This is a genomic window from Photorhabdus sp. S10-54, from assembly GCF_963878145.1.
Classification (GTDB): Bacteria; Pseudomonadota; Gammaproteobacteria; order Enterobacterales; family Enterobacteriaceae; genus Photorhabdus; species Photorhabdus kayaii.
On the sequence record NZ_CAWNXG010000039.1, the window covers coordinates 1 to 47,925 of the forward strand.

General features: G+C 42.7%; 55 protein-coding genes and 1 riboswitch. Of the genes, 29 read left to right on the top strand and 26 right to left on the bottom strand.

The genetic code is table 11. From position 1 onward, the window contains the following. The coding region (locus AACQ83_RS18115; RefSeq protein ID WP_370446037.1) for a transposase at positions 1-184 on the top strand (184 nt) is incomplete at its 5' end. Positions 185-1,797: 1,613 nt separating this feature from the next. Beyond that, the gene (gene cspE, locus AACQ83_RS18120; protein ID WP_112879015.1) at positions 1,798-2,013 is read left to right on the top strand and encodes a transcription antiterminator/RNA stability regulator CspE; all 216 of its coding nucleotides are present in this window, start codon (positions 1,798-1,800) and stop codon (positions 2,011-2,013) included. A 221-nt stretch (positions 2,014-2,234) separates the two neighbouring features. Here cspE and AACQ83_RS18125 read toward each other — a convergent pair whose 3' ends face one another. The 23 genes from AACQ83_RS18125 to sctN all read right to left on the bottom strand — a co-directional run bounded on the left by AACQ83_RS18125 (position 2,235) and on the right by sctN (position 20,443). Continuing rightward, a complete protein-coding gene (locus AACQ83_RS18125; RefSeq protein WP_112879016.1) occupies positions 2,235-2,627 on the bottom strand; it encodes a CesT family type III secretion system chaperone in 393 nt (130 codons plus the stop codon). After that, positions 2,624-3,559 (bottom strand): YopT-type cysteine protease domain-containing protein, encoded by a 936-nt coding sequence (locus AACQ83_RS18130; RefSeq protein WP_112879017.1) that lies wholly within the window; start codon positions 3,557-3,559, stop codon positions 2,624-2,626. Before AACQ83_RS18130 ends, AACQ83_RS18125 begins: the two co-directional genes overlap by 4 nt. A 155-nt stretch (positions 3,560-3,714) precedes the next feature. Next, entirely contained in the window at positions 3,715-4,332 is a 618-nt protein-coding gene (locus AACQ83_RS18135; RefSeq protein WP_112879018.1) for an HrpE/YscL family type III secretion apparatus protein, read from the bottom strand. Continuing rightward, entirely contained in the window at positions 4,311-4,937 is a 627-nt protein-coding gene (locus AACQ83_RS18140; protein ID WP_112879019.1) for a Yop proteins translocation protein K, read from the bottom strand. The genes AACQ83_RS18135 and AACQ83_RS18140 overlap by 22 nt, the downstream gene beginning before the upstream one ends. Next, entirely contained in the window at positions 4,938-5,675 is a 738-nt protein-coding gene (gene sctJ / locus AACQ83_RS18145) for a type III secretion system inner membrane ring lipoprotein SctJ (RefSeq protein WP_275658147.1), read from the bottom strand. It abuts the gene before it with no gap. A 6-nt stretch (positions 5,676-5,681) separates the two neighbouring features. Then, positions 5,682-6,020 carry a type III secretion system inner rod subunit SctI gene (sctI, locus tag AACQ83_RS18150; RefSeq protein ID WP_112879021.1) on the bottom strand — a complete coding sequence of 113 codons (339 nt, stop codon included), beginning with the start codon at positions 6,018-6,020 and terminating at the stop codon, positions 5,682-5,684. 75 nt (positions 6,021-6,095) lie between these two features. Further along, on the bottom strand, positions 6,096-6,662 hold the full coding sequence (locus tag AACQ83_RS18155; protein WP_112879022.1) for a YopR family T3SS polymerization control protein: 567 nt from the start codon (positions 6,660-6,662) through the stop codon (positions 6,096-6,098). Further along, positions 6,655-7,008, bottom strand: a complete 354-nt coding sequence (locus AACQ83_RS18160) for a YscG family type III secretion system chaperone (protein ID WP_112879023.1) — start codon at positions 7,006-7,008, stop codon at positions 6,655-6,657. Before AACQ83_RS18160 ends, AACQ83_RS18155 begins: the two co-directional genes overlap by 8 nt. Positions 7,009-7,010: 2 nt before the next feature. Then, the gene (sctF, locus tag AACQ83_RS18165; RefSeq protein WP_112879024.1) at positions 7,011-7,265 is read right to left on the bottom strand and encodes a type III secretion system needle filament subunit SctF; all 255 of its coding nucleotides are present in this window, start codon (positions 7,263-7,265) and stop codon (positions 7,011-7,013) included. Next, complete coding sequence (locus AACQ83_RS18170; RefSeq protein WP_049582494.1) at positions 7,258-7,470, bottom strand: EscE/YscE/SsaE family type III secretion system needle protein co-chaperone; 213 nt, start codon at positions 7,468-7,470, stop codon at positions 7,258-7,260. Before AACQ83_RS18170 ends, sctF begins: the two co-directional genes overlap by 8 nt. Beyond that, positions 7,467-8,738: a type III secretion system inner membrane ring subunit SctD gene (gene sctD, locus AACQ83_RS18175; protein ID WP_112879025.1), complete on the bottom strand. Its 1,272-nt coding sequence runs from the start codon at positions 8,736-8,738 to the stop codon at positions 7,467-7,469. The genes AACQ83_RS18170 and sctD overlap by 4 nt, the downstream gene beginning before the upstream one ends. Beyond that, on the bottom strand, positions 8,735-10,585 hold the full coding sequence (sctC, locus tag AACQ83_RS18180; RefSeq protein ID WP_275658148.1) for a type III secretion system outer membrane ring subunit SctC: 1,851 nt from the start codon (positions 10,583-10,585) through the stop codon (positions 8,735-8,737). The genes sctD and sctC overlap by 4 nt, the downstream gene beginning before the upstream one ends. After that, a complete protein-coding gene (locus AACQ83_RS18185) occupies positions 10,573-10,995 on the bottom strand; it encodes a YscB family type III secretion system chaperone (protein ID WP_112879026.1) in 423 nt (140 codons plus the stop codon). Before AACQ83_RS18185 ends, sctC begins: the two co-directional genes overlap by 13 nt. Before the next feature lie 14 nt (positions 10,996-11,009). Next, on the bottom strand, positions 11,010-11,843 hold the full coding sequence (locus AACQ83_RS18190; RefSeq protein WP_112879027.1) for a T3SS regulon anti-activator ExsD domain-containing protein: 834 nt from the start codon (positions 11,841-11,843) through the stop codon (positions 11,010-11,012). A 114-nt stretch (positions 11,844-11,957) separates the two neighbouring features. Further along, positions 11,958-12,776 (bottom strand): helix-turn-helix transcriptional regulator, encoded by an 819-nt coding sequence (locus tag AACQ83_RS18195; RefSeq protein WP_112879028.1) that lies wholly within the window; start codon positions 12,774-12,776, stop codon positions 11,958-11,960. Between the two features lie 1,026 nt (positions 12,777-13,802). After that, a complete protein-coding gene (gene sctU / locus AACQ83_RS18200) occupies positions 13,803-14,858 on the bottom strand; it encodes a type III secretion system export apparatus subunit SctU (RefSeq protein WP_112879029.1) in 1,056 nt (351 codons plus the stop codon). Next, positions 14,855-15,643: a type III secretion system export apparatus subunit SctT gene (gene sctT, locus AACQ83_RS18205; protein WP_112879030.1), complete on the bottom strand. Its 789-nt coding sequence runs from the start codon at positions 15,641-15,643 to the stop codon at positions 14,855-14,857. Before sctT ends, sctU begins: the two co-directional genes overlap by 4 nt. After that, positions 15,640-15,906 (bottom strand): type III secretion system export apparatus subunit SctS, encoded by a 267-nt coding sequence (sctS, locus tag AACQ83_RS18210; RefSeq protein ID WP_112879031.1) that lies wholly within the window; start codon positions 15,904-15,906, stop codon positions 15,640-15,642. Before sctS ends, sctT begins: the two co-directional genes overlap by 4 nt. 2 nt (positions 15,907-15,908) lie before the next feature. Further along, positions 15,909-16,562, bottom strand: a complete 654-nt coding sequence (gene sctR / locus AACQ83_RS18215) for a type III secretion system export apparatus subunit SctR (protein WP_112879032.1) — start codon at positions 16,560-16,562, stop codon at positions 15,909-15,911. After that, on the bottom strand, positions 16,559-17,488 hold the full coding sequence (gene sctQ / locus AACQ83_RS18220; RefSeq protein ID WP_112879033.1) for a type III secretion system cytoplasmic ring protein SctQ: 930 nt from the start codon (positions 17,486-17,488) through the stop codon (positions 16,559-16,561). The genes sctR and sctQ overlap by 4 nt, the downstream gene beginning before the upstream one ends. Then, positions 17,485-18,648, bottom strand: coding sequence for a type III secretion system needle length determinant (locus AACQ83_RS18225; RefSeq protein ID WP_112879034.1), 1,164 nt, complete (start codon positions 18,646-18,648; stop codon positions 17,485-17,487). Before AACQ83_RS18225 ends, sctQ begins: the two co-directional genes overlap by 4 nt. Positions 18,649-18,659: 11 nt before the next feature. Continuing rightward, positions 18,660-19,121 (bottom strand): type III secretion protein, encoded by a 462-nt coding sequence (locus tag AACQ83_RS18230; protein WP_112879035.1) that lies wholly within the window; start codon positions 19,119-19,121, stop codon positions 18,660-18,662. Then, positions 19,121-20,443, bottom strand: coding sequence for a type III secretion system ATPase SctN (gene sctN / locus AACQ83_RS18235; protein WP_112879036.1), 1,323 nt, complete (start codon positions 20,441-20,443; stop codon positions 19,121-19,123). Before sctN ends, AACQ83_RS18230 begins: the two co-directional genes overlap by 1 nt. 305 nt (positions 20,444-20,748) lie before the next feature. On the opposite strand from sctN, the gene sctW reads away from it, so the two are divergent. The 20 genes from sctW to AACQ83_RS18335 all read left to right on the top strand — a co-directional run bounded on the left by sctW (position 20,749) and on the right by AACQ83_RS18335 (position 34,043). After that, entirely contained in the window at positions 20,749-21,621 is an 873-nt protein-coding gene (gene sctW / locus AACQ83_RS18240; RefSeq protein ID WP_112879037.1) for a type III secretion system gatekeeper subunit SctW, read from the top strand. Next, on the top strand, positions 21,602-21,889 hold the full coding sequence (locus AACQ83_RS18245; RefSeq protein ID WP_112879038.1) for a TyeA family type III secretion system gatekeeper subunit: 288 nt from the start codon (positions 21,602-21,604) through the stop codon (positions 21,887-21,889). The genes sctW and AACQ83_RS18245 overlap by 20 nt, the downstream gene beginning before the upstream one ends. Then, a complete protein-coding gene (gene sycN / locus AACQ83_RS18250; RefSeq protein WP_112879039.1) occupies positions 21,886-22,257 on the top strand; it encodes a type III secretion chaperone SycN in 372 nt (123 codons plus the stop codon). Before AACQ83_RS18245 ends, sycN begins: the two co-directional genes overlap by 4 nt. After that, on the top strand, positions 22,254-22,619 hold the full coding sequence (gene sctX, locus AACQ83_RS18255) for a YscX family type III secretion system protein SctX (protein ID WP_112879040.1): 366 nt from the start codon (positions 22,254-22,256) through the stop codon (positions 22,617-22,619). Before sycN ends, sctX begins: the two co-directional genes overlap by 4 nt. 2 nt (positions 22,620-22,621) lie before the next feature. Continuing rightward, positions 22,622-22,951, top strand: coding sequence for a type III secretion system chaperone SctY (sctY, locus tag AACQ83_RS18260; RefSeq protein ID WP_112879041.1), 330 nt, complete (start codon positions 22,622-22,624; stop codon positions 22,949-22,951). 47 nt (positions 22,952-22,998) lie between these two features. Continuing rightward, positions 22,999-25,065: a type III secretion system export apparatus subunit SctV gene (gene sctV, locus AACQ83_RS18265; RefSeq protein WP_112879066.1), complete on the top strand. Its 2,067-nt coding sequence runs from the start codon at positions 22,999-23,001 to the stop codon at positions 25,063-25,065. Beyond that, the gene (locus AACQ83_RS18270; protein ID WP_112879042.1) at positions 25,062-25,496 is read left to right on the top strand and encodes an LcrR family type III secretion system chaperone; all 435 of its coding nucleotides are present in this window, start codon (positions 25,062-25,064) and stop codon (positions 25,494-25,496) included. The genes sctV and AACQ83_RS18270 overlap by 4 nt, the downstream gene beginning before the upstream one ends. Positions 25,497-25,536: 40 nt before the next feature. Then, a complete protein-coding gene (locus AACQ83_RS18275; protein ID WP_112879043.1) occupies positions 25,537-25,815 on the top strand; it encodes an LcrG family type III secretion system chaperone in 279 nt (92 codons plus the stop codon). Positions 25,816-25,826: 11 nt separating this feature from the next. Next, a complete protein-coding gene (locus tag AACQ83_RS18280) occupies positions 25,827-26,753 on the top strand; it encodes a virulence-associated V antigen (protein ID WP_112879044.1) in 927 nt (308 codons plus the stop codon). A gap of 9 nt (positions 26,754-26,762) precedes the next feature. Further along, complete coding sequence (locus AACQ83_RS18285) at positions 26,763-27,272, top strand: SycD/LcrH family type III secretion system chaperone (protein WP_112879045.1); 510 nt, start codon at positions 26,763-26,765, stop codon at positions 27,270-27,272. Then, the gene (gene sctE / locus AACQ83_RS18290) at positions 27,253-28,443 is read left to right on the top strand and encodes a type III secretion system translocon subunit SctE (RefSeq protein ID WP_112879046.1); all 1,191 of its coding nucleotides are present in this window, start codon (positions 27,253-27,255) and stop codon (positions 28,441-28,443) included. The genes AACQ83_RS18285 and sctE overlap by 20 nt, the downstream gene beginning before the upstream one ends. A gap of 11 nt (positions 28,444-28,454) precedes the next feature. Beyond that, positions 28,455-29,342: a YopD family type III secretion system translocon subunit gene (locus AACQ83_RS18295; RefSeq protein WP_112879047.1), complete on the top strand. Its 888-nt coding sequence runs from the start codon at positions 28,455-28,457 to the stop codon at positions 29,340-29,342. A 19-nt stretch (positions 29,343-29,361) separates the two neighbouring features. Next, positions 29,362-29,730, top strand: coding sequence for a hypothetical protein (locus tag AACQ83_RS18300; protein ID WP_146747918.1), 369 nt, complete (start codon positions 29,362-29,364; stop codon positions 29,728-29,730). Next, entirely contained in the window at positions 29,721-30,164 is a 444-nt protein-coding gene (locus tag AACQ83_RS18305; RefSeq protein ID WP_112879049.1) for a type III secretion system chaperone, read from the top strand. Before AACQ83_RS18300 ends, AACQ83_RS18305 begins: the two co-directional genes overlap by 10 nt. After that, the gene (locus tag AACQ83_RS18310; protein WP_112879050.1) at positions 30,161-30,394 is read left to right on the top strand and encodes a T3SS regulon translocated regulator ExsE family protein; all 234 of its coding nucleotides are present in this window, start codon (positions 30,161-30,163) and stop codon (positions 30,392-30,394) included. The genes AACQ83_RS18305 and AACQ83_RS18310 overlap by 4 nt, the downstream gene beginning before the upstream one ends. Then, positions 30,391-30,780 (top strand): YscW family type III secretion system pilotin, encoded by a 390-nt coding sequence (locus tag AACQ83_RS18315; protein ID WP_112879051.1) that lies wholly within the window; start codon positions 30,391-30,393, stop codon positions 30,778-30,780. Before AACQ83_RS18310 ends, AACQ83_RS18315 begins: the two co-directional genes overlap by 4 nt. 624 nt (positions 30,781-31,404) lie before the next feature. Next, a complete protein-coding gene (locus AACQ83_RS18320; RefSeq protein WP_112879052.1) occupies positions 31,405-32,394 on the top strand; it encodes a glycosyltransferase in 990 nt (329 codons plus the stop codon). Positions 32,395-32,846: 452 nt separating this feature from the next. Then, on the top strand, positions 32,847-33,170 hold the full coding sequence (locus AACQ83_RS18325) for a phage holin, lambda family (protein WP_112879053.1): 324 nt from the start codon (positions 32,847-32,849) through the stop codon (positions 33,168-33,170). A gap of 12 nt (positions 33,171-33,182) precedes the next feature. Next, positions 33,183-33,584: a structural protein gene (locus AACQ83_RS18330; protein ID WP_112879054.1), complete on the top strand. Its 402-nt coding sequence runs from the start codon at positions 33,183-33,185 to the stop codon at positions 33,582-33,584. A 9-nt stretch (positions 33,585-33,593) separates the two neighbouring features. Further along, a complete protein-coding gene (locus AACQ83_RS18335; RefSeq protein ID WP_112879055.1) occupies positions 33,594-34,043 on the top strand; it encodes a lysis protein in 450 nt (149 codons plus the stop codon). 88 nt (positions 34,044-34,131) lie between these two features. Here AACQ83_RS18335 and AACQ83_RS18340 read toward each other — a convergent pair whose 3' ends face one another. Continuing rightward, positions 34,132-34,527 (bottom strand): VOC family protein, encoded by a 396-nt coding sequence (locus AACQ83_RS18340; protein WP_112879056.1) that lies wholly within the window; start codon positions 34,525-34,527, stop codon positions 34,132-34,134. 676 nt (positions 34,528-35,203) lie between these two features. Between AACQ83_RS18340 and AACQ83_RS18345 the strand changes: the two genes are divergently transcribed. The 3 genes from AACQ83_RS18345 to AACQ83_RS18355 all read left to right on the top strand — a co-directional run bounded on the left by AACQ83_RS18345 (position 35,204) and on the right by AACQ83_RS18355 (position 38,996). After that, the gene (locus tag AACQ83_RS18345; protein WP_112879057.1) at positions 35,204-36,349 is read left to right on the top strand and encodes a polysaccharide export protein; all 1,146 of its coding nucleotides are present in this window, start codon (positions 35,204-35,206) and stop codon (positions 36,347-36,349) included. Next, positions 36,349-36,777 carry an arsenate reductase/protein-tyrosine-phosphatase family protein gene (locus AACQ83_RS18350; RefSeq protein ID WP_112879068.1) on the top strand — a complete coding sequence of 143 codons (429 nt, stop codon included), beginning with the start codon at positions 36,349-36,351 and terminating at the stop codon, positions 36,775-36,777. The genes AACQ83_RS18345 and AACQ83_RS18350 overlap by 1 nt, the downstream gene beginning before the upstream one ends. Positions 36,778-36,848: 71 nt before the next feature. Then, positions 36,849-38,996: a polysaccharide biosynthesis tyrosine autokinase gene (locus AACQ83_RS18355; RefSeq protein WP_112879058.1), complete on the top strand. Its 2,148-nt coding sequence runs from the start codon at positions 36,849-36,851 to the stop codon at positions 38,994-38,996. Between the two features lie 328 nt (positions 38,997-39,324). Here the strand turns inward: AACQ83_RS18355 and AACQ83_RS18360 are convergent, their stop codons facing one another. Then, positions 39,325-40,914 (bottom strand): FGGY-family carbohydrate kinase, encoded by a 1,590-nt coding sequence (locus AACQ83_RS18360; RefSeq protein WP_112879059.1) that lies wholly within the window; start codon positions 40,912-40,914, stop codon positions 39,325-39,327. A 617-nt stretch (positions 40,915-41,531) separates the two neighbouring features. Between AACQ83_RS18360 and AACQ83_RS18365 the strand changes: the two genes are divergently transcribed. Further along, on the top strand, positions 41,532-42,899 hold the full coding sequence (locus AACQ83_RS18365) for an alanine/glycine:cation symporter family protein (RefSeq protein WP_112879060.1): 1,368 nt from the start codon (positions 41,532-41,534) through the stop codon (positions 42,897-42,899). Positions 42,900-42,944: 45 nt separating this feature from the next. On the opposite strand, the gene AACQ83_RS18370 is transcribed toward AACQ83_RS18365, so the two are convergent. Continuing rightward, the gene (locus tag AACQ83_RS18370; RefSeq protein ID WP_112879061.1) at positions 42,945-44,429 is read right to left on the bottom strand and encodes an aldehyde dehydrogenase family protein; all 1,485 of its coding nucleotides are present in this window, start codon (positions 44,427-44,429) and stop codon (positions 42,945-42,947) included. A gap of 808 nt (positions 44,430-45,237) precedes the next feature. On the opposite strand from AACQ83_RS18370, the gene AACQ83_RS18375 reads away from it, so the two are divergent. From AACQ83_RS18375 to AACQ83_RS18385, 3 genes are all read left to right on the top strand, one after another. Beyond that, positions 45,238-45,528: a hypothetical protein gene (locus AACQ83_RS18375; RefSeq protein ID WP_158537794.1), complete on the top strand. Its 291-nt coding sequence runs from the start codon at positions 45,238-45,240 to the stop codon at positions 45,526-45,528. 272 nt (positions 45,529-45,800) lie between these two features. Further along, positions 45,801-46,133 carry a DUF6694 family lipoprotein gene (locus AACQ83_RS18380; RefSeq protein WP_112879063.1) on the top strand — a complete coding sequence of 111 codons (333 nt, stop codon included), beginning with the start codon at positions 45,801-45,803 and terminating at the stop codon, positions 46,131-46,133. Between the two features lie 164 nt (positions 46,134-46,297). Then, positions 46,298-46,469: riboswitch (M-box (ykoK) riboswitch) on the top strand. A 74-nt stretch (positions 46,470-46,543) separates the two neighbouring features. Next, positions 46,544-47,614 carry a magnesium transporter gene (locus AACQ83_RS18385; protein ID WP_112879064.1) on the top strand — a complete coding sequence of 357 codons (1,071 nt, stop codon included), beginning with the start codon at positions 46,544-46,546 and terminating at the stop codon, positions 47,612-47,614. The last annotated feature ends 311 nt before the right edge of the window (positions 47,615-47,925 follow it).

A 47,925-nucleotide genomic window follows, 5' to 3' on the forward strand; every position in this document is an offset into this window, starting at 1 on the left:
CAATGAGAATATCAATGGGTTAATCAGACAATACTTTCCAAAGGAAACCGATTTTAATGAAATCTCTGATCAGGAAATAAATTTTGTGGTAAACCGATTAAATAATCGCCCCCGAAAAACACGGGGTGGGAAAACACCGAATGAATTATTTAAGGGAATACGAACATGTTTACTTCCAGATTAACGATGTTGCACTTATTATGTGAATCTACCTTGTAATTCAGTTACTGTTTAATGCTGAAATCAATTATTAATATTCTTCCATCTTCTTCTTGGGTAATCTCTTAAATAGTTTCTCTGTCATCGTAATTACTATATTACAAATTAATAACCTGCAATCACTTAATGCTAATATAGAGATATTTATCCATCTTTAAATTAACATTATAGATATAACTTCCAATATGTTGGGATGATATTTATTTTTTTCAATATTACCCTATAGCCATTTTTATCATTTTAAGCATATAAATATTATAGTGAATTGATTTAATTGAGATTTGATTTATGTGCCTTTTGTCCGGTATTTATCCATATTGATCTATCAAATTAATAAATGATAATTTAATGAAACTTCATATTTAGTTATTAGAATCTTGCAAGAAAAATAGTATGATATCTAATGATAATCGTTTGAAATCAATATATGGTTTTTTTCATATTATATTCCAATTGACTTGTAATCATGTGGGGAGTCAGGGCGAGAGCATGAGTGTGCGTTTATCATTCATTTTGGTTAAATTTTGAACATGCAAGGCCCATTAATGACTAACAAAGTTCATTAATCAATCAATTTTAGTGCGTTAATTAATCATTTTGTGGTTAATAAACGTTCGTGATCTTGCCCTGTATGGGGAGTGGACTACTTTTTTAATGTGGATATATGAAATTCTCCCATCCACTGAGAATATTGATCATATGATTTTACTCAGAAATCAAATATTGCTTAAGAAAAACATTAACATATCTAAAATAGCCATGAAAAGCAATTTCAATTAGATAATAATAATGTATGTTGCCAATATCCGTTATATGAGAAATGCATGATTCTCTAAGGATACATAAATATGAGAAGTTTATGTTAGTCGCATTGCTTCTGCAAATGCAAGTAGTGGAGATGACAAGTCTATTGTGCCTACTATTCCAATTACTACTCAGGATTGTATTGCGAAGTGGAATGTATCTAGTGCTGCCCAATCTTGTAATGCATCGGTCTCGAAAGCCGGAGAGCGTTCATGTAATGTTTCAGCAAAATGTCGCGCTCTTAATGGAAAACTTATTAATAACTATAAGATTTTCCCTTATGTTAATATGTCACAGCTCACTAACTGCAATGGTTATTTGAAGATTGCTGCATGTTAATTTTATTTTTATTCATTTCAGGTTACGGATTGTAGCCTGATTAGGTTGTTAGGGATAAATTGTAAATTTAAATCAGTTGCTATAACTTTGAAAAATAGGGGTTTGTAGATAAAAACTTTTTATAATTCAGTTAGTTATGGCCATGGTAAAGCCATGCAATATGGATAAAGTCGAAATTTAGGATAAAGGAGAACACCAATAGAAAAAAATAAATGAAATTAAAATTTGCTAATGACCAATCAATGTGATTTAATAACGTCACTGGTTTGGAAGTACAGACCTATTTATGAAAAGAAAGTTAAAGCAGTTCACCATTTAGCGTTATCCCCGATACCACTTCATTGCGAATTCCTTATAATTAGTATCCATAAGTAAAACTGAAAAACAGACCTCATAACGCCTTATGGCAACTTAATAAAATTAAAGGAAAATTCTATGTCTAATGCAATGACTGGCTCAGTAAAATGGTTTAACAACGATAAAGGTTTTGGCTTTATTTCCCCAAAAGATGGAAGTAAAGATGTTTTTGTCCATTATTCTGCAATTCAGAGTAATAATTTCAAAACACTGGAAGAAGGTCAGGAAGTTTCATTCTCTGTTGAGAGTGGTGCTAAAGGCCCATCCGCAGCAAATGTTATCGTATTATCTTGATTTAATTTGACTGCTTAAATCTATTAGCGACTTTACGATAGCGATGAAGGTAATATCCTGAGTAGTTAAAGTTGTTAATCAGTAAAAAACCGCTTAATTGCGGTTTTTTTGCATGGCGGTAACAGTATTTTTTTTAACTCTTTGTTTGATTATTTCGCCTTGGCAGTTTAAAGGGGAGCAAATATTGAAGCTCCCATTAAACTTATATTCCGGTAGTGGTTTCAAACCCGCATCAAGGAAGGCGGCAGATTTTTAGGCTGTTGGGTTGTGTTAGGTGTCAGGCGTTGCTCAATATCATCAATAAAGCGTTCTAACCAAGCTTGTAGTTCAGTTACGTCTACTTCGACCAAGGGGCGTTGTGACCACAAAATTGCTTGTCCATCCAAATCACCTTGGACATGAGCCGGCCAATGTTGCCCAAAAAGATTGTTGGCATGACTGACTTCGGACCCTAATTCGCAGAACAACTGTAGCCAGTTGTCGTGATAACAGCCAATCAATACCTGAAAACGTCCATCAACTTCTAAAGTGTAGATACCATCGTCGGTAGGGGACGCGGGCACTCCGAGTTTAGAGAACAGCGCTTCTATAAGCTGGTGATAATCGTGTGTCATCGTGTTTTAGGCTCGAAGTTGGAAACGTAGAAATTTTGTCCCAGTCCGATTTCCTTGTTGTACATGGATTTGGACCAGAAATCTTGAGAGAACCAGTTGGAGAATGAGGTTTTATCCGGGAAGTTGAACTCGCCGAAGTTAGGATCGAAGAAGGTAACACCTTTCTGGTCATCGACATAGGCGGCTACAGTGTGTCCAGCCATCTGCCCTTCAAAGCTGATCTTCTTGTAGCCTGATCCCTTATTACCTGTATCCAGGATAGCGTTTAATAGATCTTTTGTGCCTTTGCTGCCAGTTTCGCCGTTTGTATCAAGCTGGCTTCGTGGTTGGACGCCGTTCTCACTAAGCCAGGATTCCGTTATTTGACTTTGTTCGGCATAGGGGTCCATGCCATCCATCTGTAACTGTTTGATGGAAACCAGAGAGTCGATATGGAATTGACCTTTCTGGCCGCCTACGTAGAGCTGATCGAAGACACTTTCTCCTTTGGCATGAGCGCTTATCCAATGAGCTGATATGGATTCACAAACCCCGCCGGAGGTGTCACTATGTTTCATGATTTGGTCCAGAAAGGTACCTTTGGTCTGGGCGAACTTGAAAGTCACTTCTCCACCGTGTTTATTTGCAGAATCTCTAACACTCCCTAATGTGGTGCTCACCGCAAAGTGAACAATTCTGTCCTTGATCATGCTGAACGAGAAGCGGCTTTCTTGATTCTTCTTGCCATCGGTGGTTAGTTGACGATCGAGCATAGAATGGCCCGGTAGATTGCGTTGAATCGCCGCTGAGAGGCGCTCTAATAACCCTGGTCTGGGTGAAGAGACTTTCAGGGATTTACCCGACAGTTCACCCTGTGGTTGATTAACGGCTGTGGTATCGAGCTGTTGGGTAGGAAATATTCTTTGGTGATTAATACCTGAAATGGGAGACAATGGTCACTCCTTAAGTGGTTTTTTTGAGATATACGCTTGGATATTAGGTAGAGTGAATCATAATGTTTTGTCGAAATAGAGAATATTAATAACGGCAGAAGAAATTTTCACTTTCCGTCGAAAACCGGTTATCTCTTTGAAGTGTGATGGTGTCGTCAACTTTGCCATTGGTTATTGATGGCTGACATCAGTGCTTCTAATTGGCTATCCAAACTGGCATCAATGATCCCGACTTCTGTTTCTAAAATACAGCCCCCTTGATCGAGGCGCTCATCAGCAGTGATCTCTAAGTAGCCGATTTCAGGGAAATCTTTGTGTACCCGTGATATTTGTTCGCGAACTGTTGCGGCCTGTTCAGGATTAACGCGCAGGATAACCTGTTTTTGGTTACTGACTAATGACAGGGCCTCATGAACTACCTGTAAGGTGAGGGAAACTTGGTCATAATTCTTTAGGATTTTACGTACAGCCTGCAATACTACATTGCTCATCTGTTGCTCCACCTGTCGGTAATATTGTTGGCATTGCAACTGGGTTTGATGAATCAGGTTAGCTTGTTCTGCGCGGGCAGCATCAATGCCTGCTTGCCAACCTAACTCTTTTTGTTGCTCATACACCGCCTGCGCGTCATGTTCAATTTCTTGTGCCTGAAGCCGGGCAGCCTCAAGCAGAGATTTGGCACTGAGGCAGGTTTGATAGTCCGCTTTACGCAGTATCTGGAGTTCAGGAGACAGTTGGAGATGCTCTGTTGTTATTTTAATAAATGGTAACATTCTGTGTTCACTTGCTTAGCCAATTTGAGACACAATGCTTGTGCCAACGGTCGTTCTGCCTGGCTGACAGGCCAGGCCGCGAGGTTTTCATGGGAGGGAAGCCGCAGACTCAGGCGCTTAGCGAAATCGATAGGAGGAGACTCCATTGCCGTTAGCCAGAACTGTAAAGCACTGGTACGAAAATAGTTTGCATTGATTTCTGGTGGTAATGAGCGCTGCCAGCCAGTTGGCCAGTTGCCGATAATGATGTCGAGATAATTTAAGCAGAAGCGATGTCCCTCTTTTCCTAGTGAGTCATGTAAGTGGCGAAGTTCTGTCGCCATCAGACAATGGCGGATAGCTTGCCCATGAAGTAAAGCTCCTAGCCAGGTAAGAAGTTGTTCTAAGCACGATTGCTCTAACAAGGCAATATTTCCCAATCCAGTTGGTAATTCATAATCCACATGTAGATCAAATTGGGTCAGCAGTAGCCCATTTAGCCTGGGAGAGTTTCGCCACTCAGGTAGGGAAGATAAGACTGCAAGCCATTCCGATAATAGATGGTCAGAATGAATATAGCTGGCAGGGCAAAACCGAAATTGATAAGGCGTTAATGCGGTTACCATTTATTGCATCCTGCTTCGGTGCCACAGGAATTGCGCCAGATTACTGACAAATAATAAGGCTAACAATAGTACCAACACTCCAAGCAGACGTCCCTGTGACTCTTCAGTCACTTGGATAGAGAACAGCGTGGAGTAGCGTGGTGCCAGCGGTACTTGACGTACGCCTGCTGCGGGTACTAATACGACACTGATCCGATCATAACTCAACCCTTCAATGCTGTTATTAACCAGTTGCTTGATCTGAGGAATGTAAGTGTCGAGTTGCACATCCGCTGCGTGCTTGATAAACACCGAGGAAGAGGCTGGCGATAGTTTTTTACCTAGTCTGTCTTGCTCCTCGGGTAAAACAACATGTACCCGTGCTACCAGCACACCATCTATCTCAGAAAGTGTTCGAGCAATCTCCTGTGCTTTGGCGAAATTAAGCCGTGCTCGCTCCTCTATTGGTGAAGAGATAAGGCCGTCTTTAGGGAAGACATCTTGTAACGAGGAAAAGCTCTCCCGTGGATATCCTTTACGCTTGAGCACCTCAACAGCTTGGGCGATATCAGACTCTTCGACTAACAGCTTGATATTGCCATCTTTGTCTGGCTGCTTATCAGAGGAAATGCCCGCTTCCCTGAGCAAGGCTAACATTTCGTTGCCTTCTTTTTGGCTAACTCCGGTGTAGAGTTCGATTTTACAGCCAGTTAGCATCAGGACAGCGAGCATGACGCAGATTATATAGTGTTTCTTCACAGCTCCTCACTGGGCTTTCATTAGGGTTTCAATGTTTTGATTGAGTCGTCCTACCGTTTTGGCAATCAGCTCTTCTTGCAGGGTGATCCGCATTAGAGACCACTGCATTTGCATCAGGCTGTTAGGATCACTGCTAGGGACCGCTAGCTGTGTTTCCAGATCTTGTTTCGCCTGAGTAAGTTGTTGCCTGATCTGACCTAATTCATTGATCAGATTGTTTTCAATCCCCTGATCTTGATTGGACATAGCAAGTTCAAAACTCGCAATATTTTCGGCACTGGCCTGAGATGTGTTGAGTTCATCCAGGCTGGTGATCAGTGTCTCGCTTATCTGTGGTAGATCCATTGTTCCTCCAAATTTGAGGTGTGTTGAGTTTATCTAGGTTGTCTATCCTTGTTTTACTGAGTTGCGGTAGATCCATTATTCTTCCAAATCAGGTTTGTGTGAGTTTCGCATCAGGTTATCCACCATACCGTTACGGGGGATCAATGTTTTCAACTCCTGCCGGATAAGGTCATTCAGGTACTCATTGCCAGGAATAGGTTCAATCTTGCCGAGTATCTTGAGGAGCACTGTCTCCTGTTGTCGACCTGTGGGGGCGAATTCACGAACAATCTTTCTAAGTTCTGGCATATCCAGTGATGGCTTGATATTGCCTGTCAAGCCACCAAACTGCGACCATAGCTGCTCTTGTACCGGAGCGATCAGCTTGTCTTCTAACTGAGCACGTTGGGAGGGCTGTTTGTCAGACGGTAAAGCCTGATACCACTGCCATGTCACTTTGCGCTGTGTCGCTGGCTCGAAGTCGGCTAAAACGTTTTCCAGCGGTTCTCCCTGAAGCCAGCGTTGCTGGCGCTCTTTCAGCATTTGCTGATCAGGCGTGGTTTCCAGTGCTTGCTCAAAGCTGTGCTGGTGCTTGGAACTGACCGAAGGCTGTACCGTTGGTTGCGACACAGTGTTATAGGATGGTCCTTCAATCCTATTCATGAGCCAGTTGTTCCCGCATGCCGTCAACGAAGGAGAGCAATTGTGGATCGTCGCTGCCCGCCATTCGCGTCAGTCTCTGCTCCAGAGCTGATGCCAGACCCAAACGCCACTCACACAACGCTAACCACGGTTCCAGACTGGGACAAGGAAGATCCCGACCAAAATCCAGAGCCTGTTGATATTTGCCTTGGTTCGTTAGAGAAGAGAGCCGAATCAGGTTTGCTGCTTCTTGTCCTTCCTCGCTTGACATCAGCCAGTCGGCAATAATATTGGCTTCGTCATGACAGTGATGGCCGCTTCCAACCAGAGCAATATCTGCCAGTAGCCCTTTGAGTGAACGTGTCATGATTAGATCTTCTGTAATATGCCCTGCATCAGGTCTTTCATGGACCGGGTGACAGTAGAGTTAATGTTGTAGATTACCGACCACTTGTTGATTTTGTGTTGTAAATCAGCTAGCAAAGCAGGGTTATCAGGCCCGCCGCTGAGGGCGGCGATTGCGTCATTAACGTCGGTGTTAGCTGTGTTGGCTTGGGTCTTAAGCTGCTCAGCAACCTTATCGAGAGTATTAACTGTCTTTGCGGAAGTAAAAATTTCAGCCATGATGGTTTCCTTCTGTTGTGTTAAGTATTGTGATTGCAGCTTGGATGGCATCAGCCTCCAGTTGCCATTGTTGGTATTCTTGTACTGAACCGCCCCGTCTCAGGCGTTGTTTGATATCGTTCAGCGCCTGAGCGAGACGGTGTTGCATTTCGTTGACATAAGTGGGATCAGCACCAAACAGTCGTGCTTCCAGGGATGTCATCATGAAGCTGGGCTCCTGTTAAGTTTGACGATAAATTGTTGTCCACCCTTGATAATAACAATCGCATCTTGACGGATGGCTTCGATTCTTAAACCATTTTCTGTGGTTGCTCCAACCGGATAACGCAGGTTGTTTTTGAGTACCACATAGGGTACACGCCCGAAGGAAACGGCCCGGACGTCGAAATTGAGCTCATCATTGCGAGTGAGACGCTTATTATTCAGTAATACCAGTGTTGGCCGGCTGCCGAACTCTTGTTTAAATACCTGCTGTAAGCGGTAGAAGTTATGCGTCTGGTGCTCATCCAATTGACCAGTGAACTCGATACGATCATTTTTATCTTTGTAGATCAGCGAGTCGGGTAAATCATGTTTAGCCAATAACATATCCAGTCGCTTGAGGTGATTACCGGTGAACTTCGTCTGGTTTTCTATACCAAGTAATCCCGGAACATCACGTTTGAGTAGTGACTCGATATCGTTCCATTGCTGGCTGGTATCAGTGACTTCTCCCGTAAGGCGGACCCAACCGGGTTGTTTGCCATTGCGGCTTTGCACCTGGGCATAGCCTAATTTTTGTAAAATGAAATCCACCCCCTGACGTAATTCTTCCATAGTACGCAACTCCAGCCGATAACTGAGAGAGTGAGTATCGAGATACTGTTGCAGCGCCAGCCGTTGTTGATTGAGGTCCACATAACCTTTGAGCAGTAGTGGCCCATGATCGGGCATCATTTGTACACTTATCTGGCGATAGGCTGAATCGCCATTGAGAAAACGGCGTAGTTCTTGCTCGGCGAGGCCATTGGACATGTTGCTCCTTTGCCATCCTTCATGCCCAAGCAGTGCCAGAAGACCGAGTGCCAAGACCAGACAAAGTATCAACATCCCGCCTGCTACCCGGCTACGATTTTGGCGGGCAGGGCGCTGGCGTGGTATGACCGCCAGTTCAGCGAGTTGGTTCGGGAATGCATGTTGTTGGTCACAAAAAGCCCACAATAACGGGCCAGCCTCTTGACGGGCCAGCGCTTGCAATGTCGCACCCGATGATAGCGGTTCGCCATTCTGACTTGGTGCGACTTCACCGGCCCATTCCAACAGGCGAATTGAGTCTGGTTCGACTTCTAAAATCAGGTGCACAGGCGCAACATCTTCATCCACCAGAACGATATCTGCCTGTAGGGGGTCTGAGCCGATGGCTAAACGCCCCTCAGCTAAATTAACCTCAATACTTTTATTCAGTCCGCGGTAAAAGCGAATTTTCCAACTCATCTGTTCGCCTTATTTTGCGCACGAACACACCAGGTTTCCTTCAATGAACATTGTTGTTCAATGACTCGCCATCCGTAAGTTTTACCCATTCGGCATGAGGATAGAAATGAGCTTTTACCTGCTTGCCGTAGGGTTTCTTGTACTTGATGGGCTGAGGATAATGGTTGGCATTGTGCACTTCCCAGAACTTTACTCAGCGATAGGCTCTGGTTAGAGATATCCTGTGTTGCCAGTAATCTAGGGCGTAGATCTTGTCCGTTACCAAGAGCCAGATAATGGGCTATCCCACTATCAATCAGACGTGGCTCAATAATGAATAGCCGTACTGATCGCCGAACTTGCTCACTGGTATTGCGAAACAAGACACCTAGGTAGGGGATATCGCCTAAAAATGGCACCTTGCGTGTTATTTGACTCATTTCGTCGCGGTAGATGCCACCAATCAGCAGACTTTGCCCATGTCCAACTCTGGCAACGGTATCGACAACGGTTCGGCTGATAGTCGGGATGCCATCCTGTCCTGAGCTATTAGGTTTCTGGTTACCATCCTCAATATGCAGGTCTAAACTGATTTCAGGAGAATCTCCTACTTGGATGACTCTAGGGATCATGCGCAGCATAGTGCCATAGGTAAGGCTTTTAAGCTCGGCAACCCGTTCGCCATTAACTTTTACGTAGTAGGTTTCATTGTTGTCAATGACTGCTTGTGTATTCTCCTGCGTTAAAAGCGTTGGGCGGGAAATCACCTGAGCGCTTCCTTTACTCTCTAGTAAGGTTATTTTGGCGAGCAGGTAATCCAGGCCACGGCGATCGACCAGGCTACCTAATGCGGCTGAACCGAGGTTTTCACCTTTTTCTTTGCTCTCTCTTTTTTCCCTGGCAGAAGTTGTGATATCAATGATATGGCGAGGCCCGGTGTTGATTCCGACTTGCCAGTCAACTCCTAGTTCTGAAAGGTTGTTTGCGTCGATGTCAACGATGGAAAGGGCAACTTCAATCCGGGCGGATGGTTTATCCAGTGCGTTGATCAAATGGGCGTACATGGACATCCTTTCCGGGTTATCCCGTACAATGATGGCATTTAGGGAGGGTTCTGCTTGTACGACCGCACGGTTTGAGTAGCTTTCTCCCATAGAAGAAGATGCTTCACCAGTAACAGCGCTCACATTGGTATCACTGAGCAGGCGGGAGAGGATGGTGGCTATGCCCGGCGCCTCAATACTGGTATCACGATACTGGATCTTGCGATCGACCACTGAGGCGTATTTGAGCGGGAAAATTTCCACTGTCAAGGCGCCCGTTTTTTCGCTACGCAGCAATGACTGCTGTTCCAGTGCGGATGTAGTCTGATCAAGCAGTTCAAGATAACGAGGAGGGCCTGATACGTAAACCAGTTGGTTGCCTGGATCAGGACGCCAGCCAAAGCGTGGCTCCCAAATACCGGAACGTTTTAGGGCTTGCTGTAACTCCGTTGCGTTGGTCCGTTCAAGTTTAAGCAAGCGCGATTGTATTTCACTGTTTTTGAATACATAAAGCACACTCCCGTCGTAGTACCAGACCAGATTATAGAGAGAGGATAAATGTTGCAGGAATTCCTGAGGAGTGTCCTGCTCAAAATGGCCGTTAACTTGATCGGTCACCTTGTCGCTGACAACCACTGATGCTTCATAGTTGGCGCCGAAATTAACCAGTACATCCCGCAAGCTTTCTCCTTTTGCCAGATAGTTATAAGGCGCAGGAAACCAATCCAGATCTTGGCTATAAGCAGAAGGGAGCATCACACTGCTGATACTCAACGATAACAGTAGGGAACGGCATAGCCTTTGGAATGGTTTCATGGTTGCCATATTGCCTGTTTCCATTGAGGGGCGGATTGGGTTTCCGACAATAAAGCCATGATTTGTTCCAGTAGATCGATGTGCAGAGTTAGCATCTGTTCCAGTATTTGAATATCCAAACTATCAAGGTCAAGGCGTGCTTCCAGAATAAGATTCTCTGATTCATCTAAGGTCAGTGCATGGGGAGCATGGCGTCCCCAGCGCGTAACTTGTTGCAATAGTGTTTTCAGTAATTCATCGCCTGACGGATCTTTTGGGTTGTGGCGCCAGCTTAGCGGGCTGGATAACACAAGTTCAGTTCCCTGTTGGCGAAAAAACAGGTTGTAGTTATCAATGTGCAAATGGTAATGCCCTTGTCTATCGGAAATAAAAGGCTTCTGGCCTAAGCGACTGGCCAAATGATTGAGTAGAATTTGCATGTTTCCTCTAATAATTAGGTCGTCGATTGCCAGTAAAAATTGTCCTGTGGCAGGCACAGAAAATGGGCACAAAGCCATTTTTTCAAGTGAGTAGCTTCCTCGGTGTCATGCTCTAAAGTAGTCAACCACGCCCAACAGGATGACAGTGCTTCGGGAACCGGCATAAAAGCGGTTAGGTCGCCGCCAGTCTGGAGTGCATCTAGCCCAGTAAACCAGTTGGGCCATGCTTCGCGAGCTTGGGTTTCCGTTGTCAACAGCCGTTTTTCTAATAGTTGCTTGCGTTGATTAAGCGCTGCTTGCAAAGATGTAACCTCTTTATGATATTGTTCCCGGCATTGAGACGAGACGCTTTCGGCTTGCTGCCAAAAATGCGCTTTAGCACGCAGTTGCCGTTCTTGGATCTGTAACTGATCAAATTCAGTGAACCAGAAGTCTATCTCTGGCTCCAACAAACGGAGCCACCAGTCAAATAGCGGCTGTAATACCCAGTGCTGTAAAAGATGTCTGTCAGCTAGGTTTATGCGGTCACCCAGCACCTTATTCCAGTCACATTCCGGTTCTGCCGCCGCTCTAATGAGCTGTTGTAGGTCATCACGCCGCAAAGCTTGCCCGCAATTTAACCGTCTACGAAACCAGACGGACTTGATCAAGCTTTCCAGCAGATGTCTGGGTAGCAAACGTTGTAATAAAATAAACTGTTGGCTATTGATAATGTCTCTATTCTGATACTGAATAGCCGATGATTTTCCGAGTAATTGATCCCGGCGTGGAATTCCCGACTGCGTGACAGAGATCTTGCGGCCGAGAAACATGCTGGTTCGAGTCTGATTATGGTCTTGCTGGCTCATGCTATGCTCATCTTGCTGCTAGTCACTCTTGTCGATTAAATTAGGGATGGCCTTATTTTATCTGTCAGGCCAACGGTTAACTTGTAAAAAACGTCAGATTATTTTAGCCAATCGTTACTCTTTGCCATACCTGGCTCGACTGGGCGTGCAATTAAAGCGTCTCCGATAGCTTTGAGTGAAGTAGGATTGGCTGGAAAATCCTGCTTCCATCGAGATATTAACAATACTCATCTCGCTATTGAGTAGTAGTTGATGTGCATAAAGAATACGGCGTTCACTGATCCAAGCGCGTGGTGATATTCCGTACACCGAACGGAACAGCTCCTTGAAGGTGGTTAATCCCATACCAAATTCTTTAGCGAATTCACTGAGTTTCCACTCCTTAAGGTAGTGATTTTCCATAAAACTCTGTAAACGTTCCACTTGGCGATTGCTCAATTGTCGTAATACTGACATGAGCAAAGTACCTTGTTCTCCAAATGCTAATAACAATAGCAGTTCTTCTGTTCTGAGTTGACCCAGCGCTGTAGGATAATCATGAGCCAATAGATCGACCAGCCCATTTATACTTTGAGATAACAGAGGGGATGAGGTAAATGCAATTAATTCGGGTGTTGACATGTTGTGCCGCTCGACTTCACTGAGCAGAGTACCAAAGCGTTGCAGAAACCCGTGGAGGAAAGTTGTACTCAGAGGCAACCAGAGTAGTTTGCAAGTATCGCTACGCGTTTTTGCTGCATAACTGCCACGACGAACAAAAAGCAACTCGTTGTGGGAGATATCGTAGGTATTGGTACTGTCCTGCCATGTCATTTCACCTTCGAGCAGGATATATATCCCTTCTTGGGGGTGCTCTATAACGTTAAAGGCAGGCATGCTACGCTGGAGTAGTGAGATATCCATTCCCTTCCCTGATGTTGTGATGCCGTTCATTCTATTGTCCTGGATCTGTTGGTGTTATGTCTTAAAAATACAAATTACATTATTATTAGTAGATATTTTCTTTGGTTTCGCTGCCTGGAATAGACAGTGAAAAATAATTTTACGTATTTAACCTGATGGTTAACTATAGCATCTTTTAATTAAAATGATTTTTGCTAGTGGGCCTATAATGTTCTTTGGTCCGAATACTGTATTATTCTCACGTTTTATAAACGTTTTATAAACGAAGAGTGAAAAGGGATCAGTTTTTTGCACGATAACGATTGCCTATAAATTTTGCACCCTTAGTTATAAAGTTATACCCTATGGATTTCAAGATGCATCGCGACGGCAAGGGAGTGAATCCTTGGGAGCATAGATAACTATGTGACCGGGGTGAGCGAGTGCAGCCAACAAAGAGGCAACTTGAAAGATGACGGGTATATAAACCGAGTCTTTTGTCTTGACTGATATTGATAGTTATCTCCTTTTATTCAGGAAATCTATTAGTGATTCATAATACGTTAGTAATTGTAATGAATGATAGCTAGAGTAATATTAACGAATTAGCAGGTGTAGAAATCAGCGCAAAGTGAAATCAAAATAGCTACGTGTAATATAAATCACTTAATAATAAATTCAATCTGATTTCAGCTATTTGATCCATCGATAAAAACAAAAAATCCACCCAACTGAATTGGATTGTTTATTATAATATTGTTTAAGCAATGTTAGGTTATTAGCAGTAATTTTTATTTATATTAAATTTGTTGTTATTATGTGATTAAATCGTAACGCTTAAGAAACAAATATATACCCTATGGATTTCAAGATGCATCGCGACGGCAAGGGAGCGAATCCCCGGGAGCATAGGTAACTAATGTGACCGGAGTGAGTGCAGCCAACAAAGAGGCAACTTGAAAGATAACGGGTATAAATTGTATTTCGTTTGCAATTGAGCATTGGCAAGGTATTTAAATGCCAATGCTCAGTTCATATATGCAGTTTGACTGTCAAAAAACGCTGTTTGAGGACAGGTTACGGCTCCGGCGGGCGATCTTGCCACTGTTCTAGCCAGCGCAAAACTTCTGCGGTAGCTTGGATAAGATCAGCAGGAATATATTGGTCTATCAGGCCATCTTGATAAAGTGATCGGGCCAGCGGAATGCGTTGTAACACCGGAATACCTTCCTCTTCAGCAATACGTCGAACTTGCAGGGCCTGCGCATCGGTGAACTTGAGTGTAATAAGGGGTAACGGTGTCTCTCCTTTCTTATAACGGATACCTACCGCAATGTGGGTTGGGTTGGCGACGATAACTGATGAATTCTTAACGCTAGCGCGCATATTGCTTGATTGTAATTCTTGATGAAATTGACGTCGTTTGCTTTTGATCTCTGGGCTGCCTTCACTCTCTTTATATTCCCGTTTGATCTCGTCTTTGCTCATTCTAAGCTGCTTAATATGTTGGTAGTGTTCGAAGGCATAATCGGCAATAGAAATCACAATAAGCCCCATGCCGCATACGGTCATGAGCTGGGTTAACATTATGCCGAGTACAGGAACAATACATCTTGTTCCACACTCCGGCAGGCGCAGTAGTGCTTGTAGATTGCCTGCCAGAGTAATCCAAACCAAGGTGCAGAGCAGTCCTACTTTAAGTATTGATTTGATGAATTCCACCAGACTCTTGATAGAGAAGATTCTCTTAGCGCCTTCAACAGGGTTGATCTTTTTAATATCAGGTTTGATGGCGTGTCCACTAAGTAGAAAACCGTATTGAGCGAAGTGTGATGCCAGCGATAGCAAAACGGAAACACTTAGAATTGGCAGGCAGAGGTAGACCAGCTCTTGCATCAAGTTTTCAACCACATGGTTGAAGGCTTGGGGAAAGGGTTTCTCCAGTAGATTAGCCGGGATTAGCATCAGTTTACCCAGATGTTCCAAATAGTATTCAGACATGACCATTATCATGCCGATTAGCCCCAATATTAAGGAGGTGGAGACGACTTCGTTACTTTTGGTTACCTGGCCTTTCTTCCGGGCGTCTCTAAGTTTCTTGGGGGTAGGTTTTTCAGTCTTTTCTCCACTCATGGTGCCTCCAGAATAGGGATTAACATGCGCACTGGGGAGAGAATTAACAGCACTTTATCATAGGCATGATGCATCAATAACCGGATATAGATAACTAGTAACAGGCTGGCAATTGCACTTTTGATCGGCATTGCTAACACGAAAACGTTGAGAGAGGGAGCGAAACGGCTAATCAGTGCCAGCCCGAACTCTGCTAAAAACATGGCGATTAGCAAAGGAGCTGCCATTAAAGCGCAGAGCTGTAGTAGATAGCTAAACTGACCATAGAAAAAGTGGATCCACTGATTGGTAATTTGGGGAAAAAACTGCGTTACCGGCCAACTGTTATAGCTTTGAAATAGGGCGCCAAGCAGACCAAGAAAAGCGCCGCCGGAGAAAAAGAGTGTTATCAAAGTTTGAGTCAATAATAGACCTGTGGGTGAGGTTTGACTTCCTAGGGAAGGGTTAAGCACTGAAGCCATTGTTGCTCCCCGTTGGTTATCTATAATAAAACCGGTGGCTTCCATCGCCCAAAATGGGATAGAGGCGATAAAGCCAATGAGCAGACCAAGCAGGACTTCCTTACCGAGCAACAGCGTCAATTCCAGACTACCTAATGTGGGCAACTGACTGCCTGCTACTGTTGGGTAAGCATAAAGGGCCAGTGAGCAGACCACGCTGTTGCGGATTAACCCACCACCTAGCATCTGTTTGCTGAGCACAGGAAATATCACAAAGCAACTCATGATGCGTGGTAACAACAGGGTATAAGCAAGCATTTGTTGCTGGAGCTCTGGTAGGGTCATTTGATTAGCGGCACCTTAAGAAAGGTCATGTTGGCAAAGCTATAGAGTTCGTTGCCAAGCCAGGTAGCTGTAGCGAATAGAGTAATAATGACCGCAATTAATTTGATGACAAAACCAAGCGTTTGTTCTTGTATTTGAGTGAGCGCTTGGATCAATGAAACCAATGTTCCTACTGCCGCAGCCATGAGTACCGGCGGCAGGGAAAGGATTAACACTAACCAGAGAGATTGGCTGGTGAAATGCAAAATATCAGCATTACTCATGTTCAATCTCCATAACTGATAACAAGGCCGTGTGTTAGGCGTGTCCAGCCATCAAGCAGGACAAATAACAGTAATTTGAAAGGAAGTGAGATAGTCATTGGAGAAACCATCATCATTCCCATTGCCAGCAGAATGTTAGAAATAATGAGATCGATTGCAATAAATGGTAGATAAAGAAGAAACCCGATTTCAAAAGCCCGGGTTAATTCACTGACGGTAAAGGCGGGTAGCAGTATCAATAGGCTGTCTGGTTCTAGCCGATCTGCATACTGGCTTGGCCAAATTTGTCGGGTACTATCGATAAAGAAAGTGCGTTCACTGGGTTTAATATGTTGTTTGAGAAAATTCCGGTAAGGTGTCAGGCCCTCTTCCACAAATTTATCTACTGATTGCGCATTGCTGAATGAAACTTCATTTTGACGCAGGTAATCTTGAGTGGCGAAACCCACCGGAGCCATCACATAGATAGTGAGGATAATTGCCAATCCGTACATAGCCATGTTGGGTGGGATCTGTTGTACGCCCAATGCGTTACGCAGTAAGGAAAATACCACAGACAGTTTGAGAAAAGAGGTCGCCATCACGGCAATAAAGGGAAGCAGAGCTAGCAAGGCCAGACCGATGATGAGATCCAATTCGTTCGGTAGCTGGATCATGGTTGTTTCTCCACGGAGAGATGTTCAACTCTTACACCCAGACGTCCTTCAATATCCACCAATCGCCCTGAACCCAGGCATTTCTGATTGACGAGAATACGTACCTCGCCATCTGAAGGAACACCAAGATCGAGTAATGAGCCGGGTTGCAGGCTGGTGAGTGTCTGTAGATCCAGAGTCTGACGGCCCACTTCGAAACTGACATGAACCTCTAGTTCGTTTAAGTCTGTTACTGGCAGAGCGTTGTCAGAACTATCAGGAGAGGGGGTGTGCATAGTGATTAACTCCAATTTATGGTCATGGGATTTAAAGTAGGCCCAAGGGCGTCCTTCCAGATACGCTAATAAAGGGTCATCTGGTTGTTGCTGTGGGGGCAGTAGCAGCACATCCCCTGATTCCAGAGTACGAAACACATCTAAAGTCAGGATTATTGCTCCCCATTGCAGAGAAAGCCGTAATGGAATAGGCAGGCATTCTCTAGGTTGACGTTCTGGCAATATGGCAATTAAGGGGGATGGCTCTGGTAACCAGAGCGGCAATGTGGCCCCTGGCCGTTCAAGGCGTAGTCGTAAGCAAGCTGACAAAGGACGTTCTGACGTGGTACTCAGTGCTGACCATGACAGAGTGGGTAGCACTTTGCTTTGATATTCCAGTAGTGCCAACAGCAGATCTTGAGGGAGTGATGTGAGGTCCGCTTGTTGTAGATCAGGTGCGAGCCACAGCGCTAACTCGGCTGCATGGCAGTACAAGGAGAAGGTTTGTCCCTGCCAATGGGCGATCAGTTTCCTGTCTAACGTCTGAGGAGGAGAAATCACATCCAGCGAGAGATAGTTATTATCCCAATTAAATTGTTGCTGGTGGCGACTCAGGGTCTGGTGCAGCGTTAATTCTTCCAATGAAACTTTGGATAAGGTCAGGCTATTCATGCATCTTTTTTCCATTCTTCATATACGCTGCGACGTTGACGTGATCCATGTTCACTATCCGTTTGAGACGGAAGGGAGAGTTCAACAGTTTGTGTTGGGTAAAGAAGTTGTAGACGTTCAATCAGTTCAAAGCGTGCCTGTTTCAGGAGTTGTTGAGCTGCCGGATTCGCTAAAATCTCTATTTGAAGTTTGCCATGCTCGCTGGTGAGTTGGATCTCAAGTGCTCCCAGGCTAGGAAGTGTCAGATGTAATGTCGCCGGACGTTTCTGTTGGGTTAGTTCGATACTGATCTCTACACTCAGTTTGTCGATTAACGCTTCCAAAAGGGGAGATAGGGTTGAAGCTGCTTGCATCGTGGCGAGGATGCGCTCCCCCGGCAGGAGTTGCGTTTGTGGGAAGAAAGGTGCTTTCCCGTCTGATCCACCAGAGTAAGAGGATTGAGAGTCGGACTCTTTTGGCTTTAATACCAACAAATGGGATGTTTCGATTTCATCCAGTGTTTTTCCTTCCGCAGAGTTGATTTCGTTGGCATGGCGGGCAGGTATAGGTAAAGTTGGGTCTGTTTGTTGGTGAGGAATGGCACCGTGTTGTGTATCTGGCTGAGATGGGGATCGGCTAGGTGTTTGATATGCCCGTTCATCGTTTATGTCTTGCTGAACAGGTATCATTGCTGTGTCAAGATGAGAAGTTACCGTGATATCAACTGGTTTTAGGCCAGAATCAGTCAAGGTGTTCAGGTTGGGCTGACGTGTTGGGACTTCGGGTGCTGACAGAGATTCCCTTATCTCGTTAGCGATCTCATTGAAGCGATGAGCGGGGGACGATACGTTTTTTTTCTGATTTTGAAGTGGCGCAGGCATGCCATGGCCTGTCAATGATAAGGCTTGCTTGCGCGGATCATCAATTGCCAGTTGGGAAGAGTCGAATAGTGGAAGCTCCTCATCTGAGTCATGTGTGGCATGTTGATCCGCTGGTTTATTGTTTGTCGTCGTATTGGTTAACGGTTGTTCCGTCCGCCGTGTGGTTGACTGACGCGTGTTGGCGGCATGAGAGGTGATAGCTTGCTCGAAACGGCGTTGCGAATCTGCGTCTGCTTCTGCGGGAGACGACGTTGGGAGGGAGGAGACATCTTTTTTGCCGATAGCTGTCAGTGGGTTCATACTCTTCTGTTTTACACTCTTTCCTGGCGATGGAACTCTTCTTGTTCCAGCTCTTCCTGGTATTCACCTTGGGCTCGGATCGCTTCTTGTTGCTGACGACCCAATTCATTAAATTTTTCTTGCTGTTGGCGTGCGTGGTGCAGAACACGTTGACACTCTTTTAATTGACGGAGTTCCAGTTCCACTTTTTCGGTCATTTCAGCCACTTGCTTTTCCAGTTGCGCTTCATTTTCGCGTAACAGGGCAATTTGTTGTTGCCAGCGTTCAAGGCCTTTGCGATCAATAGGTTGGCCTTGACACAATTCAAAAAGCCGTTGTTCTTCTTCTATTCGCCATTGACAGTAATCTTGCAAGGTTTGCAAAGCCTGCTGATGGTGTTGACGGGCCGTTTGCAGTTTCATTTGTTGCAAGGAAAAATGTTTTTCAGCGCGTTCGACTCGCAAGGCCTTTATACGTTGTAAACGGCCAATCATTATTTTGTTATCTGCTGTAATTGAGCTAAGGTTTGCGGTAAATCACTTGGCTCATGGGTGCCTTGGCGTAACCAGCTACGTATTGCTTCAATGTGCGCAATGGCATTGTCAGCAACGGGATCTTGCCCTTTTTGGTACTCTCCAATCTGCAACAAAAGCTCAACTTCTTCATATTTAGCTAGCCATTTGCGCAACAGGCCGGCCTGAGCCTGATGTTCAGGAGTGATAATTTGATTCATCACCCTGCTAGCGGAACGTAACACATCGATAGCTGGATAGTGGTTAGCCGCCGCCAGTTTGCGTGACAAAATAATGTGACCATCAAGGATAGAGCGGGTCTCGTCTGCTACAGGCTCTGTCATGTCATCGCCTTCCACCAAAACGGTATAGAGGGCGGTAATCGAACCTTTGTCGGATTGACCAGCACGTTCCATTAGCCGTGGCAAAGCGGCGAACACTGATGGGGGATAACCACGTCGGGTTGGCGGCTCGCCGGCAGCTAAACCTATTTCTCGTTGCGCTCGGGCGAAACGGGTCACGGAATCCATTAGCAGGAGTACACGCTTACCTTGATCACGAAAATATTCAGCGATTGATGTAGCAACAAATCCTGCTTTAGCCCGCTCCATTGCCGGGCGATCTGAGGTCGCTACCACCAGCACTGAGCGTTTTAGGCCCTCTTCACCAAGATCCGATTCGATAAATTCCCGCACTTCACGGCCACGTTCACCGATGAGCGCCAGCACGGTAACATCAACTTCGGCGCTACGAATCAACGTAGATAATAGCGTACTTTTTCCGCCGCCAGCGGCGGCAAAAATCCCCATACGTTGACCTTCGCCGCAAGTGAGTAAGCCATCAATAGCGCGTACGCCGAGAGAGAGCGGGTGCTCAATCCGTTTACGACTCATGGGGGCTGGCGCATCTCGGTAAACCGGATACCAGGCTTGTGGCTCCGGTAATTGACCGCCGGAAAATGGATTACCTAGCCCATCAAGGACTTGCCCTAACAGGTAGTCCCCCACGCCAACTTGATGCATAGCTCCGGTTGGACTCACTTCAGTATTTGAAGAGATACCAAACATCTCGCCGAGAGGTGTTAACAAGGCTTGATGTTGTTGGAATCCAATCACCTCCGCCAAAAGCGACAGTGTGTTGTCAGGATTGCGTAAGTGACAAAGTTCACCTATCCGTACACCAGGAATAACGGCTTTAAGTAGTGTACCCGTGACCTGAGTAACCCTGCCGCGAATCTGAATTAGCCGGCATTCATTAATGGCGTGGCGCATTTTGCCGGGAATATGGTCAAGGGAAAGCTTCATAATCGTTTATATAACCTCTGCTATAAATACTATAGAGAAGGGGAGGAGGAAGGGATTGCAACCTGAGTCGGGAGTTTTTAGAAAATAGTTGGAGTTTACCTGGCTGTTCTCTGCTTTATCGGTAAGATTTCCTATTTTATTCACGGTGTGTTGCCCATGTTTTATGGGTCTTATATCAGAACAATGGGGCTCTTCCTTGAGTTATGGCGGTTTTTGCTAAAAATTCACGACTGATTTTGGCATAGGCCCAGGAGCGGTATCTTTATAATTTGTTCATTATTAACTCTGATATGACAAGGTAGACTATGGATATTATCCAGAATCATCTTCATTCGATAACTTTATCAGAACTGGGTGCTGGGGTTACCGCACAACAGGAACAAGCTAAGGTAGGTCAGTTTCAGGGAGAGAAAGTTGTGCTGGTATCAGCATCCCAGTCTTTTGCTGATGCGGCCGAAGAGATGACTTTTGCATTTTCGGAACGCAAGGATATGCCACTTTCCAAACGTAAAGTTAGCGATGGACATGCCAGGGTGCGAGAAATTGAGGCACTGGTGGGTGAATATTTGCAGAAAGTGCCAGATTTAGAGCGTCAACAAAAAGTCAAGGCATTGATCTCTCACTTAAATAGTGCTCAGTTGACTAATATTGCTCAGTTACAGGCTTATCTGGAAAGTTTCTCTGGAGAGGTGAGTGAGCAATTCTATGCGCTAAGTCAGGCCCGTGAGGCGCTGGCGGGTAGGCCAGAGGCACATGCCATATTGACATTGGTTGAACAGGAATTGTCACGTTTAGCGCAAGAGCAGGGAATGGCTATCGAGTTGGGAGCCCGCATTACGCCTGATGCCACGGCAGCAGCTAGAAACGGGGTTGGTAATTTGCAAGCATTGCGCAACATCTATCGTGATGCAGTTATGGATTACCAAGGGTTGTCGGCTGCCTGGCGGGATATTCAATCCAATTTCAAGAGTAGTTCCCTGATGGAAGTAACAGGATTCATCATGAAAGCGTTGAGTGCTGATTTGGACAGCCAACAGCGGCAACTTGATCCGATTAAGTTGGAACGTGTGATGAGTGACATGCATAAACTCCGTTTGCTTAACAGTTTATCGGTTCAGGTTGAGCAGTTATGGAAAAGCGTGGTAGAGGGGGAAAGTCATGGCATACGGGCCTTCTGACCTTATGGGGGATGTCGTTTCTCTGGTTGAGAAACGTTGGGCCAATGTGCGAGATGTTGAAATACTCGGTCATACTTTGGGATTGCAGGATAGCCAAACTCAAATTCATTTCTACCGGGAGTTAAAGCGAGTGATTCGCTTGATTCCGGTGGAGGTGTTCAGTGATGAAGAACAGCGCCAAAATTTGCTTAATGCTTGTCAACTGGCGCTGGATACAGCAATTGAGAGAGAAGAAGACGAATTGTGGTCGGGAGAGGGAGCATCATGAACTGGATAGAGCCACAGTTGCTCCAGTTTTGTCAGGATTTGGGTATGGAGATGTCTGATGCTTCTAGCCCCTTGATCCAAATCGATTTTGAGTATTCTGGTACGTTGCAAATTGAGCGCTATGGTGGCGCATTAACACTTTGGCTGGCCCGTGAAATTCCCTGGCATCAGGGAAAAGAGGTCATGGTGAAAGCGATGCTACTCACTTTCAGTGGTCAGGGGCCTGAACTGCCCTTGCGTTGTGGTTGGTTGGGGGAAGATCGCCTGTTATTGTTTGTGACACTAGATGAACGACATATAACGTTGCCCTTGCTGCATCAGGCATTTCGCTCTTTGCTAAGAGTACAGCGTGAGGTGCTCGCTTCGTGAGCAAAATCGCTGCCGCCCATATAGGAATTGAGCAACTAACGGCGATCAGTCGGGAAGAGATAGAGGTTAGTTTACCTGATCGCTACGCATTATTGCCCGATGGTCAATCCGTTGAGACTCACGCCGCACGTCTTTATCCAGCCAACAAGGCTGATCAGGCTTTGTTGGCTTTTGCCTGCCCGCAAGATGGGTTTCACTCTCTGTTGCGTCCACATGATTTTCGTCAGGCGGTTAGTGGTCTGCGTACAATTTTGCAACAAGGTAATGACATCAGGGTACAGCATGCTGTCTCCCTGTTGGAAAAAATGAATCAAGATGAACAGTTGTTGCAGATGGCTCTGCACCTGTTGCACAAGGTATGACCATGACTCTCAGTGCTAAACAGCAGAGCGCTCTGTTGCTGCTCGGCTGGCTTCAACTTCAATACGGTCATCCTGACCGAGCTCGTATTTTATTGGATGCATTACTGGCTTTGCATCCTGAACATCAGGAAGGGCGTCGCGCCTTGGTGGTTTCATTACTTAAACTGCAAGAGGGGAGCATGGCAAAAGAACATTGCACTCTCTTACAAGAGCAGGGTGAACAAAGCGCCGCCCTCTGGCTTTGTGTTAGCCGTGCTTGTCAACAGGAAGGGAACCTGGAAGAAGCACGCGGTGCTTATCAGCGTTATCTCGCTCAAGGGGTCCTATTGTGAACCGTGGGTTTGAGTTATTGCGTCTGATTGGCGAGCGTAAAGACATCATGTTGGCAGTATTGTTGCTAGCCGTGGTCTTCATGATGGTTTTGCCACTTCCGCCTGTCCTACTTGACATTTTGATCGCCATTAATATGACCATCTCTGTTGTGCTCATGATGATGGCGGTCTATATCAATTCCCCTTTACAGTTTTCCGCTTTTCCTGCGGTCTTGCTGGTGACCACGCTGTTTCGTTTGGCGCTTTCCGTCAGTACCACCCGGATGATCCTCCTGCAAGCAGATGCCGGTAAAATAGTCTACACCTTTGGTAATTTCGTTGTCGGTGGCAACCTGATAGTCGGGATAGTGATCTTTCTGATCATCACTATTGTACAATTTATCGTCATAACCAAAGGTTCGGAGCGCGTAGCTGAGGTTAGTGCTCGTTTTTCCCTTGATGCCATGCCGGGTAAGCAGATGAGTATCGACGGAGATATGCGTGCTGGTGTTATTGACGTCAATGAAGCCAGGGAGAGGCGTAGCATTATCGAAAAAGAGAGCCAGATGTTTGGTTCGATGGATGGTGCGATGAAATTTGTTAAGGGTGATGCGATTGCGAGTCTCCTCATCATCTTTGTCAACATTTTGGGTGGGATAACTATAGGCGTCACCCAAAAAGGGATGTCAGCGTCCGATGCATTGCAGCTCTACGCCATTTTGACCGTTGGTGATGGTATGGTCTCTCAGGTTCCTGCCCTGTTGATTGCGATTACGGCAGGCATCATTGTTACCCGAGTTTCGTCAGAAGACGCCTCTGATCTAGGTAGTGAGATTGGTGATCAGGTCGTTGCTCAACCAAAGGCACTATTAATTGGCGGTGTTTTATTGGTGGTATTTGGCCTTATTCCTGGATTCCCTACATTAACTTTCTTAATGCTTGCACTGGTGGTGGCGGGTGGCGGTTATTTGCTGTTCCAGCGCCAGCGACAAGCCAACGCCAGCCAACAAGCGGATCTTCCTAGACTGTTAGCCCAAGGGGCAGGCGCACCGGCGGCCAAATCTAAACCCAAGAGCGGCAGTAAGGCCAAAGCTGGAAAACTGAATGAGAAAGAGGAATTTGCTATGACGGTTCCTTTACTTATTGATGTGGATGCGGGATTACAGGCTGAGCTGGAAGCTATTTCACTGAATGATGAATTAATACGGGTACGACGCGCCCTCTATTTGGATTTGGGCGTACCATTTCCGGGTATTCACTTACGTTTTAATGAAGGGATGAAGCAAGGGGAATACCTGATCCAGCTACAAGAGGTGCCCGTTGCCCGTGGTCGGCTGCGTTCAGCGCATTTACTGGTGCAGGAACCGGTCAGTCAGTTGGAATTACTGGCTATCCCTTATGAAGAAGGGGAACCTCTATTACCTAATCAGCCTACCTTGTGGGTAGCCGAAGCACATCAGGAACGTTTGGGGAAATCTGGGCTAGCGGTTTTATCCATGTCTCAGGTGATCACTTGGCATTTGTCACATGTGTTGCGGGAGTATGCCGAAGATTTTATTGGCGTGCAGGAAACCCGTTATCTTCTGGAACAGATGGAAGGCAGTTATGGGGAATTGGTCAAGGAGGCCATGCGCATAATCCCATTGCAACGGATGACTGAGATACTGCAACGGTTGGTAGGCGAGGACATCTCTATTCGTAATACACGTACGATTCTCGAAGCTATGGTGGTGTGGGGGCAGAAGGAGAAAGATGTAGTGCAATTAACGGAATATATTCGCAGTAGTCTCAAGCGTTACATTTGTTACAAGTATGCTAATGGCAACAATATTCTGCCCGCCTATTTGTTGGATCAACAGGTAGAGGAGCAGATCCGGAGTGGTATTCGTCAAACGAGCGCAGGTAGTTATCTGGCGCTAGACCCAGCGGTGACGCAAAGTTTCCTTGAACAGATGAAGAAAACAGTGGGCGATTTAACACAGATGCAGAATAAGCCAGTGTTAATCGTATCAATGGATATTCGTCGCTATGTTCGTAAGTTAATTGAAGGTGATCACCACGGCTTGCCTGTGCTCTCGTATCAAGAGTTGACTCAACAGATCAATATCCAACCTCTTGGCAGGGTGTGTCTATGAACCGTGATCCACTTAAGCCTTGGTTTGAGGAGCAGGGTTATTCGGTTCACCCTCACTATATGGGAAGTAGCGCGATCCCTCTTGGTTGGCGTGTGTGGTATGAAGATTGTGAAATTGCTTGGCGCTATGATGCGCCACGAGTTTGGATCATCATGTTACGTCGCACCCGGCAGCGTCGAGGACTGGCTAATCCATTTGCGCCTCTTTATCTGTTAGCAGCAGCAACGATGGCAATGCTTGGGCCGGGTAGCCGACTTTATGGTCAAGTTAATACTTTGGTTGATTCTCCCCTTAATGATGAGCGTTTGGCCCGCTTTTATCACCGTTGGACAGGCGCAAGTGAGGTCGCGCCTGGCTGGTTCGAGTTAGAAGCCAGTTGCGTTATATCGTTACATCAAATGAGAAAACAACAAAAAAAAGTCCAACTTTGACAGGAAGAATCAATATCTCTCTTTATTATAGGAGTCACTGATGCAAGAGAAACCTAACGCCAAGGTACTGCACGCTGCTGAGGCGGCCATTAAGGACAGTGATCACAGACTGCAACTGTTGCAGGAGATGTGGCAGTCTCTTGGCATCAACCCAAGTGTGGGTACAGAACTGTTTGGTCATACTGACGTTACTTTAGTTCAGAATGCCGAACAAGAGTTGCTGACAGAAGTTAATCGCTTACGAAGCAACCAACCGCCCTCTCTGGAAGAGGGAAAGCGTCTCCGTCGCCCACCTCGTATGCGTGGCATTATTGTATAAGGAGTTTGAAGGTGGAAATTAGGCCATATCAAAATGACCCACAGCTTTTTTTGAAAGATCTGAACGGGGTTTCGCTAGAGCAATTACAAGGTTCTGGATCTTCTGAACTCAATGAATTGGTTGAGCTTATTCTTAATAAGGGGATCAAGATTAAATCTGGTTCTGATGTTATCACTGAAAATAAAAATAAGGATCTCCTGAAAAAACTGATTGCCTATTTTCTGCCAGCGGACGCTATTGTCAAAGATGGTCATTTCGATAGCCAAATAAAGAATGGTATCAAGAATCTTAAATCCTTCTTGAATAGCTCGACATTAAAAACTGATTGGACATTAAGGGATTTTCTGGCTGCGGTTCATTTTAATTTAACGCCGGATCGTCTTGATGATGATGTAATCGATATATTTGTTTCTGTTATGTCAGGTCATGATAAAAAACGACTTGAGTTGCGTGATGACCTGGCAGCATTGACCGCAGAATTAAAGATTTACAGTGTTATTCAGTCGGAGATTAATGCGAAATTAGCAGCTAATGGGACGCTTAATATTACCGATTCCGGTTCCTTCGATTTGCTGGACTATAAGAAGTATGGCTTTAGTGATCAGGCCGCTTTTGAGAAAAGTGCTGAATATAAACTGTTAAAGAAGATATCTTCTGGCTCTGAAATCTCTATTAAGGCATTTTTAGAGAGTCCCAATAAGCAAAGCGGCGCTATGACAGGTCTGGCGGATTCTTACGAATATGACAAAGATAATAATCGCTTAGCCAACTTTTCTACTTCGGTTAATGATCGTGTAAATCCACTGAACAATACTGTCCAGGAAAAAACAACACGCTTAAATGAGGCTAGTTCCCGTTATAACGCGGCTATTGAGGCGTTAAACCGTTTTATTCAAAAGTATGACAGTATTATGCGCAATATTCTCGGCGCAATTTAAGGAATGATTATGGAGTATCAAGAAACATCAACGACTTCTGACCAATATGCACAAGAGCTGGAATCTTTTCTTCATGATGGCGGCACTCTTGCCATGTTGAAGGATATTTCTAGTGATACGTTGGAGCAACTTTACTCGCTAGCGTTCAACCAGTATCAGTCAGGCAAATGGCAGGATGCACATAAGATATTCCAGGCTTTGTGTATGTTAGATCACTATGACTCCCGGTTCTTCCTTGGATTGGGGGCATGCCGTCAGGCTATGGGGCAACTGGAGCAGGCAATTCAAAGCTATAGCTACGGAGCAATGCTTGATATTAATGAGCCCCGTTTTCCATTTCATGCTGCCGAATGTCTCCTGCAATTAGGAGAACTTGATGGGGCTGAGAGTGGTTTCTACTCGGCCCAACAGCTTGCGGCAGCTTCGCCGGAACAGGCCGCTTTGGCTGCCAGTTCTAGTGCAATGTTAGAAGCTATTACAATAAAAAGGACTCAGGAAAATGGATCCGATAGTAAATAAACCTCGAATTCCTCAATTGGGAGATGGTTTTCAAGTTGGTGAGATCCCAGCAACTATACCTCCTAAAGGCGAGGAGCACGTTACGTCTAGCCAGGCGGGTAACTTGCTGCCTTCTGATACTGCTAAGTCACGAGGAGTATCATTGCCAGCGCCATTGGCAGTGATGAATGCTCACCCTAAACCAGAAGACATGGCTATGCTCGAATCAGGTATGCAAGAGGTGATGCAGGCAAAAGAGCTGACAAAGGCGGTGATAATAAAGCTGACAGAAGTTTCGCGATTGTCCTCAAAGGAGATGGTAGAGAATTTTCTCTCATCTGAGGCAATAGAGATTGAACTGGGCAAACTGACCAGCGAGATTGAGCGTGATCAGACGAATCTCAAAATCGAAGATATCCAGCGAGCACGCCAGCAAAGCTTGCAGAAAATGGATGAGAACCAGCAGAAGATTAAAGAGGCTGAAAATTCAGCTAAAGAGGCACAGAAATCTGGATTGTTTTCTAAGATCTTTGGCTGGATCAGTGCGATTGCCTCAATTGTGGTTGGAGCAATTATGGTTGCTACCGGCGTTGGTGCGGTAGCAGGCGCTTTGCTGATTGCCGGAGGGGTAATGGGCGTGGTCTCTCAGGGACTACAACAAGCGGCTCAAGATGGTTTAATCAGCAAGGAAACCATGAAATGGTTAGGGCCGGTCATAACTGCGATTGAGGTTACGATGGCTGTGGCGGCAGCGGCAGTCAGTTTCGGTGGTTCAGCTGCTGGCTTGATAGCAAAAATGGGCGCTAAGATGGGCGTTAAAGTGGCTGAAATGACAGCTAAGATGGCAGTAAAGGCGGCAGAACTTTCTGCAAAAGTCGCTGGTACAGCAGCTAATACTGTGGCCAGAAGTGTGAAAGTGAGTGTGCAGGTGAGCGATATGGTGGTTGATGTTGCTAATGGCGCTGCTCAAACTACCAATGCTGCCTTCCAGAGTAAAGCGGCTAACCGACAAGCTGATGTACAGCTTTCACGTAGCGAATTGACTGCATTTCAGGCTGTTATGGACAAATTGAAAGAGGAGTTGTCCCAACTGGTAGAGTCTTTTCAACATGTGATGGAAATGATTTTTCAGATGCTCAATGCCAGAGGTGACATGATAAATAACCTTGCCAGCCGACCACAGGGAATTTAGGGAGTAAAAAAATGAGAATTGATAATGTTAGTAGTCATCAGGTGAGCAATGTCGATAACGGCGTTGATGCTGTAATTGACAAAAGTTCTGTGCCGACACCGACAGCACATGAAGCTGCTGTTCAACAGCCGGAAAAAATTAGGCTTACGGATACGGTTGAATTGATTGTACCGAAACAGAGCTTCGATCCCAGTCGCTTAGGAAATGTCGGACAAGAATTAAATAATACGCTGGATATGATGTCGCTGTTGTTTGAGATTGCCAAGAGAATGCGTGAACTGGGTATTTTGCAGCGTGACACTGAGAATAAAGCGTCCATTGATGCTCAGAAGTCACAAGTGGATGAGATGCGACATAGCGCCAAGTTGATGATTGCTATGGCAGTGGTTTCAGGCTTAATGACGATTGGTTCGGGGCTGATAGGTGGTTTTTCTTCCGTTAAAAACAGTCAAGCGGTTAAGCAGCAGAAGACGTTGGAAGGTAATATTGCTGGTCGTAACGAATTAATCGATCTTAAGTTGCAACAGTTGGGTAAGGGGAGCGATGCAGATCGGGCAGCAATTGGTAGAGTATGGAATGTAGCACAAGATGCTGACAAGAGTGCTCTGAAATCTATTACCTTGGTTTTTGAAAGTCGTAACAGCAAGCAGCAGTTCTTAAGTTCAGTGATGAAGTCTTTAGAGAGTATGTCCAATAATTCGGTACAGGTAGAACAGGGACTTTCTCAGGCTAAAGCTAAGGAACATGAAGTGGATTCATCTATTGCTCAACATGAAAAACAGAAGAGTGAAGATCAGATCTCATTGGATAACAATTTCATGAGAGAGGTTTTGCAATTGATACAGCAGCTTTATCAGAGCCATGTCCAGGCATGGCGCGCGGCGACTGGTGTGGTGTAATGCTGGCGGAGTAGACCCGTTGAATAATAAGCTTGGGCGCACCGAAAGGTGCGCTCTTATTGATGGATACCGTTATTTTATCTCGTTTTTAAAATCTACTCATACCGTCAAAGGTGCAGAAAAACGAAAATATCAAATTAAGATTTCAGTTCTTAACTGGCAGGATGTGTTAAGGAAAAAAAGCATCTTCCTATGCTCCGGTGTTTGGTTTTCGATAATCACTGGGGTGACCTTTTTATTAAAAGAATTGCCCTTGAGTGACAGAGGTCCAAAAGGCGATGGTAGTAAACTGAGTCCCTTTTCTGCGGGGGTAACCCGTTTGTTTGATTACTCGGTAATTCAAGTTGGTCTGATTGCCTTCTCTAGCAGGAGTAACCCATGGATGTGATAGCCATCGTCAACCAAGTTTTGTCTGAATTTGCTGCTAAATTCGGCTTGCCGCACCTAGCTTTAAATCATGAAGGTGTGGCTGCTCTCTGTTTTGATGAGCATCTTCACCTCTCTTTGATCTTAATTCCTGAACGTGACCAGCTCATTTTACAGATAGATGTCGCTGATATTACTGCGGTCGGAGAGGGGATTTTCCGTCAATTAGCTAGCTTTAATCGTCATTGGTATCAGTTTGATCTTCACTTTGGTTTTGATGAGTCAACGCTGATGGTGCAGCTTTATCGGCAAATGTCAGCAAGTCGGTTGAATCAGGCTGTTTTTGAAGAGAGCCTTTCAAGTATGTTGGATCATGCTGAGTTTTGGCAGGAATTATTGCAAGCTCAACTTCCGATGGGCTCTCAACAGAACGAATCTTTGGGAATGCGAGTATGAAAATTGAGAATTCGTTACCCATTCATTTAACAAATGTGCCCCATGAAAATGATAGCCTTTGTTGTGGTCGTCGGGTTACGTCAGGGTATATACCACAAAACGTTCATGAGCCGCTTTCTGCGGTGCTGAGTAGAGGTCTTGTCATGGGGCTTGAACATGAGACAACATTACAGCGTTTGTTGGATGGGCAGCATACTCCGTTGTCACAACGTAGGATCAGCCTAACATGACCAAAATAGGGTTGGTCATGTTGTGTTTGCTGATTACCGGTTGTGTTAGTGAGGCTGTTGAGCATGAAGCATCACGTCTGATTGAGGGCGATGTGACCATGCAGGCCTCTCTACCCAGAACGGCAAACGTTGAGGTGTCATTGTTGACGGTGGTTGAAGGAAAAGTGTTGACAGTGGGTGAGATGCATTATCGTTTGGACATGCTACCCGTCACTTTTTCTATGCGTTTGAGTCCGCAGTTTTCTCACGGTGAGTTATTCTTAAGGACTCGTCTACGTTGGGATGGGAAACGGACAGTGCAGGCGAAAAGCCAACAACGCGTCGTTGCAGGAAAAAGAATTGTAGTGCAATTGTCTCCCTTACCATGTTATCCAGAATGCCTATGAGTTTTAAATATTTTTGCATTAATAAATAAGGGATAATATTGTCTTTTAAATTTTTAAATGCTATTTGAATATCTATATAATAATACATTAACATTTGAATCGCTCATTTTACAATTAGTTGAATAGTTCCTCTTCTGTTATTTTCTTCTGTTTATTATGCTTGATTATATTTTACTTTTTCACCCTCAAAGTATTTAACTGTATTTTTAATATAGATTACACAAGCCATTTTAAATTAATATCACTTTTAATTGTTTTAATTGTTTTAATTGTTTTAATTGTTTTAATTGTTTTAATTGTTTTAATTGTTTTAATTGTTTTAATTGTTTTAATTGTTTTAATTGTTTTAATTTTATCTGCTACATTTGCCGATTTATTTAAACTGTTCCAATAGATTTCTGATACTATTTCTATCTTTACAGGAGATAGTAATACCTAAATTCCCAGTGCATCTTGCCATTGTCATACTTAATGATTTACTGTTTTGGTGGAAATTTTCAATCCCATCTATAATTGATGCTCAAAATATTGTATGGTCTGTGAATAGCAATGGGGAAAAGGTGCATTTTTATTATGAAAATGGTGTTTTTATCAAAAATAACTAACTCATTAAAAGGATGATAGATGTTTCAGTTTGATATTACTATCATTATCCCTGTTTTTAATGATGAAAATAATATAATCTATTTGTTAGATTCAATTTCTTCGCAAGAAAATGTTAATTTTGAGGTCATTATTATTAATGATGGTTCAACAGATAACAGCTTAGAAGTAATTAAAGAATATGAAAAAAGAGATAATAGAATACGGATCCTTAATCAAGAAAATCGTGGTGTTTCAATAGCTAGAAATTACGGCATAAAATATGCGAGAGGGGAGTGGGTTTTATTTGTTGATAGTGATGATTGGCTAAAACCACAAATATTAAGAAAATGGCTTGATCAAGCTATTGAACAGAGATTAGATGTGTTAATTGGCAATGGAGTCAGTTTTACAGAAGATCCATTCTCACAAGGGAATAGAAGAATAACACGTAGACAACCTTATGGCAGAGTGTTAACGGGTAAAGAGTGGATAAAATATTGCGTTGAGTGTAGAGAATGGCCACATTTTGTTTGGTTACAACTTATTAAAAAAGAATTAATTATAAATAACCAACTGAGTTTTATGGAAAATATCTTTCATGAAGATATCTTATGGACAATTAATTTGTCACTTATATCGAATCGAATCGGATTTTGTGAGGAGCAATTGTATTGTTATCGACATAATTTGCAATCAATAACTCGCTCAAGAGAAAGTAAAAAATTATATCATCGAGCTGATAGCTATATTACCGTGGTTAATTCAATTATTAAAATCTCAAAAGAAATTAAAGGTGAAAAGTCGTTAAAAAGATCTCTTAGTCGTCATGCAATACGAGAAGTTGGTAGTTTTTTTATTTTGTACAGAAAAAAGATACACGATCCATCCTTAAAAAAATTGCTTGCTAAACGTTTTATTGATCAAATTGCCTTGAGAGATTTATTACCAGGTGTGCATAATTACCATGAACTATGGTTTATTATACGTTGTAATTTAGTCTTAATATTAAGGAGGTTCATGGATGAGTGACTACAATGCTCTATATGATCTAATTTTTTAATCGTTTTCATCTGATTACTCTGTCTTTCCATAATCTATTAGGACAGGTAATTTAAAGTTAATGCTTTAATAAACTGTACCCTATGGATTTCAAGATGGATCGCGATGGCAAGGGAGCGAATCCCCAGGAGCATAGCGAACGATGTGACCGGGAGGAGTGCAGCCAACAAAGAAGTAACTTGAAAGATAACGGATATATCTATCTGTTAATTATTATCATTCCCTTACACATAATGATACACCAGCAGAGTTTGTTGATGAGCTTGGTATTATATTAAATGTAAGTAATCACCTTATAAAATTTAAGGCTGCACTATGTGTAGCCTTTTCTTATTCTACTGATTTCGCAGTATTCCTATTAACTCAAATTTAAGGCTACACGGCAGCCTATGGATTCCCATTTATGTGAGTGGGAGTGAAGGATGAAATACATGGATAAACAGCCTGACATCTGGATGCAGCTATGGTTATGGCTGCTGTCAGTCAAAGAACAAGGTATAGGTGCGGCGCTGGCTGCCGCAATGGCTTATCTCAGAGGTCGATATAACGGTGGTAAATTCTGGACGACAATTATGGATTCTATTATGTGTGCCATGATTGCTTGGTTTATCCGTGATGTGTTGAATTTTTTTGGTATGAGCACGGATTTGGCTTACATCAGCAGTGTCATTATTGGTTATCTGGGCACTGACTATTTTGGTCAGATCTTAAGAAAAGTTGTTAATAACAAAACAGGTAATAAATAATAGGAGTGAATTATGAGCAGAGGCATTCGAAATAATAACCCAGGTAATATTCGTTTGGGTGATAGTTGGCAAGGCTTGATCCCTGCATCACAGCGTACTGATAAATCTTTCTGTCAGTTTGTCAGTCCTGAATATGGTCTTCGGGCAATAATTAAAATTTTGCATAATTACAATCGGAAATATGGCCTTAAAACAGTGAAAGGGATCATTTCACGATGGGCTCCCACTAATGAAAATAATACTGATGCCTATATTAACCACGTATGTAAAGACACGGGAGTGACTCGCGATCAGGTTGTTGATGTATTTAATAAAGTATTTATGACAGAGCTTATTAAGTCCATTATTACCATGGAAAATGGTAGTCAACCTTATAGCGATGAGGTCATTGATAAAGCATTTTCCCTTTTGTAGAGCGATATTATGAAGTTTAACTCTCGTGGTTATACTGTTATTGCTCTGGCGCTTGCCTCGCTTCTGGTTTATCACTATTACGGTAAGTATACCCAACAGCTTGATACGACCGTTAAGCTACAGAGTGAGTTGCTGGAGCAGCAGAATGAAATCGTTAATCAGCAGGAGAGGATAAGGCTCCTGTCTGAACTGGATAATCAGCATACAAAGGAACTTGCTAATGCCAAATCTGAAATTGATGTTCTGCGCAATGATGTTGCCGCTGGTCATCGCCGGTTGCGCATCGCGGCCACCTGTCATCAAGGCCAAACCGGCTCCTCCGGCAGCGTGGGCCATGCAGCCACCCCACGACTTAACCCGGCAACTGAACAAGATTATTTCGATCTCCGAAGAATGATTGTTGAAAACGAACAGCAAACGAAATACTTGCAAGAATATATCAAAACTCAGTGTCAATAGCTGAGTTTTGATAATGTTATTGCGTAATGTAAAACAACGTAGGTGTGGGTTGGTTATTAGGGCAAGTATGCTTAAGGTCGATTAATAATCAAACAAGGAATACTGTGTTTTGTAATACAACCCGATAACCATCAGTATCTTCAAATGTTTTACCTTCAATATCCCAATATGGGTTGTAAGAGGGGACTGCAATAAAGCCAGCGTTTTCCATTAATAATATCTGATCTAACCATTCTGAATGGTCTGGTATATAGAAAGCCAATAAATTGTCCTGTGTGGGGGATCTTCCTACTGTTGTGCCACGATGATGCGTAAATTCAAGATGCCAGAGATGATTTGGATGCCCTAGAATGATGCCATCAAAATTTTCATGATTTTCGAATTGCTCTAGGAGAGTAAATCCTAAACCTCGGCAGTACATTTCAGCAACTTGAGTTAAATTGTCAGTTGGCCTGGCGATTCTTAGTATAGTAGATTTTTTCATGGTAATCCCAGTTGATAAAGTTTTTGTGGAATATGTCCAATTCTCAGATCTTCTACTGCTATATAAAACAACCGGTAATGGTAGTTGATAAACGTGAAAAGTACAAAGTGGTGATTTTTAAAGTTAAAACAATCTAAAAATATCCGATACTACCGAGCTATTGTTTATAATATGACTAAATTTGGGGTTTTATAATTGGAGTTGTTTGATAAATTGATTGTCTATTTTTTTATTTTTATCACCATTTCAAGCACCAAAGTCGATGATATGAACACGGATTTGATGTAAGTAGGTATGTGTTTTCTTCACAATGTCATCGAGAGTATGTATTTGGTTTCGATAAATTCTGATAAATATCCTCACTATCCTTTATTTGATAGGTCTGTTCTTACTTTCTGTTTGTAATAATACCTTATAAGATATATTAAATAATAAAATAATTAATTAATTTACTACCTATTATTTAATAGTCTGAATTTTTCAAAGCTATTAAGTTGATTTCTATTGTTTTTACCAAGTGATATGACCAGTAGCCTAGAATCTTGCGGACCTTAAGCAAAATCTTTATATTATATTATATTTTATTATATTATAATCTAGTTTTGTTAGGGAGATTATAATTAATACTATTTTCTGTATTCTTTTTTGTTTATTATTTTTTAAGGATAAATTTCTGATGAATATTAAGGAATTAATTATAGTTCTGGCATTGTCCGGTTCTATGCTATTAGGTGGTTGTACTGTTATACCTGGGAGTGGCCTTACTGTTTATAATAAAGAAATAATCAATGATGATGATAGTAACTATGATATTAATAATTTGGTAAATGTTTATCCGGTAACACCAAAATTAATTGAAAATTTACGAGTGAATTCTGCTATTGCGCGTCCTAATCCTGAATTAGATAAAGAATTACAACAGTATGAATACCGTATTGGTGTGGGGGATGTCATTATGGTTACTGTTTGGGATCATCCTGAATTGACAATACCGGCAGGACAATATCGTAGTGCTAGTGATACGGGTAACTGGGTGCATTCTGATGGGACGATTTTTTATCCCTATGTTGGTAAACTTCATGTGAAAGGAAAAACGGTCACTCAGGTGCGTACGATGATTACTGATAAGTTATCGAAGTACATCGAATCACCTCAAGTTGATGTCAATATTGCTGCTTTTCGTTCACAAAAAGCCTATGTAACAGGTGAAGTTGCCAGGTCTGCTCAACAACCTATCACTAACGTTCCTTTAACCATTATTGATGCGATTAACCATGCTGGCGGCTTAACCGAAAATGCTGACTGGAGGAGGATCATTTTGACTCATAAGGGAAAAGAAACGATTATTTCTCTTCAAGATTTGATGCAAAATGGTGATCTGAAACAAAATCGTCTGCTCTATTCTGGCGATATCTTATATATTCCTCGTAATGATGATTTGAAAGTGTTTGTTATGGGGGAAGTCAGAAAACAAACCACTCTACGTATGGATCGCAGTGGAATGACTTTGACCGAAGCATTGGGTAATGCTGAAGGTATAGATCAATTATCAAGTGATGCTAATGGCATCTTTGTTATCCGTTCTTTGCGTAATGTACCTGATAATAAGGGGAAAATAGCCAATATTTATCAGCTCAATGCTAAGGATGCGACGGCGTTAGTCCTGGGAACTGAGTTTAATTTGCAACCTTATGATATTGTCTATGTTACCAGTGCGCCAGTCGTTCGCTGGAATCGGGTTATTAATCAGTTGGTGCCAACGATATCAAGCATTAATAGCCTGACTGAAACAACTAAATGGATTCGTAAGTGGCCGAATTAATGTTCAATTCTATTCTGATTGTTTGTGTGGGTAATATCTGTCGATCGCCAACAGGAGAGCGTTTATTGCGGCAGCTATTTCCTCAGAAAGAGATTTATTCTGCGGGAATATCGGCTTTAATTGGTAAACCTGCAAATGAATTCTCAAGTAGGGTTGCGGCTAGACATGGATTATCCTTAGAAGGGCATATAGCACGCCAACTAACCAGTGAATTATGCCAGAAGTCAAGTTTGATCTTGGTTATGGAAAAAAAACATATTGAGGCTGTAAATAGGATAAATCTAGGGGCAAGGGGGAAAACAATGCTTTTAGGTCATTGGTTAAATGAAATGGTGATCCCCGATCCTTATAAGTCTGATATCGAGGTTTATGAATATGTGTATCAGTTATTATTTAATAGTGCTAATAGTTGGTTAGGGAAATTATAACTTATAAGTATTTTTATATTATGGGTTTGCTGTTCTTCATTACTTATCAATAAAGTAATTATAGGCTTTTTATGACTACATCAGATAAATCAAGTCACACTCATACGGATAGTGATGAAATTGATTTAGGCCGTCTTCTTAGTGCCTTATTCGATTATCGCTGGGTGATTGGTGGAATTACCCTATTGTTCACCGTTATTGGCCTTTGTTATTCCTTGATTGTAACTCCGATATACAAGGCAAATGCTTTATTGCAGGTTGAAAAGAGAAGTAGTGCATTGCCTTTAATTGGCGACATGTCGGATATGTTTTCTGGGAAACCGTCAGATATATCGGCAGAATTGGAGTTATTAACTTCCCGAATGATATTAGGAAAGACAGTAAAGGATCTAAATTTGGATGTTCAGGTTACAGCGGATTATTTTCCTGTGATAGGTAAGGGCATTGCCCGTCTTCGTGGTATGCCAAAGCCTGATATTGTTATTAAACATTTTACAATATCACCTGAATATATTAATAAAGGGATAAAAATATATGTTGACGATGCAGAAAATTATCGGTTGTTTTTTGACGATCAGGTTTTCCACGGGCAAGTAAACAAAGTATTTGATATCGATGGCATAAATTTGCTTATCTCAAATATTTCAGCTGCTCCAGGGCAAAGTTTCACGTTGGTTAAACGGGGGAAATTGGGTGTTATTCGCGGGCTGCAACAGGCTTTGCGGGTAAAAGAAAAAGGTAATAATACCGGTATTATCTTGCTTGAAATAGAAGGTGATGATCGTGCAAGAATAAAATTGATACTGGATAGTATTGGTAAAAATTACTTGCAACAAAATGTGACAAGAAAGGCGGAAGAGGCTGAAAGTAGCCTTAATTTCTTAAAAAATCATTTGCCTAAAGTTAAAATTGAGCTTAATCGTTCTGAAGAGTTGCTTAATCAATATCGTCAAGCGAATGAATCTATCGATTTATCACTTGAAGCAAAATCGGCTCTGGAGACATTGGTCCAAATTGAGAAACAGATTAATGAATTGACTTTCAAAGAAGCTGAATTACAGCAGTTGTATACCAAACAACATCCCGCTTATGTTGCGTTGCTTGATAAACGTAAGACTTTGGTTGATACCAAAAAGGAGCTGAATCAATCAATCAAACGGTTACCTAAAACACAGCAGGAAATTTTACGTTTGGCCAGAGATGTTCAAGTTGACCAAGAAATTTATGTGCAGTTACTCAATAAACAGCAAGAGTTGAATATCGTGAAAGCGGGGACGGTTGGTAATGTGCGTATTATCGATGAAGCTATTGTAGAAAGTTCAGCGGTAAAACCGAAGAAGTCATTGATTATTGCATCGATGATGGTATTGGGATTTATATTGTCTGCTGGGTTGATTTGCATACGAGTCATGTTTCGTAAAGGAATCGAAAGCCCCGAACAATTGGAAGAAATAGGTGTTTCCGTTTACGCTACTATTCCACTATCTGAGACTCAGATCAAACTTGATCAACAACAGAAAAAGCAAACTCATCGTCAGAAATTGCGGTTATTAGCTATTCAAGATCCCACTGATTTAGCTATTGAAGCATTGCGTAGCCTTAGAACAACCTTGCATTTTTCAATGATGGAATCTGCAAACAAAATTATTCTTCTTTCAGGTTCTGCTCCTGAATTAGGAAAGTCTTTTATTTCAGTAAATCTTGCCGCTGTATTGGCATTAAGTAATAAACGCGTGCTTTTAATCGATGCAGATATGAGAAGAGGTCGTTTACATAAAATCTTGGAAAGTCCTCAATCTATGGGGCTTTCTGAATATTTGTCTGGTCAACATCAGTTAAAAGGGATTATTACCAGAACGTATCTTACTGAGCTTGATTTTGTCAATCGAGGTGCTATTCCGCCAAACCCGTCAGAATTACTTATGAATAATAGATTTAAAGAATTATTATCTTGGGCAGAAGAGCATTATGATTATGTCTTGGTAGATACTCCTCCTATTTTGGCTGTAACTGATGCTGCGATTATTGGGAGATATGCAGGAACGTCATTGTTAATTGCACGTTATCATAAAACAAGGGTTAAAGAAGTTAATGTTACTATTCGCCGATTTAGGCAAAATGGCATTCATATTAAAGGTGTGTTGCTAAACGCGGTAGAGAAGAAGTCTGGTCTCTATTATGATTCTAGCGGATATTATCAATACAGTTATAAGGTATAAGGATTGATCGCCTTTTCTCCGGCTTATGAGGCCGGAGAAATTTTATCAATGAGTTCTTATTTTCTTTCATATGTTTCTTAATAGTGAGTTAGTTCGTTTAATTTAAGAGAATGTGGATCATTTTTCCTTCCATTTTGAAAGCATGGCTATGGTAAAACCCAGAGACTTTTCCTCCGGTTACTTTATGGCTTTATAGTTGTAGAATGTCATTATAAAATGTATTTTAAATGTAATGCTCCCGGGGATTTACTCCCTTGCCGTCGCGATTCATCTTGAAATCCATAGGGTATATAGATGGATTATTAACGTTAAGATTATTAACGTTAAGCTAATTACCGGTTTGCATGATTTCGTTATATCGCTGTTGATCTCGGTACATTTGTAGATAGACCTGATATTTGGCTTGATGAAATAAAAATGTCTCTTTTTCCGGTTTGATAATGTTGCCGTCACGTACCATCGATTTTGCTGCTTGAGAGAAGTTTGCAAAGGAACCGCAAGCAACGGCACCAAGCAAAGCAGAGCCAAGATTGACAGCATCCTCTTCCTGAGTGAGATGGATTTCGCGCCCAGTGGCATTGGCATATTCACGTAACCATAGAGGGTTTTTGGTTGCACCACCACACATAACCAGCCTGTTTATCTGGTGTCCTGCTTCGACTAATGCATCAATAATATGGCGGGTACCATAAGCGATAGATTGCAGTGTTGCCAAGTAATGACGGGCCAGATCATCACGACCATTTTCCAGCGTCAGCCCGCTTACCATTCCCTTGGCATTAGGGTTTGCCCTTGGTGAACGGTTGCCATGATGGTCACTTAAAATATGAAGCTGTGTGGTCGGGTATATTTCTTGTTTTTCTAACTGTGCAACTGCTTCATTCAGTAGCCGGTAGTAATGATGACCAGATTCCTCGGCTTCGGCTTCCAGCTCTAGCCAGCTATTGTGTTGACGAATTGACCATTCAACTAATGCACCGGCGGCGCTTTGTCCACCTTCGTTGAGCCAGTAACCGGGTAGCATTGCGCCGAAATAGGGCCCCCAAACCCCCGGAACCATGACAGGATAAGGACTGACAATCATGTGGCAGTTTGAGGTACCGCTGATAATAACCAGGCTGCCCTCTGGATAGGCGCCAGCCAGTGCTAATCCGCCAGCATGAGCATCAATAATACCACCGGCGACGATGATTCCTGTGTGCAGCCCAAAATCTTTAGCCGCTTCAGCAGTCAGGTAACCTGCTTTTTCGCCAAGTTCAATGATGGTAGACGGAACTTTATTTGTTAAATCTTCTAACCCTACATCATAGAGTAGTTTTTCGCTGAACTGTTTTTGATGAGCTAGATAGTTCCATTTGCAAGTGAACGTGCAGATACTGGCTACATCAGCGGCAGTTGCTTTCCACACCAGAAAATCAGCTAAATCAAAGAAACGCCATATATCCTGATAACGTTGAGGAAAGTGGTTTTTTAACCACAAGATTTTCGGTAGTTCCATTTCAGGGCTGATTTCACCACCTACATAGCAGAGTGCAGGGTCATTGGTTTGATTTATCGTGATGGCTTCCTTGATGGCACGATGATCCATCCACATGATGATATCGTGTTCAGGATTGCCATTTTCGGCCACAGAAAGAGAGCGTCCTTCTGCTGCTACCGCGACGAGTGAACAGGTGGCATCGAAGCCGATTGATTTAACATCAATAGGATTAATATTTGCCAGTGCAACAGCTTCTCTTACTGTCGCACATACTTGCGCCCAGATGTCAGTAGAAGATTGTTCAACAAAATCAGCTTTTGGATGAAATTGCTGGATAGGGCGAGCGGAGAATGCATGCCGTTTACCGTATTGGTCAAAAACCGCAGTACGGACACTGGCGGAGCCAACATCAACACCAATGAAATATTGTTGTTCCATTATGAGGTTCTCTCCTTACTCATTAACCCAGGCTGATAAAATGAGTTGAGTGGAACAATAAAACAATGAGGTTATTCAATTATTGTGAGGCGGCTCGAAAAAGATTCGGTGGTTTTATGACAATAGAAAAATATCACATATATTTTCTATTGTTCTTTTGGCTGATGTAATAAATACATTTCGGATAGTGGTTTGTTTAAAAGGAAAAACATGATAGGTAGAGCGAGCAAGATATTCTCATAAAAATCGCTGATAATTTATACTCAATGATTTATTTCTTAAAAAATTGCTTTTAAAAATAATATTAATCAGTTCATTAATTGATAAAAAACGGAGTATAAAGAATAATGTTTTGTTTTGATTAGTTTAAGTAATTAAATATTCTAGTAAATTATTTTGATTAAGGGAACGGTTTATACCTAAATATTTTTTAATGTATTGGGCGTGATAAATTTTTGAACATTCTAATCTTAAAATTCTATCAAGTGATATCACTCACAAGTATCAAATCTTTTTCCATTTTTACGAAATTTTTTCTCGCATATTTTCTATAAATATTCTTTATTAAGTTGCTGCGAATATGTTGTTATTTTGTTATGAAACATCCGAGGGAATATATGGGATTAATCACAGAATGGCTGAGTGCTATTAACGGGGTAGTATTGGGAGTACCGATGATGGTCGGTCTTTTGGGGGTTGGGTTGTTCATGCAGCTCCGCCTCTCTTTTCTGCCTATACGTAAATTGGGAACGGGTTTTAAATTACTATTTGAGCGTAATCATCAGCGGGGAGAAGGGCAGATATCGCCATTTAACGCACTGATGACTGCGCTTTCTGCCACCATAGGAACGGGTAATATCGCTGGCGTGGCTACCGCAGTTGTATTGGGTGGGCCAGGTGCACTGTTTTGGATGTGGATAACTGCATTAGTGGGCATGGCAACCAAATATTCAGAGGCGGTACTGGCAGTCCGTTTCCGTGAGGTTGACAAAAACGGTCACTATGTTGGTGGCCCCATGTATTACATAAAAAACGGTTTAGGTAAAAAGTGGGCTTGGTTGGGGACGTTGTTTGCGGTATTTGGCAGTATTGCTTGTTTCGGTATCGGTAATACCGTACAGGCGAATTCTGTTGCTGATGTGCTGCAAAGTAACTTTGGCGTTTCTACCATGGTAACGGCCATCGTATTGGCAATTCTAGTTGGTGCAGTGCTTATTGGGGGTATTAAACGTATTGCTGATGTAGCAGGTAAATTAGTGCCATTTATGACGATTGCCTATCTTGCTGCCGGGATTATTGTTCTGGGGATGAATTTCAGTGAAATTCCCGCTGCATTTGTTCTGATTGTTAAATCTGCATTTACACCTGTTGCGGCACAAGGTGGCTTTGCGGGCGCAGCAGTGTGGGCGGCAATTCGTTTTGGTGTAGCTCGTGGCATTTTCTCTAATGAAGCGGGATTGGGAAGTGCGCCGATTGCTCATGCAACAGCTAAAACTCAAAACCCGATTCGCCAGGGGTTGATCGCTATGCTAGGTACTTTCATCGATACTATTATTGTTTGTTCTATCACTGGTTTAACTATCGTCATTACTGGTGGTTGGTTGAACGGTCAGACAGGTGCGACATTGACAGCGACTTCTTTCGCTATGGCGATTCCTGGTGGCAACTATATTGTTGTGGGCGCTCTGGTAATATTTGCCTTTACCACAATTCTTGGCTGGAGTTTCTACGGTGAAAAATGTACTCAGTATCTATTTGGGCAAAAAGCCATTACGCCTTTCCGTGTAGTATGGATTATTGCTTTGATGGTAGGTGCTACTCAGTCATTGGATTTTGTCTGGTTATTGGCGGATACATTGAATGCGATGATGGCAATACCGAACCTGATTGCATTAGCATTGTTAAGCCCAGTTGTTTATCGGCTGACGAAAGAACATATTAACGATGTGAATGCAGATGGTGTTGATATTAAAGAAAAAATTTGAATAAAAGCCTTCCGTTTGGAAGGCTTTTCTCATCACTGATTGAGATTATTCTTCACTGGTTTTGATATAGATGTTTTTGACCTGAGTGTAAGCATCCAACATCATTTTGTGTGTTTCTCTGCCAATGCCTGATTTTTTGTAGCCACCAAATGGGGCGTGAGCTGGCAGTTCATGGTAAGTGTTAATCCACATACGGCCGGTTCTGACAGCTTTAGCTACGCGTAGTGCTCGGTCGATATCCTGTGTCCAGACAGCACCAGCCAGGCCATAATCAGAATCATTTGCCATTCTGATGACGTCTTCTTCTTCGCTGAATGGAATCACTGTCAATACAGGGCCAAAAATCTCTTCGCGCGCGACTCGCATGTCATTAGTGACATCGGTAATGATGGTTGGTTGGATAAAGAAACCATCGTCATAACCTTTTCCAGTGATGCGTTTACCACCCGTGAAAATGGTTGCACCCTCTTTTTTCGCAATTTCCACGTATCCGAGAATTTTTTCCATTTGTTCCTGGCTGACTTGGCTTCCCATCTGAGTTTCTTTTTCCAATGGATCACCAACCTGGATGGATTCGAATTCTGCTTTCAGCGATTTGAGGAATTCATCATGAATATCTTTATGTAGGAACAACCGGGAGCCTGATTCACACGCTTGACCCTGATTCAGCAAAATAGCTTTGGCCGCATATTTTACTGCTTTTTTCATATTGGCATCAGGGAAGATAATATTGGCTGATTTACCACCAAGCTCCAGTGTTGCAGGGATCAGCTTTTTGGCTGCGGCTTCGGCCACGGTATAACCTACTCTGGTGGAGCCAGTGAATGCCACTTTTTCGACATCTTCATGATCCAGAATGGCTTGACCAACGACTGAACCACGACCTGTAACAATGTTAACCACCCCGGCTGGCAGGACTTTATCCAATATTCGGCCCAATTCAAGCAGAGTGATTGATGTCAGTGTTGCCGGGTTAATAACAATGGTATTGCCCGCTGCAAGAGCAGGAGCCAGTTTCCATGCTGCCATCAGTAGTGGGAAATTCCAGGGAATTACCTGTCCGACAACCCCAATGGGTTCACGGATCACCAAGCTAAGTGTATTGGTATCCAGAACTGAAGCTTCATCGGTATGGGAACGGATCACACCCGCAAAATAGCGGAACTGGTCAATGCTGGCTGGTAGATCCATATTCAGGGATTCATGTAATGGTTTGCCAGTATCCAGTGATTCAAGGATGGCAAAACGTTCTTGTTCTGCTTCTAGTAAGTCAGCAATTTTCAGCAAAGCTGATTGTCTTTCGATTGCGGAGGTTTGACTCCAGGCGTGGAAGGCTTTTTTTGCAGCGCTGACAGCAAGATCGACATCTTCAGCATTACCGGATGCATATTCAGCCAGTAGTTCTCCTGTCGCCGGGTTATAACTTTTGGTCGTTGCTTTGGATACACTATCTACCCATTGCCCACCAATAAGCATTTTGTAGGATTCAACGGGCAACATCGATTTCTCAATATCATGTAATCGTTTCATTAACATACTCCGAGTACTTTGGTTTAAGAATAGTTACATCAAGAATCTATTTCGTTGGATTATTTTATTTTTGTTAGTAAAGAGCGAATGATTCCTCACAGCTCATCTATACCCGTTATCTTTCAAGTTGCCTCTTTGTTGGCTGCACTCGCTCACCCCGGTCACATAGTTTGCTATGCTCCCGGGGATTCACTCCCTTGCCGTCTCGATGCATCTTGAAATCCATAGGGTATATACCCGTCATCTTTCAAGTTGCCTCTTTGTTGGCTGCACTCGCTCACCCCGGTCACATAGTTTGCTGTGCTCCCGGGGATTCACTCCCTTGCCGTCTCGATGCATCTTGAAATCCATTGGGTATAGTTTCATTATGTGAATATATTTGTGTTTTATATTTATTACTTAACCGAATTTATCTTGTCATGTTTTATATTTTTTTTGACATCAACTATAGTAGATTACAAAATAATAGATGTCTATTAGCATGTTATATAAAATATTAGGTATATTAACGAACGGAAATTATAAGCAAAGGGTGCGATTAAATATCCGTTGGAATATACCAACGGATTGAAAGGCAATATTATTTTGCTGTAACCTAGAATACCCCGTTACCATCAAGGGAGGTAAAAGTTTTATGCAGGTATAGGCTGTCAGCTTGTGGATCGATATCTTCAAATAATTTCGGATGCAGGAATTTAGCAAAGATAACCGGGATACTCGATTTTTCGACGCTAAATTAACCTTCCGGCCAGCAACGTCCTTGACTGTAATGACTTTTGCTTGCGTAAAGACAGGCAGTAATATCAATATGGCAGTCAGAATATATTTTGCAGTGCAGTGGATGATTGCCATTATTTCTCCTTTATTTTCGGTGCTGGTTTTTAAATGGTTAAGCGAGGCGATAAACGCAAGTATGATCTCATCTAATTGTGATGGTTCCAACTACATTATTGGTCTGAATATCGGCAGTTACTGTGGTCGTATCTGGATCTGTCATGTTGTCGGTTGGTCGGGTGTTTTAAGCATTTGGTCGATTTGGCAGAAAGTCGTTTTTTATGTTGTTGAAGAAATAACAAATGATCGTATTTTGGCATCGTAGCTGCTAACCACAAAGATAATTATTCTGGAATAACATGATGAGAAATTTCATTTTATTTGCTATTTTTTATCAATTTGCTAATTATATACCCAATGGATTTCAAGATGCATCGAGACGGCAAGGGAGTGAATCCCCGGGAGCATAGCAAACTATGTGACTGGGGTGAGCGAGTGCAGCCAACAAAGAGGCAACTTGAAAGATAATGGGTATAAACGGTTTATTGTTTCTGCTTCTGTTATTATTCCCTTGTCTAATATTCTGTGGGGATGAATATGAAAAGATTGTTAGTAATTTGTTTGTTAGGATGCGTATTAGCTGGCTGTGATAGCCAACCTAAAATGGATGCTTCTAATGAAATTGCGTTGAAAGCATCCATTGAAAAAGTAAGAGATAGGCTACCAGATGATAAAAAAGTGAAGTTTGATGAATCAATTCAATCGGCTATGTTTAATAGTATCGATTTTAATGATTTGGTTAAATCAGGTTCTAATAGTGACATGAAAGAATCGAAACAAAAGTTTTATAAATTGCTGGATGGTAAAACGGCTGACCAATTGATTGCTGAAGTTGAAAAAATTGAGTCTAAGAGATCAAAAAATGAATAACTCCTTCATAGGATTATTCTTATTAAACGGCAAGGGGTGGAAATTTATGCCGTTTTTTTATTATCATCATAAACTTAAATGAAACTTAAATGAAATTTAAACAAACTAACTTTCAATTTTGAGTTATTACGACTTTTGTTTACAATGTGCGCCGCATTCTAAGTGCAGTATCTCGTTAGGCGAGGCTCCTATACAAACACAGGTTGCTGATCTGACGACGTCGAGAGACGCCCAAGATTAGGACAGGATATATCGAACCAAGGTATATCCCCATGTAACTTTCTGATAATTCAGGATACGTTGTATAGTGCTAAAACCGAGACGTAGAGATAGTCGTTGTATTCTCTCATCTGGTTTCGCCCCTATGTGAGTGCTGTTTGAAGTTCACAACAGTAATAGGGACCAACATCATGAAAATCACATCCCATGAAAAAATGGATGCATTAGCGATTGCTAATCATTCTATTAATGAAATAAATGCTGATCAGCAGCGGAAACATCGATTGAAAAATGAAGAGACAACGGTCAGCGCATATATGAGCCAATGTTTCATTTCTGTATCTGTTGCTGATTCTGTTTTGTCGGTAAAAAGTCATTTGATTGATCAGCTTGAAGGTGAGCAGATCCCAACTTACTTATATGTTATTGATGCTGAAGGCTATCTTAATGGCATATTACCGGTGAAAGTGTTATTAACTGTAGCCGATGATTTATTTGTGTCAGATATTATGAGGCAAAGCTATTTTTCCGTATCACCGGAACAGTCGCGTCATGATGTTTATAATTTGATAAATCACAGTGGTATGGATAGTGTCCCGGTTACTCATTTTGGCAAATTGGTTGGGGTACTACGATCGCAGGATATTGCTGAGTTGGTTGAAGATGAAAATACGTTGGATGCTCATTTGCAGGGGGCAACTTTACCTCTGGAGCAGCCTTATCTTAGTACCAGCCCAATAACATTATGGCGTAAGCGTGTCGGGTGGTTATTATTGCTATTCGTTGCAGAAGCTTATACCGGTGCTGTGCTTAAAGCATTTGAAGATCAATTGGAAGCGGTAATTTCTCTCGCATTTTTCATTCCGTTATTAATAGGAACGGGGGGCAACAGCGGGACGCAAATTACCTCAACTTTGGTCAGAGCAATGGCATTGGGGGAAGTGAGTTTGCGTAATCTATGGGCTGTGTTACGTAAAGAGATTTCCACTTCATTTTTAGTTGCAATAACGATAGGTTTTGCCGCGCTTATCCGTGCCTGGGTATTAGGTGTCGGTATTGAAGTGACGATTGCTGTTAGTTTGGCCATCATTGCAATCACCCTCTGGAGTGCCATTGTTTCTTCCATTATTCCAATGGTATTGAAAAGGCTATCTATTGATCCGGCTGTTGTATCCGCTCCTTTTATTGCCACGTTTATTGATGGTACAGGGCTGATTATCTATTTCGAAATAGCGAAATTAGTGATGACAGAACTCGTTTAAAATTACCAATAAGATGCCCATATTTATTGGGCATCTTATTGATTTAAAAGGAGTTTTATCTGTGTTTTTATCTGTAATGGTAATTAAAAATTCTTGGTTTTCTGTTTATATTGTTAGATGAAAGAATTTTTTAATATCTTTTTATTAGGAGTGTAAATAGGATTTTATTTAAATTAACTTAATGGGCAGATTCGACTAATAAGTGCAATTTTTCAGAAGGGCGGTCAGTTGCTATAGTAGGCATCTTTCTCGCCAAAGGAAAATGCACTATGGCCTATACACAACTGACCGAAACAGAAAGATACCAGATT

Excerpts from the sequence above, each read along its gene's own strand:
- cspE (WP_112879015.1), top strand. The coding sequence starts at position 1,798 with ATGTCTAATGCAATGACTGGCTCAGTAAAATGGTTTAACAACGATAAA.
- AACQ83_RS18125 (WP_112879016.1), bottom strand. The coding sequence starts at position 2,627 with ATGACACACGATTATCACCAGCTTATAGAAGCGCTGTTCTCTAAACTC.
- AACQ83_RS18135 (WP_112879018.1), bottom strand. The coding sequence starts at position 4,332 with ATGTTACCATTTATTAAAATAACAACAGAGCATCTCCAACTGTCTCCT.
- AACQ83_RS18140 (WP_112879019.1), bottom strand. The coding sequence starts at position 4,937 with ATGGTAACCGCATTAACGCCTTATCAATTTCGGTTTTGCCCTGCCAGC.
- sctI (WP_112879021.1), bottom strand. The coding sequence starts at position 6,020 with ATGGATCTACCACAGATAAGCGAGACACTGATCACCAGCCTGGATGAA.
- AACQ83_RS18155 (WP_112879022.1), bottom strand. The coding sequence starts at position 6,662 with ATGAATAGGATTGAAGGACCATCCTATAACACTGTGTCGCAACCAACG.
- AACQ83_RS18160 (WP_112879023.1), bottom strand. The coding sequence starts at position 7,008 with ATGACACGTTCACTCAAAGGGCTACTGGCAGATATTGCTCTGGTTGGA.
- sctF (WP_112879024.1), bottom strand. The coding sequence starts at position 7,265 with ATGGCTGAAATTTTTACTTCCGCAAAGACAGTTAATACTCTCGATAAG.
- AACQ83_RS18170 (WP_049582494.1), bottom strand. The coding sequence starts at position 7,470 with ATGATGACATCCCTGGAAGCACGACTGTTTGGTGCTGATCCCACTTAT.
- sctD (WP_112879025.1), bottom strand. The coding sequence starts at position 8,738 with ATGAGTTGGAAAATTCGCTTTTACCGCGGACTGAATAAAAGTATTGAG.
- sctC (WP_275658148.1), bottom strand. The coding sequence starts at position 10,585 with ATGGCAACCATGAAACCATTCCAAAGGCTATGCCGTTCCCTACTGTTA.
- AACQ83_RS18185 (WP_112879026.1), bottom strand. The coding sequence starts at position 10,995 with ATGCAAATTCTACTCAATCATTTGGCCAGTCGCTTAGGCCAGAAGCCT.
- AACQ83_RS18190 (WP_112879027.1), bottom strand. The coding sequence starts at position 11,843 with ATGAGCCAGCAAGACCATAATCAGACTCGAACCAGCATGTTTCTCGGC.
- AACQ83_RS18195 (WP_112879028.1), bottom strand. The coding sequence starts at position 12,776 with ATGAACGGCATCACAACATCAGGGAAGGGAATGGATATCTCACTACTC.
- sctU (WP_112879029.1), bottom strand. The coding sequence starts at position 14,858 with ATGAGTGGAGAAAAGACTGAAAAACCTACCCCCAAGAAACTTAGAGAC.
- sctT (WP_112879030.1), bottom strand. The coding sequence starts at position 15,643 with ATGACCCTACCAGAGCTCCAGCAACAAATGCTTGCTTATACCCTGTTG.
- sctS (WP_112879031.1), bottom strand. The coding sequence starts at position 15,906 with ATGAGTAATGCTGATATTTTGCATTTCACCAGCCAATCTCTCTGGTTA.
- sctR (WP_112879032.1), bottom strand. The coding sequence starts at position 16,562 with ATGATCCAGCTACCGAACGAATTGGATCTCATCATCGGTCTGGCCTTG.
- sctQ (WP_112879033.1), bottom strand. The coding sequence starts at position 17,488 with ATGAATAGCCTGACCTTATCCAAAGTTTCATTGGAAGAATTAACGCTG.
- AACQ83_RS18225 (WP_112879034.1), bottom strand. The coding sequence starts at position 18,648 with ATGAACCCACTGACAGCTATCGGCAAAAAAGATGTCTCCTCCCTCCCA.
- AACQ83_RS18230 (WP_112879035.1), bottom strand. The coding sequence starts at position 19,121 with ATGATTGGCCGTTTACAACGTATAAAGGCCTTGCGAGTCGAACGCGCT.
- sctN (WP_112879036.1), bottom strand. The coding sequence starts at position 20,443 with ATGAAGCTTTCCCTTGACCATATTCCCGGCAAAATGCGCCACGCCATT.
- sctW (WP_112879037.1), top strand. The coding sequence starts at position 20,749 with ATGGATATTATCCAGAATCATCTTCATTCGATAACTTTATCAGAACTG.
- AACQ83_RS18245 (WP_112879038.1), top strand. The coding sequence starts at position 21,602 with ATGGCATACGGGCCTTCTGACCTTATGGGGGATGTCGTTTCTCTGGTT.
- sycN (WP_112879039.1), top strand. The coding sequence starts at position 21,886 with ATGAACTGGATAGAGCCACAGTTGCTCCAGTTTTGTCAGGATTTGGGT.
- sctY (WP_112879041.1), top strand. The coding sequence starts at position 22,622 with ATGACTCTCAGTGCTAAACAGCAGAGCGCTCTGTTGCTGCTCGGCTGG.
- sctV (WP_112879066.1), top strand. The coding sequence starts at position 22,999 with ATGTTGGCAGTATTGTTGCTAGCCGTGGTCTTCATGATGGTTTTGCCA.
- AACQ83_RS18270 (WP_112879042.1), top strand. The coding sequence starts at position 25,062 with ATGAACCGTGATCCACTTAAGCCTTGGTTTGAGGAGCAGGGTTATTCG.
- AACQ83_RS18275 (WP_112879043.1), top strand. The coding sequence starts at position 25,537 with ATGCAAGAGAAACCTAACGCCAAGGTACTGCACGCTGCTGAGGCGGCC.
- AACQ83_RS18285 (WP_112879045.1), top strand. The coding sequence starts at position 26,763 with ATGGAGTATCAAGAAACATCAACGACTTCTGACCAATATGCACAAGAG.
- sctE (WP_112879046.1), top strand. The coding sequence starts at position 27,253 with ATGGATCCGATAGTAAATAAACCTCGAATTCCTCAATTGGGAGATGGT.
- AACQ83_RS18295 (WP_112879047.1), top strand. The coding sequence starts at position 28,455 with ATGAGAATTGATAATGTTAGTAGTCATCAGGTGAGCAATGTCGATAAC.
- AACQ83_RS18305 (WP_112879049.1), top strand. The coding sequence starts at position 29,721 with ATGGATGTGATAGCCATCGTCAACCAAGTTTTGTCTGAATTTGCTGCT.
- AACQ83_RS18310 (WP_112879050.1), top strand. The coding sequence starts at position 30,161 with ATGAAAATTGAGAATTCGTTACCCATTCATTTAACAAATGTGCCCCAT.
- AACQ83_RS18315 (WP_112879051.1), top strand. The coding sequence starts at position 30,391 with ATGACCAAAATAGGGTTGGTCATGTTGTGTTTGCTGATTACCGGTTGT.
- AACQ83_RS18320 (WP_112879052.1), top strand. The coding sequence starts at position 31,405 with ATGTTTCAGTTTGATATTACTATCATTATCCCTGTTTTTAATGATGAA.
- AACQ83_RS18325 (WP_112879053.1), top strand. The coding sequence starts at position 32,847 with ATGAAATACATGGATAAACAGCCTGACATCTGGATGCAGCTATGGTTA.
- AACQ83_RS18330 (WP_112879054.1), top strand. The coding sequence starts at position 33,183 with ATGAGCAGAGGCATTCGAAATAATAACCCAGGTAATATTCGTTTGGGT.
- AACQ83_RS18335 (WP_112879055.1), top strand. The coding sequence starts at position 33,594 with ATGAAGTTTAACTCTCGTGGTTATACTGTTATTGCTCTGGCGCTTGCC.
- AACQ83_RS18340 (WP_112879056.1), bottom strand. The coding sequence starts at position 34,527 with ATGAAAAAATCTACTATACTAAGAATCGCCAGGCCAACTGACAATTTA.
- AACQ83_RS18345 (WP_112879057.1), top strand. The coding sequence starts at position 35,204 with ATGAATATTAAGGAATTAATTATAGTTCTGGCATTGTCCGGTTCTATG.
- AACQ83_RS18350 (WP_112879068.1), top strand. The coding sequence starts at position 36,349 with ATGTTCAATTCTATTCTGATTGTTTGTGTGGGTAATATCTGTCGATCG.
- AACQ83_RS18355 (WP_112879058.1), top strand. The coding sequence starts at position 36,849 with ATGACTACATCAGATAAATCAAGTCACACTCATACGGATAGTGATGAA.
- AACQ83_RS18360 (WP_112879059.1), bottom strand. The coding sequence starts at position 40,914 with ATGGAACAACAATATTTCATTGGTGTTGATGTTGGCTCCGCCAGTGTC.
- AACQ83_RS18365 (WP_112879060.1), top strand. The coding sequence starts at position 41,532 with ATGGGATTAATCACAGAATGGCTGAGTGCTATTAACGGGGTAGTATTG.
- AACQ83_RS18370 (WP_112879061.1), bottom strand. The coding sequence starts at position 44,429 with ATGAAACGATTACATGATATTGAGAAATCGATGTTGCCCGTTGAATCC.
- AACQ83_RS18375 (WP_158537794.1), top strand. The coding sequence starts at position 45,238 with ATGGCAGTCAGAATATATTTTGCAGTGCAGTGGATGATTGCCATTATT.
- AACQ83_RS18380 (WP_112879063.1), top strand. The coding sequence starts at position 45,801 with ATGAAAAGATTGTTAGTAATTTGTTTGTTAGGATGCGTATTAGCTGGC.
- AACQ83_RS18385 (WP_112879064.1), top strand. The coding sequence starts at position 46,544 with ATGAAAATCACATCCCATGAAAAAATGGATGCATTAGCGATTGCTAAT.